47 protein-coding genes and 1 pseudogene are annotated in these 51,554 nt (G+C 72.9%); 25 read left to right on the top strand and 23 right to left on the bottom strand.

Going from position 1 to position 51,554, the window contains the following annotated elements; genetic code table 11:
* The first annotated feature begins 133 nt into the window (after window positions 1–133).
* Together ACFV2S_RS20205 and ACFV2S_RS20200 are read left to right on the top strand one after the other, a co-directional pair.
* Window positions 134–913 (top strand): GNAT family N-acetyltransferase, encoded by a 780-nt coding sequence (locus ACFV2S_RS20205; RefSeq protein WP_385560641.1) that lies wholly within the window; start codon window positions 134–136, stop codon window positions 911–913.
* Between the two features lie 54 nt (window positions 914–967).
* On the top strand, window positions 968–1,504 hold the full coding sequence (locus ACFV2S_RS20200) for a hypothetical protein (RefSeq protein ID WP_385560639.1): 537 nt from the start codon (window positions 968–970) through the stop codon (window positions 1,502–1,504).
* Here ACFV2S_RS20200 and ACFV2S_RS20195 read toward each other — a convergent pair.
* From ACFV2S_RS20195 to ACFV2S_RS20175, 5 genes are all read right to left on the bottom strand, one after another.
* Window positions 1,482–2,237 (bottom strand): DUF4118 domain-containing protein, encoded by a 756-nt coding sequence (locus tag ACFV2S_RS20195; protein WP_385560636.1) that lies wholly within the window; start codon window positions 2,235–2,237, stop codon window positions 1,482–1,484. The two genes, ACFV2S_RS20200 and ACFV2S_RS20195, sit on opposite strands and share 23 nt — an antisense overlap.
* A gap of 132 nt (window positions 2,238–2,369) precedes the next feature.
* Entirely contained in the window at window positions 2,370–4,208 is a 1,839-nt protein-coding gene (locus ACFV2S_RS20190; RefSeq protein ID WP_385560633.1) for an APC family permease, read from the bottom strand.
* 247 nt (window positions 4,209–4,455) lie between these two features.
* Window positions 4,456–5,805 (bottom strand): diaminopimelate decarboxylase, encoded by a 1,350-nt coding sequence (lysA, locus tag ACFV2S_RS20185; RefSeq protein WP_385560630.1) that lies wholly within the window; start codon window positions 5,803–5,805, stop codon window positions 4,456–4,458.
* An 8-nt stretch (window positions 5,806–5,813) separates the two neighbouring features.
* On the bottom strand, window positions 5,814–6,236 hold the full coding sequence (locus ACFV2S_RS20180) for an SAV_915 family protein (protein ID WP_385560627.1): 423 nt from the start codon (window positions 6,234–6,236) through the stop codon (window positions 5,814–5,816).
* 178 nt (window positions 6,237–6,414) lie between these two features.
* Window positions 6,415–6,672: a hypothetical protein gene (locus ACFV2S_RS20175; RefSeq protein WP_385560952.1), complete on the bottom strand. Its 258-nt coding sequence runs from the start codon at window positions 6,670–6,672 to the stop codon at window positions 6,415–6,417.
* A 68-nt stretch (window positions 6,673–6,740) separates the two neighbouring features.
* Between ACFV2S_RS20175 and ACFV2S_RS20170 the strand changes: the two are divergent.
* Window positions 6,741–7,061, top strand: a pseudogene (locus ACFV2S_RS20170) (aldo/keto reductase); the annotation flags it as partial.
* 101 nt (window positions 7,062–7,162) lie between these two features.
* Here the strand turns inward: ACFV2S_RS20170 and ACFV2S_RS20165 are convergent.
* Window positions 7,163–8,086 (bottom strand): pirin family protein, encoded by a 924-nt coding sequence (locus ACFV2S_RS20165; RefSeq protein WP_385560624.1) that lies wholly within the window; start codon window positions 8,084–8,086, stop codon window positions 7,163–7,165.
* Window positions 8,087–8,204: 118 nt separating this feature from the next.
* On the opposite strand from ACFV2S_RS20165, the gene ACFV2S_RS20160 reads away from it, so the two are divergent.
* On the top strand, window positions 8,205–8,696 hold the full coding sequence (locus tag ACFV2S_RS20160) for a carboxymuconolactone decarboxylase family protein (protein WP_385560621.1): 492 nt from the start codon (window positions 8,205–8,207) through the stop codon (window positions 8,694–8,696).
* 100 nt (window positions 8,697–8,796) lie between these two features.
* On the opposite strand, the gene ACFV2S_RS20155 is transcribed toward ACFV2S_RS20160, so the two are convergent.
* From ACFV2S_RS20155 to ACFV2S_RS20140, 4 genes are all read right to left on the bottom strand, one after another.
* Window positions 8,797–9,102: a hypothetical protein gene (locus tag ACFV2S_RS20155; protein ID WP_385560618.1), complete on the bottom strand. Its 306-nt coding sequence runs from the start codon at window positions 9,100–9,102 to the stop codon at window positions 8,797–8,799.
* A 166-nt stretch (window positions 9,103–9,268) separates the two neighbouring features.
* Window positions 9,269–11,455 carry a hypothetical protein gene (locus ACFV2S_RS20150; RefSeq protein WP_385560615.1) on the bottom strand — a complete coding sequence of 729 codons (2,187 nt, stop codon included), beginning with the start codon at window positions 11,453–11,455 and terminating at the stop codon, window positions 9,269–9,271.
* Between the two features lie 72 nt (window positions 11,456–11,527).
* The gene (locus ACFV2S_RS20145) at window positions 11,528–12,322 is read right to left on the bottom strand and encodes a polysaccharide deacetylase family protein (protein WP_385560612.1); all 795 of its coding nucleotides are present in this window, start codon (window positions 12,320–12,322) and stop codon (window positions 11,528–11,530) included.
* A 317-nt stretch (window positions 12,323–12,639) separates the two neighbouring features.
* Window positions 12,640–12,771, bottom strand: coding sequence for a hypothetical protein (locus ACFV2S_RS20140; protein WP_385560609.1), 132 nt, complete (start codon window positions 12,769–12,771; stop codon window positions 12,640–12,642).
* Window positions 12,772–12,945: 174 nt separating this feature from the next.
* Between ACFV2S_RS20140 and ACFV2S_RS20135 the strand changes: the two genes are divergently transcribed.
* On the top strand, window positions 12,946–13,101 hold the full coding sequence (locus tag ACFV2S_RS20135) for a hydrophobic protein (RefSeq protein WP_385560606.1): 156 nt from the start codon (window positions 12,946–12,948) through the stop codon (window positions 13,099–13,101).
* Window positions 13,102–13,187: 86 nt separating this feature from the next.
* Here the strand turns inward: ACFV2S_RS20135 and ACFV2S_RS20130 are convergent, their stop codons facing one another.
* Window positions 13,188–13,526, bottom strand: a complete 339-nt coding sequence (locus ACFV2S_RS20130; RefSeq protein WP_385560604.1) for a DUF3040 domain-containing protein — start codon at window positions 13,524–13,526, stop codon at window positions 13,188–13,190.
* Between the two features lie 185 nt (window positions 13,527–13,711).
* Here ACFV2S_RS20130 and ACFV2S_RS20125 point away from each other — a divergent pair, with 185 nt between their 5' ends.
* From ACFV2S_RS20125 to ACFV2S_RS20105, 5 genes are all read left to right on the top strand, one after another.
* Entirely contained in the window at window positions 13,712–14,638 is a 927-nt protein-coding gene (locus tag ACFV2S_RS20125) for a SigB/SigF/SigG family RNA polymerase sigma factor (protein ID WP_385560601.1), read from the top strand.
* Between the two features lie 138 nt (window positions 14,639–14,776).
* Window positions 14,777–16,981 (top strand): catalase/peroxidase HPI, encoded by a 2,205-nt coding sequence (katG, locus tag ACFV2S_RS20120; RefSeq protein WP_385560949.1) that lies wholly within the window; start codon window positions 14,777–14,779, stop codon window positions 16,979–16,981.
* Window positions 16,982–17,108: 127 nt separating this feature from the next.
* Complete coding sequence (locus ACFV2S_RS20115) at window positions 17,109–17,927, top strand: SDR family NAD(P)-dependent oxidoreductase (RefSeq protein ID WP_385560598.1); 819 nt, start codon at window positions 17,109–17,111, stop codon at window positions 17,925–17,927.
* Window positions 17,928–18,045: 118 nt separating this feature from the next.
* Complete coding sequence (locus ACFV2S_RS20110) at window positions 18,046–18,477, top strand: hypothetical protein (RefSeq protein ID WP_385560595.1); 432 nt, start codon at window positions 18,046–18,048, stop codon at window positions 18,475–18,477.
* Window positions 18,478–18,517: 40 nt separating this feature from the next.
* The gene (locus ACFV2S_RS20105; protein ID WP_385560592.1) at window positions 18,518–19,213 is read left to right on the top strand and encodes an alpha/beta hydrolase; all 696 of its coding nucleotides are present in this window, start codon (window positions 18,518–18,520) and stop codon (window positions 19,211–19,213) included.
* Between the two features lie 22 nt (window positions 19,214–19,235).
* On the opposite strand, the gene ACFV2S_RS20100 is transcribed toward ACFV2S_RS20105, so the two are convergent.
* Together ACFV2S_RS20100 and ACFV2S_RS20095 are read right to left on the bottom strand one after the other, a co-directional pair.
* On the bottom strand, window positions 19,236–19,736 hold the full coding sequence (locus ACFV2S_RS20100; RefSeq protein ID WP_385560589.1) for a DUF3291 domain-containing protein: 501 nt from the start codon (window positions 19,734–19,736) through the stop codon (window positions 19,236–19,238).
* A gap of 32 nt (window positions 19,737–19,768) precedes the next feature.
* On the bottom strand, window positions 19,769–20,431 hold the full coding sequence (locus tag ACFV2S_RS20095) for a helix-turn-helix transcriptional regulator (RefSeq protein WP_385560586.1): 663 nt from the start codon (window positions 20,429–20,431) through the stop codon (window positions 19,769–19,771).
* Between the two features lie 103 nt (window positions 20,432–20,534).
* Here ACFV2S_RS20095 and ACFV2S_RS20090 point away from each other — a divergent pair, with 103 nt between their 5' ends.
* The 3 genes from ACFV2S_RS20090 (at window position 20,535) to ACFV2S_RS20080 (ending at window position 24,082) form a co-directional block, all read left to right on the top strand.
* Window positions 20,535–21,203, top strand: a complete 669-nt coding sequence (locus ACFV2S_RS20090; RefSeq protein ID WP_385560583.1) for a TetR/AcrR family transcriptional regulator — start codon at window positions 20,535–20,537, stop codon at window positions 21,201–21,203.
* A gap of 231 nt (window positions 21,204–21,434) precedes the next feature.
* Window positions 21,435–22,802 carry a GH1 family beta-glucosidase gene (locus ACFV2S_RS20085; protein ID WP_385560581.1) on the top strand — a complete coding sequence of 456 codons (1,368 nt, stop codon included), beginning with the start codon at window positions 21,435–21,437 and terminating at the stop codon, window positions 22,800–22,802.
* Window positions 22,803–22,816: 14 nt separating this feature from the next.
* On the top strand, window positions 22,817–24,082 hold the full coding sequence (locus ACFV2S_RS20080; RefSeq protein WP_383791423.1) for an MFS transporter: 1,266 nt from the start codon (window positions 22,817–22,819) through the stop codon (window positions 24,080–24,082).
* Window positions 24,083–24,205: 123 nt separating this feature from the next.
* Here the strand turns inward: ACFV2S_RS20080 and ACFV2S_RS20075 are convergent, their stop codons facing one another.
* From ACFV2S_RS20075 to ACFV2S_RS20055, 5 genes are all read right to left on the bottom strand, one after another.
* Window positions 24,206–24,811 (bottom strand): HutD family protein, encoded by a 606-nt coding sequence (locus ACFV2S_RS20075; RefSeq protein WP_385560577.1) that lies wholly within the window; start codon window positions 24,809–24,811, stop codon window positions 24,206–24,208.
* A gap of 119 nt (window positions 24,812–24,930) precedes the next feature.
* Window positions 24,931–27,468 (bottom strand): discoidin domain-containing protein, encoded by a 2,538-nt coding sequence (locus tag ACFV2S_RS20070; RefSeq protein ID WP_385560574.1) that lies wholly within the window; start codon window positions 27,466–27,468, stop codon window positions 24,931–24,933.
* A gap of 155 nt (window positions 27,469–27,623) precedes the next feature.
* Complete coding sequence (locus ACFV2S_RS20065; RefSeq protein WP_385560571.1) at window positions 27,624–28,001, bottom strand: excalibur calcium-binding domain-containing protein; 378 nt, start codon at window positions 27,999–28,001, stop codon at window positions 27,624–27,626.
* Window positions 28,002–28,005: 4 nt separating this feature from the next.
* Complete coding sequence (locus ACFV2S_RS20060; protein ID WP_385560568.1) at window positions 28,006–29,589, bottom strand: prepilin-type N-terminal cleavage/methylation domain-containing protein; 1,584 nt, start codon at window positions 29,587–29,589, stop codon at window positions 28,006–28,008.
* Between the two features lie 77 nt (window positions 29,590–29,666).
* On the bottom strand, window positions 29,667–30,299 hold the full coding sequence (locus tag ACFV2S_RS20055; RefSeq protein ID WP_385560564.1) for a hypothetical protein: 633 nt from the start codon (window positions 30,297–30,299) through the stop codon (window positions 29,667–29,669).
* 290 nt (window positions 30,300–30,589) lie between these two features.
* Between ACFV2S_RS20055 and ACFV2S_RS20050 the strand changes: the two genes are divergently transcribed.
* Entirely contained in the window at window positions 30,590–31,819 is a 1,230-nt protein-coding gene (locus ACFV2S_RS20050) for a hypothetical protein (protein WP_385560561.1), read from the top strand.
* 284 nt (window positions 31,820–32,103) lie between these two features.
* Window positions 32,104–34,092 carry an FG-GAP-like repeat-containing protein gene (locus ACFV2S_RS20045; protein WP_385560559.1) on the top strand — a complete coding sequence of 663 codons (1,989 nt, stop codon included), beginning with the start codon at window positions 32,104–32,106 and terminating at the stop codon, window positions 34,090–34,092.
* Window positions 34,093–34,232: 140 nt separating this feature from the next.
* Here ACFV2S_RS20045 and ACFV2S_RS20040 read toward each other — a convergent pair whose 3' ends face one another.
* The 3 genes from ACFV2S_RS20040 to ACFV2S_RS20030 all read right to left on the bottom strand — a co-directional run bounded on the left by ACFV2S_RS20040 (window position 34,233) and on the right by ACFV2S_RS20030 (window position 36,217).
* Window positions 34,233–34,781: a PadR family transcriptional regulator gene (locus ACFV2S_RS20040; protein ID WP_385560557.1), complete on the bottom strand. Its 549-nt coding sequence runs from the start codon at window positions 34,779–34,781 to the stop codon at window positions 34,233–34,235.
* A gap of 132 nt (window positions 34,782–34,913) precedes the next feature.
* Entirely contained in the window at window positions 34,914–35,738 is an 825-nt protein-coding gene (locus ACFV2S_RS20035) for a prepilin peptidase (RefSeq protein WP_385560554.1), read from the bottom strand.
* Window positions 35,739–35,851: 113 nt separating this feature from the next.
* Window positions 35,852–36,217 carry a type II secretion system protein gene (locus ACFV2S_RS20030; protein WP_385560551.1) on the bottom strand — a complete coding sequence of 122 codons (366 nt, stop codon included), beginning with the start codon at window positions 36,215–36,217 and terminating at the stop codon, window positions 35,852–35,854.
* Between the two features lie 253 nt (window positions 36,218–36,470).
* On the opposite strand from ACFV2S_RS20030, the gene ACFV2S_RS20025 reads away from it, so the two are divergent.
* The 9 genes from ACFV2S_RS20025 (at window position 36,471) to ACFV2S_RS19985 (ending at window position 48,316) form a co-directional block, all read left to right on the top strand.
* Window positions 36,471–38,297, top strand: a complete 1,827-nt coding sequence (locus ACFV2S_RS20025) for a GspE/PulE family protein (RefSeq protein WP_385560548.1) — start codon at window positions 36,471–36,473, stop codon at window positions 38,295–38,297.
* A gap of 90 nt (window positions 38,298–38,387) precedes the next feature.
* Window positions 38,388–39,599 carry a type II secretion system F family protein gene (locus ACFV2S_RS20020; RefSeq protein ID WP_385560545.1) on the top strand — a complete coding sequence of 404 codons (1,212 nt, stop codon included), beginning with the start codon at window positions 38,388–38,390 and terminating at the stop codon, window positions 39,597–39,599.
* Window positions 39,596–40,030, top strand: coding sequence for a type II secretion system protein (locus ACFV2S_RS20015; RefSeq protein ID WP_385560542.1), 435 nt, complete (start codon window positions 39,596–39,598; stop codon window positions 40,028–40,030). The genes ACFV2S_RS20020 and ACFV2S_RS20015 overlap by 4 nt, the downstream gene beginning before the upstream one ends.
* Window positions 40,027–40,551, top strand: a complete 525-nt coding sequence (locus tag ACFV2S_RS20010) for a type II secretion system protein (RefSeq protein WP_385560539.1) — start codon at window positions 40,027–40,029, stop codon at window positions 40,549–40,551. The genes ACFV2S_RS20015 and ACFV2S_RS20010 overlap by 4 nt, the downstream gene beginning before the upstream one ends.
* A complete protein-coding gene (locus tag ACFV2S_RS20005) occupies window positions 40,548–44,537 on the top strand; it encodes a hypothetical protein (protein ID WP_385560536.1) in 3,990 nt (1,329 codons plus the stop codon). The genes ACFV2S_RS20010 and ACFV2S_RS20005 overlap by 4 nt, the downstream gene beginning before the upstream one ends.
* Complete coding sequence (locus ACFV2S_RS20000; RefSeq protein ID WP_385560533.1) at window positions 44,534–45,646, top strand: type IV pilus twitching motility protein PilT; 1,113 nt, start codon at window positions 44,534–44,536, stop codon at window positions 45,644–45,646. The genes ACFV2S_RS20005 and ACFV2S_RS20000 overlap by 4 nt, the downstream gene beginning before the upstream one ends.
* 291 nt (window positions 45,647–45,937) lie before the next feature.
* Complete coding sequence (locus ACFV2S_RS19995; RefSeq protein ID WP_385560531.1) at window positions 45,938–46,978, top strand: NlpC/P60 family protein; 1,041 nt, start codon at window positions 45,938–45,940, stop codon at window positions 46,976–46,978.
* Between the two features lie 55 nt (window positions 46,979–47,033).
* The gene (locus ACFV2S_RS19990; protein ID WP_385560528.1) at window positions 47,034–47,402 is read left to right on the top strand and encodes a BlaI/MecI/CopY family transcriptional regulator; all 369 of its coding nucleotides are present in this window, start codon (window positions 47,034–47,036) and stop codon (window positions 47,400–47,402) included.
* Window positions 47,399–48,316 carry a M56 family metallopeptidase gene (locus ACFV2S_RS19985; RefSeq protein ID WP_385560525.1) on the top strand — a complete coding sequence of 306 codons (918 nt, stop codon included), beginning with the start codon at window positions 47,399–47,401 and terminating at the stop codon, window positions 48,314–48,316. The genes ACFV2S_RS19990 and ACFV2S_RS19985 overlap by 4 nt, the downstream gene beginning before the upstream one ends.
* Window positions 48,317–48,456: 140 nt before the next feature.
* Here the strand turns inward: ACFV2S_RS19985 and ACFV2S_RS19980 are convergent, their stop codons facing one another.
* The gene (locus ACFV2S_RS19980) at window positions 48,457–49,107 is read right to left on the bottom strand and encodes a fasciclin domain-containing protein (protein WP_385560522.1); all 651 of its coding nucleotides are present in this window, start codon (window positions 49,105–49,107) and stop codon (window positions 48,457–48,459) included.
* A gap of 79 nt (window positions 49,108–49,186) precedes the next feature.
* Entirely contained in the window at window positions 49,187–50,773 is a 1,587-nt protein-coding gene (locus ACFV2S_RS19975) for a molybdopterin-dependent oxidoreductase (RefSeq protein WP_385560519.1), read from the bottom strand.
* Window positions 50,774–51,028: 255 nt separating this feature from the next.
* Here ACFV2S_RS19975 and ACFV2S_RS19970 point away from each other — a divergent pair, with 255 nt between their 5' ends.
* The gene (locus tag ACFV2S_RS19970) at window positions 51,029–51,439 is read left to right on the top strand and encodes an ATP-binding protein (protein ID WP_385560515.1); all 411 of its coding nucleotides are present in this window, start codon (window positions 51,029–51,031) and stop codon (window positions 51,437–51,439) included.
* Window positions 51,440–51,554 lie beyond the last annotated feature (115 nt).

Below are 51,554 nucleotides of genomic sequence, written 5' to 3'. Positions count from 1 at the left end.
AGCCCCGCGCTTTCTACACTCCGGCGCCCCCCCCCTCCCGCCCCCCGGCCGCGCGGCGGGCCGGCGCCGGGCCGCGGCGGGGGGCGCCCCCCGCGCGCCCCCCCCCCTCCCCCGTTCCGTACCAGGAGGTCCCGTGATCCCGCACGCGTCCCACCAACCGCCGGCGCCCGCCCGTGTGTTCCTCTCCGGCGCACCCGGCACCAGCGCTCTCGCCGAGCACGTCCTCACCACCGGCCACGGCCAGTGGTGGACCGACCGCGCCAGGGAACCCCGCGTCGTGGCCGTGACCTGCGGCGGACACGCCCTCCTCGCCGGCGATCCCAGCGCCATCACCCCGGACGAGCTGGCCCCGCTCGCCGGACACCACGTCGAGACGCCCGGCCGTTTCGTGCCCGTGCTCGGAGCCGCCTTCGAGCAACTCGTCCCGTGGGAGCGGATGCTCTACGTCCACCGCGCCTCCGCCGTCACCCCCCGCGTGCCCCGGGGCGTGACCGTCCGCAGACTCGCCCCCGAGGACGCCCCGGCGCTCACGACGCTCGACCCGGCCATGGCCTGGATCCACGAGAGCTGGGAAGGGCCCGCCGCCCTCGCCGCCTCGGGGCTCGGCTGGGTCGCGACCCGCAGGGGGAGAGTGCTGGCGGTGGCCTGCTCCCGCTACCTCGGCAGCCGGTACGAGGACGTCGCCTGCGCCACCGCGCCCGACGAACGCCGTCAGCACCTGGCCCTGGCGTGCGTCGCCGGGCTGACCGCCGACGTCGCGGCCCGCGGCCACCGCGCCGGCTGGAGCTGCTCCCGGGACAACCGCCCGAGCCGCCTCCTCGCCTGGACCGCCGGCTTCCGGCTGGCCCACGAGTACGTCCACCACGTGGCCGGGCCCGTCAGCCGGGCGTCAACGTCGGCCGCGGCCGCGTAGGAAGCCCGTCAGGACGGGCCGGCAGGGTGCCGCAGCCGCTCTAACGTCCGTTCCATGGAGCCACGATTCACCCAGCAGCCGGAGTCGGGGGACCGCACGGTCCAGGACCGCGAGTGGGCCGGCCATGCCGGGGCCGCCACCGGCTGCGCCGGCCTGCTCCTGGCGGTGTCGCTGACCGTGGACGTCTGCGACGGCGGTCTGCACCTGCCCGCGACGCTGCTGTGGATCGCCCTGGCTGTCATCCTTTTCATGGTCCTGCTGCCCGCCAAGGTCGTCGCGGCGCCGGGCAGCCTGACCGTCCGGACCCTGTGGACCCGGACGACGGTGCGCACCGACCGGCTCGTCGTCCTCCGCTGGCCGGACGGCATCGAGCGGTCTCTCGTGCTGACGGATGCGGAGGGTGCCGTGGCCCGGGTCGAACTGCGCGTGCTCCTCGCCAACCCGCCTCTCTGGCTCCTGCTGGACGACGACGCGCGGACCTCCTGCGAGAACGGCACGCTGAGGGACGGCGTGCGGGACCTCCACCGGCTCGAGCGCCGGGTCGAACGGGACACCGCCCACTCGGTCTTCACGGTCTCGGGCCTGCACTGACACTGTCGTCGTCGAGCGCTGCGGCTGCCTGAGCCGCCAGGTCGGCGGCGACCAGGCGCGCCTCCAGCGACGGCGGTACGGAGCCGGGTTCCGGAGTCATCATGAAGCGGCCCTGGTACCGGCCGTGGGCGAGGGCGCGCAGTTCGATCTCGCCCTCCGGCCAGCCCTGCCGCTCCAGGTCCCAGACCCAGCCGTCGACCTTCACCGACCCGTCCGGTTCGAGCCGCGGCGGACGGCCGACGAGCGTGCCGTACTCGAAACGACACCCCCGCAGCTCCAACACCTCGACGAGCTCCTGCCGCACCCGCTGGACGACGTCGTCGGACGACGTACTGGAGCGGGCCAGGCGGGTGGTGCCGTGCAGCCGCTCCAGATGCGTGGCGTCCGTGACCGCCACCCGCCTCATCGTGCGTCCGTACGCGGCCAGTTGCGACACGATCAGGCCGACGAGCAGGAGCAGGACGCCGGTCTCGATGTCGGCGCGGTCCTGGATGTGGAAGCTCTGGTACGGCGTGGTGAGGAAGAAGTCGAACCACGCGGCGGCCGACAGGGCGGCGAGCGCGCCGGCGAAGCGGTTGCCGAACGCCGCGACGGCGACGACCACGACGACGAGCAGCAGCGCGAGATTGGTGTGCGTGACGGAGGTCCGCAGCGGCACCAGCACCAGAGCCGTGGCAAGCGGTGCCAGGACTCCGGCGGCGACGGCGGACGTGTCCCGAAGCGGCATCCTCATGATCCACCTCGCAGGATCCGGCCCCCCTCTGCCCCCGACACGTCAAGCCTCCGCCCGGTGCGGCGTGGATGGCACCGGGCGGAGGAGTCCTTGACGGATCTCTGACGACGGATCCTCGGAGCACGGTCGGAGTCAGCAGCGGAAGCGGAGCCGGCAGACGACGGCGTCCGTGTCGCGGCGGACGGCATGGGCGACGACCGCGCCCCGCTGGTTCTGCAGGGCGCGCTGCCACAGGCGCTCGGGTTCGGCCTCCGGGATGAGGACGGTGACCCGGGTGCCGGGTTCGGTCGCCCCCAGATCGCGTACGTAGGCGGTGATGGGCCGGCCGAGGGAGCGGCGCTCGGAGCGGAGCCGTACGAGGGGAACGCCGGGGTTCCACAGGGCCCAGTCACGTTCCAGGGCCTCGGTGGCCGCCAGGTCCTCGGCGTCCGCGTGGCAGACGGTGAGGGCGCGGACCTCGTCGCCGAGGGAGACGGCGGCGGTGAGCGCCTCGCTGGTGACGCGGGTCAGGGAGGAGACGGGAACGAGGACGAGGGAGCGCTCACGGTGCGGAGGCTCGGGGATCCGGCCGACGCCGAGACGCTCGCCGATCCGGCCGTACGCGCGGTGGACGGCCTCGAAGGCGAGGACGAGGACGGGCAGCGCGATCACGATCAGCCAGGCGCCGTCGTGGAACTTGGTGGCCGTCACGACGACCGCGGAGACACCGGTGAGGACCGCGCCGAGACCGTTGAGCAGGGACTTCGCGGCCCACTTGGGTCCGCGCTCCCGGCGCCAGTGCCGGACCATGCCGGTCTGCGCGATCGTGAAGCCGACGAAGACGCCGATCGCGAAGAGCGGGACGAGGGTGTTGGTGTCGCCGCCGGAGAACACCAGCAGGGCGGCGGAGACGACGGCCAGCCAGACGACACCGTGACGGTGGACCTGGCGGTCGGCCTTGAGGCCGAAGACGTGCGGCAGGTAGTTGTCACGGGCGAGCAGCTTCAGGAGAACCGGCAGACCGCCGAACGACGTGTTCGCGGACAGGGCCAGCAGCACCATCGTGGCGAACTGGACGACATAGAAAGCCCAGTTGTGCCCGAGAGAGGCGTCGGCGAGCTGGGCGAGGACGGTGACGCCCTCGACCGGCTGGAGCCCGAAGCGGGAGATCAGCACGGACAGACCGATCAGCATCACCCCGAGGAGCCCGCCCAGCGCGACCTCCGCGCGCATGGCCCGCCGGGCGGCGGGGGCGCGGAACGACGGCACCGCGTTCGCTATCGCCTCCACACCCGTGAGGGCCGAGCAGCCCGAGGCGAAGGCCTTGAGGAGCAGCAGGGCGCCGACGGTGGTGGCGTTGTCGGCGAGGACGGAGGCGTGGCCGTCGGAGGCGGCCGCGGAGACCGGCGCGTCGCGGAACAGGCCGACGGCGATCAGCACCAGGATCGCGCCGATGAAGACGGCGGTCGGGAGGATGAACGCGCGTGCCGAGTCGACGATCCCGCGCAGGTTCACCGCCGTGATCAGGACGAGGACCGCGAGGCAGATCCACAGGCGGTCCCCGTAGAGCTCGGGGAAGGCGGACGTGAGGGCGGCGACGCCGGCCGTCACGGCCACGGCCACGTTCAGGACGTAGTCCAGGACCAGGGATCCGGCGGCCACGAGGCTCGTCCGGCGGCCCAGGTGCGTCTTGGCGACCGCGTAGGAACCACCGCCGTCCGGGAACGCAGCGATGACCTGCCGGTACGAGGCCACGAGCACCGCCAGCAGGCCCGCGATGGCCAGCGTGACCGGGAGCGTGAAGCCGAGACCGTAGCCGCCGGCCGTCGCGAGGACGAGCACGATGGCCTCGGGGCCGTACGCCACCGAGGCCATCGCGTCCAGCGACAGCGCGGCAAGCCCGGTGACGGCCGTCAGCTTGTGGCGCGCACCGGTGTCCGGCGGCTCCTCGGCGACGGGCGTGGCCCCGTTCTCGGTGGTCAGAGCGGACATGCGGGTGTCTCCTTCGTACTCAGGTCCGCTCAGGGTGTCCCCCGGCCCGCGTGGTTCCCGCACGTCCTGGCGCGTTCTTTGCGCCGGGTGCGACGCTCTTCACGCGCTCTTGACGCGTGGGGCTCGGAATCGACGACGCGGGCGGGCAGCGCCGCTGCGGCGAGCGACAGCGACACCCAGGCAAGACCACTCATCGCGCAGAGAACGGTGAGCGAGGGACGGGCCGGGAGGCACCGGCCATCGGGTTCTACAGGCCGATGTCGCGGCGGTTCATGTCGTCGAGCGACTCGCGGCGTACGAGCGTGCGCGCGGTGCCGTCCTTCACGGCGACGACGGGCGGTCGGCCGACCAGGTTGTAGCCGGAGGCCATGGACAGGTGGTACGCACCGGCCACGGGGACGGCGAGCAGGTCCCCGGGGTGGACGTCCTCGGGCAGCGGAACCTCGTCCGCCAGGATGTCTCCCGCCTCGCAGTGGCGGCCGACCACGGTGACGAGGCGTGGCTCCGCCGTGGAGTGCCGCCCGATCAGACGGGGCGAGTAGCGGACGCCGTAGAGCGCGGGCCGGGGGTTGTCGCTCATGCCTCCGTCGACCGCGACGAAGGTGTGCGCCCCGGTGCGCTTCACGGCGAGGACCCGGTAGACGCAGACCCCCGCCGGTCCGACGACCGCACGGCCGGGCTCGATCGTGAGGCGGGGCACGGGCAGCTTCACCTTGGCGCAGCCGTCCCGCAGTTCGGCCCGTACGCGCGCCGCGAGCTGCGGCACGTCGAGGCTCTCCTCGCCGGGCCGGTAGGCGATGCCGTGGCCACCGCCGATGTTCAGCTGCGGCAGCGCGACGCCGTGCTGCTCCCTGATCCGCGCCATCAGGCCGATCATGCGGCGTACGGCGGCGACGTACGGCTTGGCGGTGGTGATCTGCGAGCCGATGTGGCAGTGCAGTCCGACGAGTTCCAGGCGGGGCCGGCCGAGCACCCTGGCGACGGCGTGCCGCGCGGAGCCGTCCGTGAGGGACAGGCCGAACTTCTGGTCCTCGGTGCCGGTCCGCACCTTGGCGTGCCCGCCCGCCGAGATGCCGGGCACGACGCGCAGCATGACCTGCTGCCGAGAGCCGTGCGGCACGATCGCGGCCAGGCGGGCGATCTCCGAGGAGCTGTCGACGACGATCCGCCCGACACCCAGCCGCACGGCCGTGTCGAGGTCCTCGGGGCTCTTGGCGTTGCCGTGCAGGACGATCTTCTCGGGCGGGAAGCCGGTGGTGACGGCGAGCGTCAGCTCGCCCGCCGAGCACACGTCCAGGCCCAGGCCCTCCTCCTGCACCCAGTGGGCCATGGCCCGGCACAGGAAGGCCTTCGCGGCGTAGACGACGTCGGCCCCGGGGAACGCGGTGCGATAGGTGCGGCAGCGTTCCCGGACCTCGTCCTCGTCCAGTACGTAGAGGGGGGTGCCGAACCGGCTCGCGGCATCGGCGAGCGGCACACCGGCGACGGTCACGTCGCCCCCGTGCTCGGGACGGGCCGAGCGCGGCCAGATCGACAGGCCGTCGGTCTCGGGCGACGCGGGTGACGGCACCTGGGGTGCCGTAAGGGATATGGACACGATGCTCCTCAGCCGGTCAAGAGGTTGATGCACGCGATGACGGCGGCGACGCCCGCCACCCGCAGGGCGCCCACGTGCCGGGGGTCCCACGTCCGCCAGGAACCCTCGCCTCCGCCGGGCTTCGAGACGCCGCGCGGCTTCGACACCCCAGAGGCGGCGAACTGCGGGTCGACGGTGAGGGCGGTGACACCCAGAGGTGCCACGAGGGCGCGGAGTGCGGGCTCGGAGAGCCTGACGCAGGCGTGGTCGGGGCCGAGCGTCGCGGCGAGTCCGGCCTCGGAGGTGAAACCGACGGCGGTCCGGTCACCCAGGGGCGTACGGAACAGGCGGGCGCTGCAGCCCGCGGGTCCCGACCGGACGGGGACGAGAAGAGGTCCGGCCGGGACGCGTTCGGAAGGCTCGGGGTCCTCGGAGTACTCGACATCGGACATGGCAGTGCCCCTCGCGGAAGGAGAAGAAGGTGCGGTGCCGCCCGGCCGGTCGGCCGTGCGTCCTCCGAGACGAAGCTATGCCCGCCTGGCCGGGGTGCGGTCACCTCACTGACGCGTGCTTGACGGGATTGCCCGGCACCGTGACGCGCTCCTGACGGAAGCCGTACCGAAGGTGGCATCAACGGCGCTTCATCGACCCGTTCCCGGTCTTGCTCCGGGAAACGGACCGTTCGTGAGAACAGCGGTCAGGGTGATGCGTGCGGAACCTCCCGGTGGGGCACGGCTGCGGGCGCGCTCCAGCTGCATGGACTGGGAGGTGAGTGTGAGGGTGGTGGGAGGTCGTCTGTGCGGGCTTGCGGCTGGTGACCTCGTGGCGTTCCCACAGCCGGGCGAAGTCGGGGCGCTTGAGGAGGAGCTCGCAGACGAGGGCGGTCAGGTCCTGGGCGTCGGGTGCCGTCCCGGCGACGGCGCGCAGGCGGGAGCCGTGGGCCGCGCCATCAAGTCCGGCTGATCGGCCTGATCATCAACAACGGGATCACCCCGGCCGTCAACCAGATCGAGACCCACCCCTTCTTCCAGCGCGCCGGCCACCAGGACCTCATGCGCGAGCACAGCGTGCGGATCCAGTCCTGGGGCGGCTTCGCCGAAGGCAGGAACGATCTGTTCACCCACCCGCTGCTCGCCGAGATCGGCGGGGAGTACGGCGAGTCCGTCGCCCAGGTCGTGCTGCGCCGGCTCACCCAGCGCGGCGTCGTCGCCATCCCCAAGTCCGTCCGCGCCGAACGCATGACCGAGAACATCGACGTCTTCGACTTCGAGCTCACGGGAGGGACTGCGATACGCCCCTCCCGCAGGCGCGGCGACGGTCGCCGGCACGGCGGGGCAGCCCTCGTCCCCTCCGTCGGCTCGACGATGAAAGCCACAGGTCAGCGGCGCGCGGGGTTCTTGCGGGGTGCGATCCGGGCGTTGGGGAGGGCGGGGGCGGGAAGGCGGCCGCCGGGGTAGCCGTCGACCTCTCCGAAGCGGTCGGAGGCCTGCTCCCACTCCTCGCGGGCCTCGGCGATGTCCTCGTGGCTGCGGCCGATGAAGTTCCACCACATGACGATCTCCTCCTCGAACGGGGTCCCGCCGAGGAGGACCGCGCGGGCGGGGGTGCCGGACGTGTTGGTCAGGGTCAGCGTCGCGGCCCCGGTGCCCGCGTAGCCGAGCTCGGCCGGGCGCAGGAGCGTGCCGGCCAGGCGGATCTCCCCCTCGTCGACGAGCAGTCCGTGCTCGAACGCGGGGTCCACGGGGAGGGTGACCGTCGCCCCCGCGTCGATGAGGAGTTCGGCGCCGAGGAGCGGCGTGAAGGTGCGGACCGGGGAGACCGAGCCGGCCAGCGAGCCGAGGAACACCCGGATGTCGGCGCCGTCGACGCGGACGGTCCCGGGGGCGTGGTGCTGGAAGTCCCGCGCGGTGTTGCGGTGCGCCTCGGGGAGGGCCACCCACAGCTGTACGCCGTGCAGGGTGGTGGTGCGGGGGGTGGAGACCTCGGTGTGGCTGATCCCGTGGCCGCCGGTCATGAGGTTGAGCTCGCCGGGGCGCACGTACGCGTGGCTGCCGAGGCTGTCGCGGTGCTCGATCTCGCCGCTGAACAGCCAGCTGACGGTCTGCAGCCCGATGTGCGGGTGGGGTGCGACGTCCATGCCGCCGGACTCGGCGACGTCGTCGGGGCCGTAGTGGTCGGCGAAGCACCAGGCCCCGATCAGTGTCCGGGCCCGCTGCGGGAGCGTGCGCCGTACGGTCATCGCGCGCGGCCCGCCCAGGGGGACGTCCCGTGCCGTCAGGACCTCGATCTCCGTGGTGCTCATCCCCGACCCCTCCGTAGAAGTAGTTCCATTTTCAACAATCATGGACGATGATAGCCCTCACGACGGTGAGACGCACGGTCGGCCGGCGAGGTCGTGAGACCTCGGGAAGGAGCACACGGTGAACGACACGGCGGGAGCCACGGCGGACGGGCGGGTCTATGTCGACAAGCAGAGCCCCCAGGCCTATCACGCGCTGGTCCAGACGGCCGAGGCGGTACGCGCCACGGCCGCCGACGCGGGCCTCGACCGCCTCCTGGTGGAGCTCGTCAACCTCCGCGTGTCCCAGATCAACGGCTGCGCGTACTGCCTCGACGTGCACACCAGGGCCGCCCTGCGCGCCGGTGAGACGACCCGCCGCCTGGGCGTCCTCGCCGCCTGGCGCGACACCGCGCTCTTCACCGCGCGGGAGCGCGCGGCCCTGGCCCTCGCGGAGGCCACCACGGCCCCCGCCGACGCCCTCGCGCAGGAGCGCGCCTACGCGGCCGCGCGCGCGTCCCTGACGGACGACGAGATCTCGGCGGTCGTCTGGGTAGCGATCACGATCAACGCCTTCAACCGGGTGTCGATCCTCAGCAAGCACCCCGTGCGGGTCGCGGTCCCCACGTCCTGAACGGCCCCCGGCACAGGCCCCCGGCACCGGTCCCCGGGCACGGCGAAGGTCCGGCGCCGCCGGGGCGCCGGACCTTGGTGTCGTGGGTCGTCCGGATCGGTCAGGTGGAGATCTCCGGGAGGAGGCCGGTGGCCGGCGCCGCCAGGTCGGTCAGCTGGCGCAGCTGCCCCAGCTCGTTCACCCGGCTGAGCCCGCCCAGCTGTTCGGCGATGCCGGGGAACCGCCCGCGGGACTCCTCGGGGATGCCGGTCATCGTGAGGGCGTCGAGCTCGCTGACGGGGTTCACCTTCGGGCCGAGCGGTCCCGTGGTGTCGGCGGCGCTCGCGGCGGAGGCCGCGGACGCGCCCAGGCACGAGAAGGCCGCCGCGACGGCGAGGATCGAGGAGATGCGTCGTGTAGAGGTCACACCCTCACAACGGGCCCGCCTGCCGCGGGACACGGCCCGCCCCCGCACTCACCGTCCGAACGGGGGTCCCGGCGCCAAGAAGACGGGTGAGGAGAGCGGAGAGGCTAATTCAAGGAGTTTGAGAAGGAAGCCCCTCCATGGCCTCGCCCTGCGACGACCGTAGCAGTCAGGCGGGGATCAGGTCGCGCAGATTTTCGGGCGTGAGGACGCGCGAGCCCGGCGGCAGGCCGTCGGGCCGCTCCAGGCCGATGTACGTGACGGGCCCGTCCGGCAGCGTCGCCCCGTCCCACCAGGTCGTCGCGGTGGCCTCGGCGGCCATCAGGCCGGTGAGGTGGCGGACCGTCAGCGGGGTGCGGGCGAGCAGGCCCCGGAGCAGGACCGCGACCGAGAGGCGGTTCTCCTCGACCCGGTTCGCGGACGGGGTGCCCCGCAGGTACAGGTGCAGCCACCGCGCGCGCCAGCCGCCGTCCTCGCCCCGCTGGAACACGAGCGGCAGCGCGACCCGGCCGGGCCCGCGCAGGTCGGACTTCATCCGGACCGTGCGCGGCTCGAACGGACGGCCCCGCTGCTCGGTCTCGCGCAGCATGAAGCCGAAGAACGACTCCTCGACCGTCTCGAAGTCCTCGCCGGAGAAGAGGTTCACCTGCGGGACGATGTAGCTGCCGCGGACCGCGCCGAGCCGCAGGTCGATGAACTCCGAGGCGCCGTCGGGTGCGTCGGTGATGTCACCGGAGTGCACGCCCTCGACGTCGGAGAGGGCCGTGTACGAGAGCCAGGTGACGGTCGCGAGGTCGTCGTCCAGGACCAGCGCCGAGAGGTCGTAGTCGGTGCTGAGTCCGGTCTGCTTCCAGTACGTGAAGAAGCGGAGCAGCTCGCCCTCGACCGGTGAGACGGAGCCGCGCGGCAGGACGCCGAGCCCCGCCGCGGTCGCCCTGCCGCTGAGCGGCAGCGCCACGTCCAGGACGGCGGGGTCGACGAGCAGGTGTCCCGGTGCGGGGAGCCGGCGCCGCGTCTCGGCGTCGAGGACCGCGCACAGCCGCTCCCGTACCGCGGGCGGCAGCGGCGGGCGGGTGTCGGGCGTGACCCAGGCGGCTCCGAGCCGGTTGACGAACACCCGCCGGTCCCCCTCCGCGCCCGTGCGGTTCTGGACGTGCTCGCGGAGCGAGAGGACGACACGGCCGGAGACCTGGGGAACGGCCTTCTCGAACGCGGCCAGCACCGCGTCGAGTTCCCTCTGCCCGTCCGCCGCGCACAGCAGCCGGTCGAGGGCCCGCAGCAGCCGGCCGGGGGCGGAGGTGAGGAGTTCGGCCGCGCCGACGACGTCGTCCCGGCCGAGGAGTTCCTCGACGCGGCTCTCGAAGGAGGGTGCCTTCCGCTCGCCGCGGGCGACGGCGAAGACCTCGGCGGCGTGCGGCCACCGCGGGTACTCGTGCGGGTGCAGCCGCTCCCCGAGGCGCTTCCACGCCTCGCGGTGCGCGGCGACGTCGCCGAGCTTCGCGGGGGTCTCGGCGACGACCGCGTCGAGGCCGGCGAGCAGGGCGCGCCGGAGGGGCCGGGACAGGGCGCGGAACCGGGTCGGCTCGTACAGTCCGACGTCTCCGTCGGAGAGGGCGCAGGCCAGGCGCAGGACGTCGGTGACGGTGTCGAGGAGGAGGTCCGCGCCGGCGTCGAGGCGGGCGCGGTTGACGACGGCCCGGTGCTCCCGGACGGGGATCGCGTCGGGCTGGGGCCCGTCGACCAGGTGCGCGGCGAGTCGTGCGAGGTCGCCGCGGTGGTCGTCGCCGAGCGGGGTGGTGCTCCCGGCCAGGGACAGGTAGAGGGCGGCGATCTCGTCGTCGGGGGCGCCGCCGCGGTGCAGGACCGTGACGCGGTCGCCGGCCGCGGCGATCAGTTCGTCGTGCGCGGCGAGCATCTCCTCGTAGGTGTGGCGGTAGCTCCCGTACGAGGGGAGGGTGAGGAGGTCGAGCACGCCGGCGCGCAGCCGGTCGAGCACCCGGGGGCGCGCGGTGTCGTCGTCCAGGGCCTCGGCGAGGCAGCGCATCCAGAAGTCGAAGGTGTCGGGCACGTTGGCCGGGAAGTCGACGAAGTACGCGTTGTGCCGGACGTGGTCGCCGACGAGCTCGCGGACGGTGTCGAGGGTGCGGGCGGCGACGGAGACGACCGTCTCCTCGGGCAGCCGGGACAGGTCTTCGAGCAGCCCGGCCGAGAGCTTGAACCCGACCGACATCAGGGCGGCGTCGAACCGCCGCGCCGCGACGTCCCCGTGGCCCCGCCCGTCACCGGCGGCGGTGGCCGCCGGGAGGGGAAGGCGAAGGGTGTGCCGGACGACCAGACGTTCGAGAGCGTGGACCATTCCGGCATGCTGTCAGCCCCGCACGGCCCGGTGCACGCGGATTTCGGGCCGTGGGGCGGGCAGAGTCGCGGGTCAGGGCGCGGTGATGACGGGGAAGCTGAAGGCGTGTCCGTTCTGCTTGAGCCACGGCAGCACCTGCCGCAGGGCGGCGACGCTCTGGCTGCGGTCGCCGCCGCCGTCGTGGAAGAGGATCGTGGGCCCGTTGGACAGCTCGTTCTTGACGGTGCGGACGATGGCCGCGGTGCCCGGCTGCTCGAAGTCCTTGGTGTCCACGTTCCAGCCGAGCGGCCGCATGCCCGCGGCGGCGGCGATCTTGCGGCTGTCGGGGGTGAACGCGCCGCCCGGGGCCCGGTAGTAGTCGACCTTCGCTCCCCCGGCCGCGTTCTCGATGAGCCGCTTCGCGTCCAGGATCTGCTGCTTCTGGTACGCGACGGACTTCTTGTCCATCGTGGTGTCGTGGGTCATGGTGTGGTCGCAGAGCCGGTGGCCCTCCGCGACGACCCGCTTGACGAGGTCGGGGTGCTGCTCGGCCTGGGGGCCGATCATGCAGAACACGGCCTTGACGCCGTTGTCCTTGAGGATGTCGAGCATCTGGGGCGTCCAGCGCGGGTCCGGGCCGTCGTCGATGGTGATGTTCACGGCCGTGCCTCCCGCCTCGGCGGCGTGCGCGATGCTCTCGGGCACCTTCCGCGGCGGCACCTTGGCCGGTGCCCCGGGCTTCCCGGCCGGGCCCTGCGAGGCCGGCGCGTCCCCCATCTTGGCGGCGGCCTCACTGTCCATCAGCGCCGCGGCGCCCCACACCGCCAGACTCAGCCCCACCGCCGACGCCACCACGGCTATGTGTGCGGTGTACTTGCCCTGCCCCATGGAAATCCCCACTCCCCGTCGGTTCCGACCCTCTCCCTGGTGAGAGGACGGTACGAGGAGCTGCAAGGTTTCACCGAATCCGGATCAACTGACGGACGACCGGCGGCCCCGGGGCCGGGCGCGGGCGGACGCGGGGTGAAGTCGCCCTCCGCGCACGGGGGTCGGACGGTCGGCGGGGGTGACGCTCGCGGGGTGTGACGTCGCGCACGGTGGGCATGACCGTCGCCGGGGTGGCGGGAGAGTGCGACGAGGCCGTCGCCCGGGCCGCCGGGGCCCCGCGTGCCGCGCCGACGGCCGTGGGGCGTCCGGACTCCGCGTCAGGTCCCGTCGGCGGCGGGTGGCGGGACGGTCGCCGGGACACGGCGCCGGGTGTCGGGGTCGGTCCGCGGGCGGTCGCCGTTCAGGGCGCCGCCCGGCCCGATGACGGTGTCGTGACGGTCCGCTGTCACCCGTGCGGGCTGCGTGTCCGGGCGCGCATCGGCGCCGGAGCGCACGACGGGGACGTCACCGCGGTCGTGCGGGCCCGGCGCGCATGTTCTCCGCGGAAGGGGGCAGCCGCGCCGGTACGGGGTTCCCGCGCCGCCATCGACCGGCCGGGCCCCGCAGGCAGCGGAGGTGCAGCCATGGTTCCCCTTCTCCTCGTCCTCCTCGTGATCCTGGTGCTGTTCGGCGCGGGATTCGCCGTCCAGGTGCTCTGGTACGTCGCCATCGCCGTCCTGGTGCTGTGGCTGCTCGGCTTCGTGATGCGCAGCGGCAGCGGCCGCTGGTACCGCTGGTGATCCCGGTTCGCCCGCAGGACGCGCCGCCGCCCCGGTTCGCTGTCCGGGGCGGCGGCGGGTGATGCCGGGGGTGCACGGCCGGTCGCTCACCTCTCCGTGGGCGCTCCCGTCCCCCGCCCTCGGATCCGGCGGACGATCACGATCAGCAGGGCGAACAGGGTCAGCACCCACACGGCGGCGAACGCCCAGATGAGCGCCGGCGCCTCGGTGGCGACGGCGAGCACGAGCAGCGTGAGGGTCACGGCGCCGAGCGCGGCGACGCCGAGGACGGGAAGGCGGCGGCGGGTGCCGGCGACCGAGGGCGCGGACAGGCGTGGGGGCCGCATCGTGCGCAGCGTGCGCGCGAGCGACGCGTCCCGCTCCAGCGCCTCCTCGATCTCCGCCAGAACGCGACGTTCATGCGCCGTGAGCCGGGCTTCGTCCATAGCGGACACCTCCTCCCGGTCACCGCGGGCCGACGCGAGCGCGCCGCACCTCTGCGCTTCTCCCGTCAATCGTGTCAAAACACTCCAAGAAGGGCATCCTTTATGCAGGACGCTCGACCGACGGACCCCCGCCGCCGCCCCGCGGGCGGCGGCGCAGGCCCCTCGCCACCGTCGAAGGAGCCCTCATGACGTCCACCGCAGGCAACCGCTCGGAGTTCTCACCCTCAACCGCCCCCCGCCCCGGGGCCACGCCCGTCGCCGCCGGTGCCGCGACGCGCCGCCGGGCGCTGGACGGGCTCCCCGAGCCGGTCCGCCCGACGGCCGTCTCCACGGACGACGCGCGATCCCTGTCCGTGGCGCTGTTCGCGCGGCTGCGGGCACTGGAGGAGGGGACGCCGGAGCACGCGTACGTCCGCAACACGCTGGTGGAGCTGAACCTCAGCCTCGTCAAGTTCGCGGCCCGCCGGTTCCGGAACCGCGCCGAGCCCACGGAGGACATCGTCCAGGCCGGCACGGTCGGCCTGATCAAGGCGATCGACCGCTTCGACCCGGGCCGCGCCGTCGACTTCTCCGCCTTCGCCCTCCCGACCGTCGTCGGCGAGATGAAGCGCTTCTTCCGGGACACCAGCTGGGCCGTGCGCGTGCCCCGCCGGCTCCAGGAACTCCGCCTCGACCTCGCGAAGGCCGCGGACGGCCTGGAGCAGGACCTCGGCCGCCTGCCCAGCCGGGCGGAGCTGGCCGCGGAGCTGCACCTCACGGAGGAGGAGGTCGCCGAGGGGCAGCTCGCGGCCCGCTGCTACGCGGCCCGGTCCCTGGACGCCCCCGCCGACGACGAGGGCGCGGGCGCGGGCACCCGCCGGCCGGCCGACACGGATCCCTCGTACGAACTGATCGAGTCGCTGACGGCCCTGCGGCCCCTGCTCGCCCGGCTCGGCGACCGCGACCGGCGCATCCTGGAGCTCCGCTTCGGCCAGGAGCTCACCCAGGCGGAGATAGGCGACCGGATCGGCCTCTCCCAGATGCACGTCTCGCGGCTGCTCACGCGCATCCTGGGCGACCTCAGGGACGGTCTCCTCCAGGACGCATCCGCGGCGGACGGCCCGTGCGGCTGACCCCGCTCCGACACGGACTGGTCCTTTCGTCCGAAAATCCCTGCTTCTGATCATTTCCGTCGGTCGGCGTGGCTCTGCGTGTTCTCACGGCCACGCGGTCCCCCGTGCGCGAGCATGACGGACGCCGAAACCGTCACGATGAGCGGAAGAAGGACCCACGTGCCCGGCAGCGACAGCGAGAACCCGGCGATTCCCGCACCCACCCCGACCGAGACCCGGCCCAAGACCAACGCGGACTGGTGGCCGAACCAGCTGGACCTCCAGGTCCTCCACCAGCATTCGCCCCTGTCCGACCCGATGGGCGAGGAGTTCGACTACGCGAAGGAGTTCGCCGGCCTCGACGTCGAGGCGCTGAAGCGGGACGTCTTCGCCGTGATGACGGACTCCCAGGAGTGGTGGCCCGCCGACTACGGCCACTACGGCCCCCTCTTCATCCGGATGAGCTGGCACGCCGCGGGGACCTACCGCATCGCGGACGGCCGGGGCGGCGGCGGCCGGGGCGCCCAGCGCTTCGCGCCGCTCAACAGCTGGCCGGACAACGCGAGCCTCGACAAGGCGCGCCGGCTGCTGTGGCCGGTCAAGCAGAAGTACGGGCGGAAGATCTCCTGGGCCGACCTGCTGGTCTTCGCGGGCAACTGCGCGATGGAGTCGATGGGGTTCAGGACCTTCGGGTTCGGCTTCGGGCGCCCCGACGTCTGGGAGCCCGAGGAGATCTTCTGGGGTCCCGAGGACACCTGGCTCGGTGACGAGCGCTACAGCGGCGACCGGCAGCTCACCGGCCCCTTCGGCGCCGTGCAGATGGGCCTGATCTACGTCAACCCGGAGGGCCCGAACGGCAACCCCGACCCGGTCGCCGCCGCCCGGGACATCCGCGAGACGTTCGCGCGCATGGCGATGAACGACGAGGAGACCGTCGCCCTCATCGTCGGCGGCCACACCTTCGGCAAGTGTCACGGCGCGGTCGACCCGGAGTACATCGGCCCGGAGCCCGAGGCCGCGCCGATGGAGCAGCAGGCCCTCGGCTGGCGGAACACGTACGGCAGCGGCAAGGGCGCCGACGCGCTCACCAGCGGGCTCGAAGGGGCCTGGACCACCGAGCCGACGAAGTGGGACAACGGCTACCTGGACCACCTGTTCCGGTACGAGTGGGAGCTGACCACCAGCCCCGCGGGCGCCCAGCAGTGGACCCCCAAGGACGCGGCGGCGAAGGACACCGTGCCGGACGCGCACGATCCGGCGAAGCGGCACGCGCCGATGATGCTCACGACGGACCTCTCGCTGCGGCTCGACCCGGTCTACGCGCCGATCGCGAAGCGCTTCCACGAGAACCCGGACCAGCTCGCGGACGCGTTCGCGAAGGCCTGGTACAAGCTGCTGCACCGCGACATGGGCCCCCTGTCCCGCTATCTGGGCCCGTGGATCCCCGAGCCGCAGCTCTGGCAGGACCCGGTCCCCGCGGTCGGCCACGCGCTGGTCGGGGAGGCGGAGGTCGCCGCCCTCAAGACCCGGATCCTCGACTCGGGGCTGTCGCTCGCGCAGCTCGTCACCACCGCCTGGGCGTCGGCGGCGAGCTTCCGCGGCACGGACAGGCGCGGCGGTGCGAACGGGGCGCGGATCCGGCTCGCGCCGCAGAAGGACTGGGAGGTCAACGACCTTCCCGAGGTGGCGCGGACGGTCGAGACCCTCGAAGGGATCCGCGCGGACCTGGAGTCGGCCGGCGGGGCGCGGATCTCGCTCGCGGACCTGATCGTCCTCGGCGGGTGCGCGGCCGTGGAGCGGGCCGCGAAGAACGCCGGGTACGACCTCACGGTGCCGTTCGCGCCGGGGCGGACGGACGCCTCCCAGGAGCAGACCGACGTGGAGTCGTTCGCGGTGCTCGAACCCCGGGCGGACGGCTTCCGCAACTACCTGCGGGCGGGCGAGAAGCTGTCGCCGGAGACCCTGCTCCTCGACCGGGCCAGTCTGCTGACGCTGACCGCGCCCGAGATGACGGTGCTCGTCGGCGGCATGCGGGTGCTCGGCACCGGGTTCGGGGGGTCGTCGCACGGCGCCTTCACGGACCGGCCGGAGGCGCTGACCAACGACTTCTTCGCCGGGCTGCTCGACATGGGCACGGAGTGGAAGGCGTCGGCGACCGAGGAGAACGTCTTCGAGGGCCGCGACCGGACGACGGGCGAGGTGCGGTGGACCGCCACCCCGGTCGACCTCGTCTTCGGTTCGCACTCCCAGCTGCGGGCGCTCGCCGAGGTGTACGCGTCGGCCGACGCCGGCGAGAAGTTCGCGCGCGACTTCGTGGCCGCGTGGGACAAGGTGATGAACCTGGACCGGTTCGACCTGCGCTGAGTCCGGACGGTTGCGGAAGGCCCGGCCGGGCCTTCCGCGACCGTGTGCCCCGCCGGAGCCTGGTGGTGCCGACACCAGGTGCGGTACGCACTGTCTGCGGGGCGCCGGGTGATCCACCGTGGTCGCCATGACCCAGCACACCACGTTGATCACCGGCGTCACCCACGGGATGGGGCGCGCGCTCGCGCTCGACCTGGCGCCCCGCGGCGGCACGCTCCTCCTGCACGGCCGGAACGCCGAACGGCTGGCGGCCGTGGCCGCGGAGGTGCGGGCCGCGGGCCCCGGCACCACGGTCCGTACGTATCTCGCCGATCTCTCCGACCTCGACCGGGTGCACGCGATGGCGGCGCGGATCCGGGCGGCCGAGCCGCGCCTCGACGGCCTGATCCACAACGCGGTGGCCGGAGGCGGCGAGCGGCCGCTCGTCCGGGAGCTGAGCCGGCAGGGCCATGAACTCCGCTTCGCGGTCAACCACTTGGCGCCGTACGCGCTCACCCGCGCCCTGCTGCCGCTGCTCACCGCCTCGGCTCCGGCGCGGGTGGTCAACGTCGCCTCCGTGGGCCAGGACGCCCTCGACTTCGACGACGTGATGCTGGAGCGGGACTACGAGGGCCTGCGGGCGTACTGCCGGAGCAAGCTGGCCATGATCATGGCGACCTTCGAGCTGGCGGCCGAACTGGCCGGCACCGGAGTCACGGTGAACGCCCTCCATCCCGCCCATCTGATGGACACGCCCGGCGTCCGCGCCCACGGCCTCACTCCCGTCACCACCACGGAGGAGGGGGTCCGCCCGACCGTACGGCTCCTCCTGGACCCGGACCTTGCCACGGTCACGGGGCGTTACTTCGACCGGTTCACCGAGGCACGGGCCCATGAGCAGGCCTACGACAGGGAGGCGCGCGAGCGCCTGATGCGACTCACCCACGACCTGGTCGGACGCCACTGAGGGAGACCTGGTCCCGCCGGGCGCGGTGCCGTCACCCCCTTGGACCGCGCACCGCGCCGCCCCGACCGCGGCACAGCAGACTCACTCTCGGTGATGCCCGCACGCTGAAGGAGTCCGCATGTCCCCGCTCGCCCCCGGCCGTACGTCCGTCTCCCGCCGTGACGCCTCCGGCTGGAACGCGGTCGCCGAGGGCCTGCGGCAGCGGGGCAACCCGAACGTCAAGGCGCTCGTGTACGTCGCCGCGTCCATGCCCGACACGGGCGAGTCACCCGCCGAGCTCTCCACCCGGTTCCCCGGCAGCGAGCTCGGGACGGCCGTGCGCCCCGTTCCCTACGCCGACAACGCGGGCGACGGCACCGACCTCTCCATCCAGAACGACAGGTTCCACGACGTCTTCGCCGCCGACCCGCCCGAGCGGCAGACCCGCCTCATGGCGGTCGAGCAGCGCCCGGTCTCGGCCGCGGGCTTCGCCGAGAAGGCGACGGCGGCCGCGTGGAAGACGATCCCGTCCTGGTTCCTCGTCGACGACGCCGCCGAGACCACCCGCTGACCCTCCGCACAGCCGAAGACGGATCGAGAAGGAGACAACCATGAGCGACAAGCCCGCCATCGTCCTGGTCCACGGATTCTGGGGCGGCGCCGCACACTGGGCGAACGTCATCGTCGAACTGAACAAGCGCGGATACGACCGGATCCACGCCGTCGAGAACCCGCTGACCTCGCTCGCCGACGACGCCGAGCGCACCCGCAAGATGGTGAAGCAGGTCGACGGCCCCGTCGTCCTCGTGGGCCATTCCTACGGCGGCGCCGTCATCACCGAGGCGGGCGACCTGCCCCACGTCACCGCCCTGGTCTACATCGCGGCCTTCGCGCCCGACGCCGGGGAGAGCCCGGGCGGGATCACCGAGGAGAAGCCGCCCGCCGCGGTCGCGAACATCGCCCCCGACTCCGACGGCTACCTCTGGATCGCGCAGGACAAGTTCCACGAGAGCTTCGCCCAGGACCTCGCCCCCGACGAGGCGCTCGTCATGGCCGTCACCCAGAAGGCCCCGCTCGCCTCGACGTTCGGCGACACCGTCACCGCGCCGGCCTGGCGGACCAAGCCCGTCTGGTACCAGGTGTCCACCCAGGACCGCATGATCCACCCCGACAACGAGCGTCGCATGGCCGCGCGCATGAACCCGCGCAAGACCGTCGAACTCGACGCGAGCCACGCCTCGCTGGCCTCACAGGCCAAGGCCGTCGTCGACCTGATCGAGGACGCGGTGAAGGGCACCGCGGGCTGACCTCCGGCGCGGGCTCCCCGCCTCAGACCGCCGCCGATTCCCCGCCCCGCGCGTGCGCGGCGGCCTCGGCGGCGGTGTGGGACGAGGCGAAGGTGAAGGCGCGCGGGGACGGCCCGTGCGCGCGCAGGTCGGCCAGCCGCTCCACGGCCTCGGCGACGGTCGGGACGTGTCCGGCGGGGACCCACCAGAGCACCAGGTGCGACTCGACGTGCCGGTGGAACCAGTCGCGGCGCCCGCGCATGGCCTCCAGGTGCCCGCTGCGGTAGGCGAAGTCCCACAGCGCCTCCTGGCTCTCCCACACCGACAGGTTCACGATCACGTCGTCGCCGAGCGGGCGCAGGCCGGTGGCGTCCGCCTCCCCGTCCTCCACGAGCCGCCACACGAAGCCGGGCGCGGCGTCGGCCTCGGCGTTGACGGGGTCGAGCAGCGCGACGAAGGGCGCCACGCGCGGGTCGTCGAGGGGGAAGCGGAGCCGGGCGACGTTGAGCTGGGCGAGGTGCGGGGCAGCCGTGGATGTGGTCATGGCCTCATCCCAGCACGGCCCGCTTTTCTATGTCAATGATCATTGTTTTTAGAATGCTCGACCACCACGCAGCACTCCCCCGGCCTGGCGTCCATCCGGGCACGGACGGACTCGTCCCCGCCCAGCAGCCCTTCCAGGAGGGCGAGGTTCATGCCGCAGACGAGCGGTGGGAAGCGCTCCGCGACGGCGTGGAAGGGGCAGTTGCGCATCCGGACGACGGGCCGCTCCCCGTCGCCCTCCACGTAGGGCTCGTAGCCGCGGGCGGCCAGCAGTGCCGCCGCCTCCTCCAGGCCGCGCGGCCCCTCCGCCCCGCGCAGCGCCTCGCCCCGGCGGCGTGCCGCCGCGCGGAGACCGGCGTCGAGCCCGGCCTCCTCGGCGGCCTCGGCGAGCAGGTCGGCCGCGGTGCGGTAGTCACGGCCGGGCAGCGACACCGAGCGCTCGGCGGGGGCCCGCGTATACACCTTGGCGGGCCGCCCCGCCCCCGGGCCCGAGCGCCCCGTGAGGCGACGGCTGCCGCTCTCCAGGAGTCCGGCCCCGGTCAGCCGGTCCAGGTGGTGCGCGGCCAGCGTCCGCGCCACCCCGACCCCCTCGGCGGCCTCGTCGCGCCCGACCTCACGGCCCTGCGCCACCACGTACTCGTACAGTCGGCGCCGCACCGGATCCTGCAGCACCGCGATCGCGTCGATGTCCTTCACCGGTCCATTCTAGGAACAACGCGGGTTGGCGATAGAAGCGGTCTTCCGGGCCGCGCACCGACGGGTGCTACGTTCGCCCCCGTCGGACGACCGGGAGCATGGGGTGACAGAGGCGACGGAAGCGGCACGGACCGATCCGGAGGCGGCGCCGCGCGTGCGGAGGAAGCCGCAGCAGGCACGCAGCAGGGCGCGGGTCGAGGCCATCCTCGGCGCGGCCGACCGGCTCCTCTCGCGGGAGGGGTACGAGGCGCTGACGATGCGCCGGATCGCCGAGGACGCGGGCGTGCCGGTCGGCAGCATCTACCAGTTCTACCCGGACAAGGGCGCCGTCGTGGACGCGCTCGGCCGGCGGTACCTGGAGACCTTCGGGACCGCCATCGACAAGCTGGTCGAGCGGGCCGTCGAGGGAGAACTGACCGACCTGGTCGGCACGATGGTCGACGTCTACAGCGAGGTGTTCCGGTCGCAGCCGGGGGGCATGGCGCTGTGGGCCGGGCGGCACCTCAGCCCCGAGCTCGCCCGCGCCGACGAGGCGAGCAACGCGCTGATCGCTGAGGGCCTGCGGCGCATCGTGGAGCACCTGACCGGCGGGCGCGGAGGCGAGCGGGCCCGGCGCGCGACGCGCATGGTGGTGTGGGCGGCCAACGCCGTGCTGCACGAGGTGTTCAAGGGGGACGGCGAGCCGGACCTGGAGACCGTCGAAGAGCTCAAGCGGATGCTGGACCGCTACTGGGAGGACCTGCGCGAGCGGGTGGCCGCCGGGGAGGGGTGAACCGGGAGGAGTGGACCGGGAGGAGTGGACCGGACCGCCCGAACCGGCCCGCCCTTGACCGGCCCGTCCCTGACCGGACCGGCCCACCCCGGATCTGCCCCGTCCCCAACCGGCCCAACCGCCCCGGATCCGCCTCGGATCCGCCTCGTCCCGACCGTAGAACGTGAACGAGTGTTCATGTTACGTTGCGGCCCACCTCGGACGGCGAGCCAGCAGCGAAGGCAGGAACCCGTGACCTCCAGCCCCACCGATCCCACCCGACTCCCCCTTCTTCCGCCCGGCTTCGTCTGGGGCGCCTCCACCGCCGCGTACCAGATCGAGGGCGCGGCCGAGGAGGACGGCAAGGGGCCCTCGATCTGGGACACCTTCGTGCGGCGCCCCGGGGCCGTCCGCGACGGCCACACCGGCGAGGTCGCCTGCGACCACTACCACCGGTTCGACGAGGACGTCGCGCTGATGCGCGGGCTCGGGCTCGACGCCTACCGCTTCTCGGTCTCCTGGCCGCGCGTCCTGCCCACCGGCGCGGGCAAGGTCGAGCCGCGCGGCCTCGACTTCTACGACCGGCTGGTCGACGCACTGCTCGACGCGGGGATCCAGCCCACGCCCACGCTCTTCCACTGGGACCTGCCGCAGGCCCTGGAGGACGAGGGCGGCTGGCCGAACCGCGAGACGGCGTACCGGTTCGGGGAGTTCGCGGCGGTGACGGCGGAGCGGCTCGGCGACCGGGTCAAGCGGTGGATCACCCTGAACGAGCCATTCGTGCACATGGCCTTCGGCTACGCCTTCGGGGTCCACGCCCCGGGCCGCGCCCTGATGCTGGACGCGCTGCCCGTCGCGCACCACCAGCTGCTCGGCCACGGCCTCGCGACCGCCGCGCTGCGGACGGCCGTTCCGGACGCCGAGGTGCTCGTCGCCAACAACTGCACGCCGGTGAGGCTGCGCCCGGACGCCCGCGCGGACGGGGACGCGGCGGCGGCCGCGGCGTACGACGCCCTGCACAACCGCCTCTTCAACGACCCTGTCCTCAAGGGAAGTTACCCCGACCTCTCCGCGTACGGCATGACCGACCCGAGCTGGGGAGGAGTGGTGCGCGAAGGGGATCTGGAGATCATCTCCGCACCGCTGGACGGCATCGGCATCAACTACTACAACCCGACCTGGGTGACGGCCCCGGCCGATCCGGCCGCAGGGCTGCCGTTCGACCTGGCCGAACCCCAGGAGACGTACCGGCGCACCGCGTTCGACTGGCCGGTCGTCCCCGAGGGGCTCACGGAGCTGCTCACCGGCCTCAAGGACCGCTACGGCGACGCCCTGCCCCCCGTGTGGATCACCGAGAACGGCTGCTCGCACCCGGCCGGGCCGCAGGACCCGGAGCGCGTCGACTACCTCGCCGGACACATCACCGCGGTCGCGGACGCCGTGGCCCGGGGGGTGGACGTGCGGGGCTACTTCACCTGGTCGCTCCTCGACAACTTCGAGTGGGCCGAGGGCTATCACCAGCGCTTCGGCCTGGTCGAGGTCGACTTCGCCACGGGTCGGCGCACCCCCCGGGAGAGCTTCGCGTGGTACCGCGACCTCATCGCCTCGCAGCGGCCCTGAGCGACGGATTCATCATGGCCCACGCTGCGGAAGGGGCCGCCGAGGACGTCGCCGCCGTCCTCGCCGAGCCCACCGTCCCGGTCAAGGCCGGGTGGACGGCGAGCCTCTCGCTGGCCACCCTCGCCGTCTTCATGGCGTTCATGACGCCCATCCAGATCCTCCTGCCGCTCCAGCTGGAGCACATCGACCCGCACGACAAGAACACCGCGCTGTCGCTCGTCACCGGACTCGGCGCGCTCGTGGCGGTCCTCGCGAACCCGCTCGCCGGCGCGTGGTCCGACCGCACCACGAGCCGGTTCGGGCGCCGCAGGCCCTGGATCGTCGGCGGCGCCGTCACCGGGGCGGCGGGCCTCGCGGTCACCGCCTCGCAGCACACCGTGGCGGGAGTCGCCGCCGGCTGGTGCCTCGCGCAGCTGGGCCTCAACGCGATGCTGGCCGGCGTCACCACACCGATCGCCGACCGCGTGCCGCTCACGCAGCGCGCGGTGGTGTCCGGCTGGACGGGGCTCATGCAGTCCGTCGGCCTGGTCCTCGGGGCGCTGATCACGACCCTCCTGGTCACCGGCGTGGGGTCCGGCTACGTCACGCTCGCCGTGCTCACCGTCGCCCTCGCCCTCCCCTTCGCGCTGCGCCAGACCGAGCCGGTGCTGCCCCGGGCGCTGCGGCCGGCCTTCGACGCCCGCGCGTTCGCCCGCTCGTTCTGGGTGAGCCCCCGGCAGCACCCCGACTTCGGCTGGGCGTGGCTCACCCGGTTCCTGATCAACCTGGGCAACGCGCTCGGCACCCTCTACCTGTTCTACTTCCTCGCCGACGCCGTCCACTACGGCGATCCCGGCACCGGCGTGCTGATCCTCACGGTGGTCTACACGCTCTGCGCGGCGCTCACGGCCGTCCCCGTGGGGGTGCTGTCCGACCGCGCCGGACGCCGCAAGGGGTTCGTCGTCCTCTGCTCGCTCGTCATGGCCGCCGCCGCGCTGCTGCTCGCCCTGGTCCACACCTGGCCGTCCGCACTCGCCGCCGCGGCGGTCCTCGGCGGGGGGTACGGGATCTATCTCGCCGTCGACCAGGCCCTGGTCACCCAGGTCCTGCCGGCGGCGGCCGACCGCGCGAAGGACCTCGGCGTCATCAACATCGCGAACTCCGGACCCCAGGTCCTGGCTCCCGCCCTCGCCTCACCGGTCATCGCCCACCTCGGCGGCTACACCGGTCTGTACGCCGTCGCGGCGCTGGTCATCCTCGCCGGGGGCCTCCTCGTCCACCGCATCCGGGGGGTGGCCTGACAGCACCGCGAGGGTGCGGGGACGTCCCAGAGCCGACCGGACCAGGGGCCGTTCCGCGACGGCCGGGGAGGGGCCGTCCCGCGACCGGCCGGGGAGGAGGGCCGTCCCACGGGCCCGTCGTCCTCACTCCACGGGTGCGACATCCGCCCAGAGGGCGGCGGCGCCGGGTGCGAGCGGCTCGACCGCTCCGCCCGGCGCCCCGTCGTCCCCGGCCCACCACACGCCCTGCCCGGCCTCCAGCGGGGCGCCGCCGTCCCCCGCCCGCCACCGGCCGCGCAGCACGTGGAGCACCCCGGCATGGCCTTCCGGCGGTACGACGCGTCCGGTGACCCGCTCCACCCGGGCCGCCGGGCGGTCGCCCCGCACCATCAGGTTGAGCACCCGGCAGGGCCCGCCGAGCAGTTCGGCGACGAGCTCCAGGCCCCCGGGGAACTCCAGGGGCTCCTCCGTACGCGCCGTCCGGTCGAACCCTCCGGGAGCCGTCAGCCGCACACCGTCGCCCGTGAGCGGGGTGAACGTCCGGACGACCCCGGGGAACGCCGAGAACGGCCCGTCGCGATCGATGTCGGCGACGCTCGCCCGCCACTGGAACCCCTCCGCGCCCACGGGCCACGAGACGATCTCCCGGGTGGCGCCGCCGCCGTTCCGCCACCGCCCCACCGTCAGGGTCTCGACATCGAAGCGGTGCATGGGGACTCCCGGGCTGTGGGCGGTACGGGTGCGGATCACGCCCGTCTCCCCCAATCTACGACCCCTCCGGGACGCCGGACGGCGGCGCGGCGCCCGGCGCCCGCGAGGGGCGGCGGACGCCGCTGTCGTACCGGTGGCCGTGACCCGCTGCCGTGCCGTCAGGTGACGGTGATGAAGCGGGCGGTGCTCGGCACCCCCTGGGCGTCCAGGGCGAAGAGCATGTAGGTGCCGGGCAGGAGCACACCCCTGTCGGCCGGGATGGAGACGGAGTACGAGCCGGGCGCCACGGCCGTGGAGGTCAGCGGGACCCGTCGCTGGTCGTTGTCCGTCGAGTGGGTCGCGGCCGCCGCCCGCATCAGGACGAAGGACGCGACCGGCCCCCCGGTGCTCACGGTCAGCGAGGCGCCGGCGGCGGCCCGGGGCGGCACGCCGCCGGTGATGACGGGACGCGGCTTGGGCGAGCCGTCCGCGTTGAGCAGGTACGGCGGGGTGAACACAGCCCCGTCGGCGTGGTTGGTGGCGCAGTCGCCGCACAGACCGCCGCCACCGGAGAAGACGCGCCCGTCGGGCAGCAGGTTCGCGACGCTGTGGTAGTTGCGCGGGATGGCCATGGTGGCGAGCGGCGTGAAGCGCCCGGTCGCCGGGTCCCACAGCTCGGGGGTCAGCACGGACGTGGCGTCGCTGAACGGCACGGGGTACGACTGCCCGCCGAAGACGGCGACCTTGCCGTCGGGCAGCACGACGCTGTTGCCGAAGGCGCGGGGATAGGCCATGTCGCCGGTGCGGGCGGCCCGGGCCTCATCGCCGTCGACGCTCACCGTGTACGCGCGCCGGGTGGCGGGCGTGTTGTCGTACGCGGGCGAGCCGCCCAGGGTGAGCACCCTGCCGATGTCGTACGGGACGGCGTTGCCGGTCATGGCGTCCTGGCTGTCGGCCCGGTTCCCGGCGGAGGTGATGCTCCCGTCCCCGGTGGTCGTGATCCAGTTCATCTGCTTGCTCGGGCCGAGCTGGAGGACCTTGCCGCCGGTGGTGGCGTACAGCCACATGTGGTTGTCGGCGCGGTAGGCGCCTCGGGGGTCGGCCGTCATCGCCGGGACGGCGGGTACGCCCGGGAGCGTGCGCCAGGTGCCGGTCTCCGGGGACCAGACCTCACCGGACTTGTCGCCCGCCGTGCCGCTCCAGGATCCCCCGAGGACGAAGGCCTCGCCGGTGGAGAGCAGGGTCATCGCCTGGTAGCCGCGCGGGATGTTCATGCTGGAGGTCGCGGACCAGGTGTCGGTGGCCGGGTCGTAGATGCTCGCCTTCTCGGCGTTGCTGCCGCCGGTGACCAGGACCCGGCCGTCGGCGAGCATCGCTATGCCCGGGCAGAACATGTCGTGGCCGGTGTTGTCGATGCGGCGCTGGGTGACCCTGCCGGTCTTGAGGTCCAGGATCGCCGTCTGCGTGTAGCCCAGGCTGCCGCCGAAGCGGTCGAACGCGTACGCCGACCAGGCCAGGAGCTTGTCCCCCGGCAGGACGGCGGTGGCCACCGGGACGAGCGGGAAGCCGGTGATCCGGTCCCAGGAGCCGTGGACGGCCGGGGCGGCCGGTCCACTCAGGCGTATCTCGGCGGCGGAGGTCCAGGGCCCCCGGTTGCCGGCCTCGCGGGACACGGTCAGCCGGATGTACCGGGCGTCGACGGCACGGGTGAAGGTGGCGGTCTTGACGGTGTCGTCGTCACGCCAGCTGCCCGCGGCGACCGGTGCCCCGAAGGTGGTGCCGTCGGTGCTGGTGGTCACGGTGTACGTGCCCACGCGCCCGTTCGCGCTCGCCTTGCGGGGCTGGTACACGAGCGCGGAGACGGTCGTCGTGCGGTGTGTGTCCAGGGTGATGCTGTGCGGCAGCGGCGCCGGGGTCCCGGACCACCTGCTGTGCCAGTAGGTGTCGAGGTCGCCGTCGAGGACGTTGGCCGCGCGGGCGTTCTCCCTGGCGGTCTCCTCGTCGCTCGCCGTGGCCGTCCATCCGGTCCGGGGCAGGTCGACCGTGGCCGCCGGGGTGCCGGGGTCGCCGAGGAGGTTGAGCTCCGCCGCGGAGGTCCACGGGCCGCGCCGGCCGGCCTCGGTGACGGCGGTGAGCCGGACGAACCGCGCGCCCTTCGGGGCGAATCCGAGGGTCTTGGCGGCGGCGTCGTCCGCGAGCGTGCCGGTGGCGACCGGGGCGCCCCAGTCTAGGCCGTCGGTGCTCAGGCTGATGCTGTACTCACCGACACGGCCGTTGGTGCCGACGATGCGGGGCTGGTAGACGAGCGCGGAGACCACGGCCGTGCGGTGCATGTCGAGGGTGATGCTGTGCGGCAGCGGGGCCGGTGTCCCGGACCACCTGCTGTGCCAGACGGTGGTCGTGTCGCCGTCGAGGACGTTGGCCGCGCGGCCGTTCTCCCCGGAGGTCTCCTCGTCGCTCGCCGTGACGGTCCAGCCGGTCCGGGCGAGCACGGGAGCCGTGGGCTCCATGGCGTTCGCCGGGACGACGCCGTGGTGCGGCGGCGGCTTGGCCGCCGACTGGGCGGCGTCCTTCGGCACCGGCCGGGGTATCGCACCGCCGCTCCCCGCCCCCGTGCTCGCCACTCCGAGCCAGGGCGTGACGCCGACGATCAGCGAGCCGAGGCCGAGTGCGATGAGCAGGGGGGAGCGACGGAAGCGTATGCCGCGGGGCTGCAAGCGGACCTCCTGGGGGACACGAACGGGTACGGGCCCCTAGAAGATAGGCCAGAACGGAGCAACCCGATCACTGATCGGACGAGTTGGCCCGAACCCGCGGCGGCCGCGCACGAAGGGCCCCCGCGGGACGATCCGGCCCGCGGGGGCCCTTCGGGTCACTGTGACCGCTTCGGTGCCGGTTTGACCGGCTCGGCGATCGGCGCGCCGTCCTTGTCGGTCATGAAGTCACGGTGGACGGCGCTCTTGTCCGTCGGCCCGGGAAGCTCGGGGCAGGCGATGCCGTCGCCGTCCCGGTCGAGTCCGTTCGGGTCGAACATGTCCGCCCGCAGCACCGCCTGCGCGTCGGCCTGGCTCGTGAACACGTCGCAGTCGACGACGTGCCCCTGGTGCACGTACGGGGAGACGTCGAAGGTGCGGGCCGGGGCTTCGCCTCCGGAGCAGGCGGTCAGGGCGAGCGCCGCGATCGCGCCGATCGCGGCGACGAGGGGACGGAGACTCCGGCCCCGGGGGAGGGTGCGTGACTGGTCTCGCATGGTCTCAGGCCGATCCCGTCCGGAACACCGCGACCGTTCCGGCCGGATCGAGCGCGTACACCTTCGCCGTCTTGTTGTTCACGGCGAGCGCGGTGAACTGGACGGCCGGGCCCAGCGGAGCCTGCGTCAGGTACGTGGTGCCGTCGGCCACCGCGAGGCCGCCGGGCGCCAGGACGCGGCCGCTCTCCTTGTCGATCTCATACATCTGTGCGGCAAAGACCCTGTTGAGACTGTTCAGCACGGCCATCTTGTGCGTTTGGTTGCCCCCGGTGCCGGCTGCGGTCGCTCCGCAGGCCGCCGACTGTCCCATGACCTTCGTTCCGGCGATGCGGACGATGCGGCCCGCGTATCCGCCACAGGTCTCTGAACCGGCGGCGTTGGCGTAGACGTAGACCGACCCTGCCGCGGAGCTGTAGGCCGCGGCGATGGGAGTGCCTTTCGCACCCACCGGTTCGTCGATCGCCTTCGCGGTCTGCTCGGTGGGGTTGACGGCGATCGTCGTCCGAACACTGCCCTTCGGCGCGACACACCTCTCAGCAAGGAGGTAGACGAGGTTCCGGTGCGGATCGACGGCGACGCTGCCGATGACGGACCTCGCGAGGAGGTTGTCCCCCGTATAGCTGTTGCAGGACGACTTCGTCGGGGACTTCCAGGCGATCCTGGCCGTGTGGGTCTCCGACGAGATGGCGAACAGGCCGATGCTGGCGGCTTCGGTCGCACCGGTGCCGACGTTGCTCTTCGCGAGGTACACCGCGTGGCGCGAGGCGTCGAAAGCGAAGTCCGTGCCGTTGTCCCCGCTCACGACCACCCCGGCGGGCAGGGAGATCTGCGTGGCCTCCGCGCTTCCGGCCGCGATGTAGGCCACCGTCGAACTGCTCGTCGTACCGCCGGCGACGTACACCTCGCCGTTCTCGGGAGAGACCGCGACGGCGCTCACGGCCGCCGGGAAGTCGATGCGGGTCACGCGATCGGCGTTCGCCGTGTCGATGACCGCGAGACCGCCCGTACCTCCGACGTAGACCTGTCCCGTCCCGGTGTTGACCGCGATCCGGGTCGGGGTCGAGACGGCACTGGAGACGTCGATCGGAGAACCGATCGGGGTGTCGGTCCTGCCGTCGATCACGGTCACGCTCTTGCTGCCGGAGGCGACGACGTACACGCGGTCGGCCTTCTCGTCGACCGCGAGGTCGACCGGGCTCGCGCCCACCGGGATCTTGCTCGCCCCGTTCTCCATCGGCGAGGTGCCGTACAGGGTGAACGACGAACTCTCGCCTCGCCCGCACTTCTTCTCGTTGCCGACCGCCACCATGTTGTAGACCGGATCACCCCTCAACAACTTGGCTTCCTTCAGGTCGTCGATCGACGCGTAGCGCCCGTACTTCGCGCAGTAGGCCTCCTCCGCCGTGCGCAGGGTCGCCGCGTCCGCGGCGACCGCGTTCTCACGACCCTTGTCGCCGATGCCCCGGACGGAGAACACCACGACCGCCGCCAGGACACCGAGGATCACGATGGCCACGAGCAACTCGATGAGCGTGAAGCCGTCCTCGCGTCTGGCGCGCAAGGAGAACGGGCGAGGGTCCGGTGTCATGACGGTGGGGGCTTCCTTCGATCGATGGGTCACGTCCGGCCCGAGCGCACGCGCGAGCCCTTGCCGCGTCACGGAGTTCACCGTCGCACCGGCTTGTCGTCCTTGGGTCCCGGCAGGTCCGGGCACGCGATGCCGTTCGCGTCCTCGTCGAGCCGGTTCGGATCGCCCGGCTCGAAGCGCAGGACGGCCTGCGCGTCCGCCTGGCTCGCGAGGTCGGAGCAGTCGTAGGCGTCATTGCCGTAGCGGAGGAACCAGCGTGCGTCGAAGGCCCGCTTCGGCTGGGGGCACAGCGCGCTGCGCGTGTCGCCGGGACCGCACGTGAACTTCCGCGTGCGGAGCACCGGTTCGGTGTCGCGCGGTGCCGCCAGCCCGCGACACGCGACACCGCCTCCCTCGTCGAGGCGGTTCGGATCGCCGGGATCGGCCCGCAGCACCGCCTGGGCATCCGCCTGACTGGCGAAGTTGCCGCACTCGAAGGCCTTGCCGTGGGTGACGTACTCCTTCGCGACGAACACCTCGTTGTACGGGCAGAGCGCGGAGCGCGGAGTGCCCGGCGTGCACCACTCCGGCTGGGAGTTCCGGCCCTGCGCGGCGGAATCCGACCCGCCGCGCACCAGTACCACGGCGACGAGCGCCACCGCGGCCACCGCGAGAACCAGCGCAACCCGCCCGATCGCGCGCGAGCGCGACAGTCTGCTCTTCACTGCCATGTGACGCCTCTGCTCATCGTGCCGACGGCCCTTCACCTCGCGTGCCGCGGCGGGCCGACGGCACTCACCCGACGGCCCGCCGCGGGCTGGACGTGTGCATTACACCCACAGTGAGCAAAGTTGTCAATGATTGACTACTGAGTGATCACGTGAGCACCATCTAGGCGTGTGCGGCGCCACTACGCCGAGATGTGACGCAGATGCGTAAGACATTTCAGACATCCGCTCACTCCCCCCAGTGGGGCTCTCACGCGGCCGCCGCCACCGACCGAGTCAACAAGGAGTAGCAAATGCAAAGACAGTCCATGCGTGCTCGTGGCGCTTCGAACTCCGGGCGCACCGCGCTGCGCCGCATACGGAACGCGTTCGCCGCGGGCGCCCTCGCCACGACGCTGATCGCCGCCGTGGCCCCGACGGCGTCGGCCACCACGGATTCGGAGGTCGGGGTCGCGAACAACATGTATCCAGCCCTGAAGGACATCAAGGGCCGGATCGCGACGCTGGAGGGGTTCACGCCGTTCACGGCGAACACCGCGTCGCAGGTCGGCGGGTTCTGGAACAAGCCGGCGATCGACACGTCGACGATGCGGGGCATCACGTCGGGAAGCCTGCGCCAGCAGCTGAAGAGCGCCGGCCCCTACACCACCTGTAACCCCTCCTCGTCGAACAACTGCGTCGACGGTCCCCTGCACATCGACGCGTTCCTGTCGGCGGACGAGACCAACGTGGACGCGGTCATCCCCACCGCGGACGGCGGAACCTGCACGGCGGGCGGGGGCGTCGAGTGCAACGGCGACGTCAACAGCAAGCGCCCCGTGGCGATCGGGCACCTGGCGATCTACAGCTGCGACGGCAACTGGGCGGGCTCGACCAAGGGCGACGACCCCTCCAACGGCGGGACTCCGCCGCTGGCGCTCGGCGCGGACGCCAACGGCAGCGGCAACGGCAAGGCCCAGTCGCCCCGTTGTGACGCCTCCCCGGTCTCCGGCGGCGCCCCCACGACGGTCGCCGGCCTCGTGACGTGGCTCGGGACGAGCGGGCGCCGCGTCGCGGTCGCCGACCCGGCCTCCGCCCCGTTCGGTGCGGCGTCCAAGCAGGCCCTGATCCAGAACGGGTTCACCTGGACCGACAGCGGTGCGGGCCAGAACGTGTTCCGGGGCAGCGCGTGCGACAGCGCCGGCACGGCCTGCAAGGTGCGCATCGAGTCGGGCATCAGCCAGGTGCGTGGCGCGGTGACGGCGAACGCGGGCGGGAACACCCAGCTGGGTCTCGTCGCGAAGTCGAACGTCGTGAACGTGAGCTGGACGTCGAGCTCGCTCAACGGCACCACGGCCAATGACCCCAACGTGTGGACCGAGGTCGACTCGAGCGAGTACTCCGGCTACGGCGACATCGAGCAGTTCGGCGTCGCCCTGACCGGTGGCCACACCGGTGCCGCGGCCGCCTGGAGCGACCTGTTCCGGAACAAGTGGGAGACCGACGGCACCATCCAGTCGACGCTCGCCGCCTACGGCTACTAGAAGCCCCGGGCACGAGGCAGCGGACCGCCGGCCGGGCAGGGACATCGCCCGCCGGTGGTCCCGGCCCGCCGGCCCTCGTCACCGGCCCCACGGGGCCGGACGGCACGGACCGTGCTTCCTGCCTCAGTTGTCAGTCATTGACTAGTGGAAACGGGCGTGACGCCGCCCGGCCACCCGTGCCCGGCCGGTTCGGCAACGACCGGCCCGGCACCTCACTCGGCGGTCGCAACCGCCGGGCGCATCACCGACTCCCCGCAGTCCAGGCCCTGAGGAGGGGCCACACCATGAGCAGATCACCACGTCGTCACCTCACCCCGGACGGCCTCCCGGCCGCGGCCACGCGCATCCGGCCGCGTCGGATCCCGGCGCTCGTCTTCGCGGTGGCGACCGTCGTCATGGCCGCCACACCGGCCACGGCGACCGTCACCAACACGACCGGCTTCGGCACCGCGGTGAACCTCGACGACAACGGCCGCGGCGGCTCCGCCGTGGCGATCGGCGATCTCAACGAGGACGGGAAGCCGGACCTGGTGACGGGCATCCGCACCGAGGGCCTCGGCGTGTTCCTCGGCTCGGGCGGCGGTGCCTTCGGCGCCGTCACGAAGTACGCGGCGCCCCGCACCTCGTCGAGCCTCTTCCTGCACTCGGCGATCATCCGCGACGTCGACGGCGACGGCCACCAGGACGTCATCAGCCAGGACGCGCGCGGCAACGTCGCCCTGGCCTGGCTCGGCGACGGCACCGGCGCCCTCGGCACCGGAAGGGCGCTCCAGCTCAACCCGACGCCCGGGTGCGACACCACCGGCGACAACCCGTGTGTGGCCCGCTTCCCGGCCGACGTCTCCGTCGGCGACTTCGACGAGGACGGCAAGCCGGACCTCGCGACGTCCAACACGAACACGAACAACGTGTCCGTGGTCCTCGGCAACGGCGACGGCACGTTCGGCGCGGCCGCGCAGACCGGACTGGGCGCAGGCACCGGCCCGCAGGGCATCGCGGCCGCCGATCTCGACGGCGACGGCCACCTCGACCTCGTCACCGCGAACACCGTCAACGGCACGCTCTCCGTACTGGCGGGCGACGGCGACGGAGGCTTCGGGGCGCCTTCGAGCATCCCGGCCGGCGTGACGCTGCCGTCCGAGCTGAAGCTCGCCGACGTCGACGAGGACGGCACGCTGGACGCGGTCCTCGTGGCGCCCGGTGTGCCGGGGCGGATCGCCGTCCTGCTCGGTGACGGCGCGGGCGGGTTCGGCACCGCGAGCGTCCTGTCGGCGGGGGCGAACCTCACCTCCGTGTCGGTGGCCGACCTGAACGGCGACGGTCACGCCGACCTGGTCGCCGCCGGCTCCGAGTCGAGTGAGGTCGTGGTGCTGGAGGGCGACGGCACCGGCGCGTTCGGCGGCCCGCTCGCGTTCGGGCTCAACGGCGGCAGCAACCCGCAGGCCACCGCGGTGGCCGACCTCGACGGCGACGGGCGTCCCGATGTCGTCACGGCCAACAGCAACAGCCTGTCGTCGTACGTCAAGGACGCGTCGGTGCTGCTCAACGCGACGAACCGGACGCCGACCGCGGCGAACGAGTCGTACGGGAAGACCGGCGCCGACTCCCCGCTGGTCGTCGCTGCCCCCGGTGTCCTCGGCAACGACACGGACCCCGACGGCACCCCGCTGACGGCCTCGGTCGTGACCGGGCCCACGAACGGCGCGCTCACGCTCGCCGCCGACGGCTCCTTCAGCTACCAGCCGGCCGGCGGCTACGTGGGCACCGACAGCTTCACGTACAAGGCCACGGACGGCACGGTCGACTCGAACATCGCGACCGTGACCCTGACCGTCTCGGCCGGCTGCAACGGTCTCGCCGCCACGATCACCGGAAACGGGACCGTGAACGGAACGAGCGGCTCGGACGTGATCGTGACCGGCAACGGGAACGACAGCGTCAGCGGGAACGGCGGCAACGACACCATCTGCACGTTCGGCGGCAACGACGCCGTGTCGGCCGGCAGCGGCAGCGACCACGTCGACGCCGGTGACGGCGCCGACTCCGTCAGCGGCGGTGACGGCATCGACGTCCTCAAGGGCGGGGCCGGCAACGACGCGCTCTCCGGCGGCAACGGCAACGACACCGTGGTGGGCGGCGCCGACAGCGACACCCTCGCCGGCGGGAGCGGCGCGGACCTCTGCGCCGGCGACGCCAACGGCGGTGCCACGCTTCCAGGCACGGACAAGATCGCGGTCGGCGGGTCCTGCGAGACGGTCGTCGAGGTGCCGTAGGCGGCGAGCCGTCTCCGACGGCTGTCCCTGACGCGCTGATGTGAGAGACGGGCTCGGCGATCGCGAGGAAGCGATCACCGAGCCCGTCTCGCGTGTGTCAGTGGTGGGGACGCCGAGGAGAGGAGGACGCGCGCGTCACGTCAGCCGGACGTGACCGACGGCCTCGTCGCGTCGACGTCGACGGCGTCGAGGAACCGGCTCGCGGCGCGGACGTGCTCCAGCCGCCAGGCGTAGATCGCGCGGGTGAGGTAGTCGCCGGTGTGCTCCTTGGCGCGCAGCGACTCCTCGATCTCGTCGATGACGACCCGCTGGCGCTCGACGAGGCGCGTGGGGCTCGCGTCGCGGCGCTGGAGGAGCAGAAGCTTGCACGTGAGCTCGGCGCGTACGTCGAAGAGCTGGACCACGGGTTCGCTGAGCCACCGGCTGACCGCCGTCTTCGCCGAGCGGGTGGCGGCGTAGATCATGCGCTGCGGTCCGCGGTTGCCCTCCTCGGCACCGACCGGCGTGATCAGTTCGCGCTCGACCAGCCGCGTGATCGACCGGTACACCATGGGTCGCGAGATGTACCAGAACTCACCGATTTCTGCGCCCTCCGCGGTGAGGGAGGCGATGGCGAAGCCGTGGGTGGGGCGTTCGGCCATGAGAGCGAGCACAATCCACTCGGCGAGTGGCAGGTCAGGTTGTCCCATGGCCCCTAGCGTAAGGGGCGTCAGTGGCGTGTGCGATGTCGCCCCGGAAGGGATCCGGAGGGCGGAGACGGGTGCCGGACGACACCCCCCGCGGCCGGAATCCGGCCCGCCTCCAGGGGCCGAACCGGGTGGTCATGACCGGTGGTCGACCGGGGCGAGCGGCGCCCCCGTCGCGTACGGGTCGCTCAGACTCGCGTACCACTGGACGACGGGAGCGCCGACGAGGAGGGCGGCGATGGCGCCGGCGGCGAGGAACACGCCGAAGGGGAGGCGGGTCTGGCGGGTCGCCCGCCCGGTCGCGATGAGCGCGACGCCCACCAGCAGCCCGACGGCGCTGCCGGCCAGGAGCGCGAAGACGAGGTACGAGGGGCCGAGCCAGCCGAGGCCGGTGCCGAGCAGACCGGCGAGGCGCACGTCCCCGAATCCGAGCCAGGCCGGCCGCACCTCGTGCAGGGCGTAGAAGACGGCGAACGCACCGACGCCGCAGGCGGCGGTCACGCCGAGCCGCTGCCACGCGCCGGTGGCCGCGGCGGCCGCGAGCAGGCAGGCGGCGGTGAGTCCGAGGGTCGGGTAGACCAGCCGCCGCGGGAGCAGGAAGTGCTCGGCGTCGCAGGCGGCCAGGGCCAGGAGGCCCGCGGTGAAGACAAGGGCGGCCGGGAGGACTTCCGACCGGCCGAAGCGCAGGGCCTCGGCGGCGAACAGGAGCGCGGTGAGCGCTTCGACGAGCGGGTAGCGCGCGGGGATCGGAACCCGGCACGCGCGGCACCGCCGGCCGAGCAGGAGCCAGGAGACGACGGGGATGTTGTCCCGGGCCGCGATCGGCGTCTCGCACGCGGGGCAGGCGGAGCGGGGCCGCAGGACCGAGCGCCCGGCCGGCACCCGGGACACGGCGACGTTGAGGAACGACCCGACCACCAGTCCCAACAGGCCGATGATCACGACATATATGGATGACATGGCAGGAATGGTGCCGTATCGCCCCCTGCTGTCGCCACGGGGGCACGAGGGTCGAGACGCACGGCGTTCCGCCGGGCAGCGCTCGCGCCGCCGCCCGGCGGCACTCGCCCCCCTCAGCTACAGGGGCCCGACGCGCTCAGCAGCGTGATCTCGTAGTCGACGCCCTCCCCCTCCAGCTTGACGCCGTACCACTGGGACTTGGTGGAGAGGAACGTCTTCGCCAGCTCGTCCATGTCGCCGTACTTGTTGTGGGAGGCGTAGTAGGCCTCCTCCGCGGTCGCGATCGTGGCCTTGTCGGTGTCGCAGGCCGAGTCCTGCCCCTTGTCGTTGATGCCCTTGACGGAGAAGACGACGATGGCGGACAGGACGCCGAGGATCACGATGACCACGAGAAGCTCGATGAGCGTGAAGCCGGCCTCCGCCGCCTCGTTCAGCGCGCGCGTACGACGGCGCAGCTTGCCTTGCAGGTAAGTGGACATCTTTCTCCATCTACGGCGACCGGTTCAGCGGAACCCGGTACTAGTAACAACCTGATTAATCAGCGGCAGACTACGCAGCACCCGGTGTGCACACAAGAGGCGGCTGCGGCACTTATCGCCGATTCGGTACGGCAGATGACAGGCCTGAGGCGTGATGTAGTGTGCAGCTGACTATTCAGCGACTGACAGTTCCGCGAGGTGCTCGCGGCACGTGATCGGCCGCTGTTCCGGATGCGCGAATGGGGTGGGTTCCATGGCGAATCGCCGGCTTCTCCGGCGCCGCGCGGCGACGACGGGCGCCGCGGAGGACGGCACCCTGCCCGACGCAGCGGAGACCCCGGCCCCGGCGGGCGCAGCGCCCCAGGAGGCGACGTCCGGCGCCGCGCCGTCCTCGCCCGCGGGCCGGAAGCGCCCGCGCCTGGGGGAACTGCTCGTGGAGCGCGGGCTGCTCACCCCGGCGCAGGTGGACGAGGCGCTGCTGCAGCAGTCGGCGTCGGGCAAGCGGCTCGGCGCCCTGCTGGTCGAACTCGGCATGGTCGACGAGCGGGCGCTGATCGAGGCGCTGTCGGTCCAACTCGACGTACCCGTAGCCGACCTGCGCCAGAGCGAACCCGATCCCGAGGCGGCCGCCCGGGTGCCGGAGAAGCTGGCCCGCTCGCTGGGCGTCGTCGCGGTGCGGCGGTCCGGGGGCACGCTGCTCGTCGCGGCCGGCGACCCGGCGGACCCGCGCGTGCTCGACGAGGTCGGGCGGGCCGTCGCGCCGGACCAGGTGCGGCTGGCGATCGCGGCCCCCTCGGACATCCGGCGCTCGATCGACAGCGCCTACCGGGCGCTGGCCGGCGTCAGCAGTCTGGTCGAGGCCTTCGAGGCCACCGAGACCGGCCGCAACGCCGGGTCCGGCGCCAGGGTGGTGAGCGAGGACGCGCCGGTCGTGCACCTGGTCAACCTCATGCTGACCCAGGGCCTGCGCGACCGCGCCTCGGACATCCACATCGAACCGCACTCCGACCGGGTCCGGGTCCGGTACCGCATCGACGGCGCGCTGCACGACGTGCTGAGCCTGCCGGAGAACATGGGCCCGTCCGTGATCAGCCGGATCAAGATCATGGCCAACATGAACATCGTCGACAAACGGCGCCCGCAGGACGGACAGATCGCCACCGAGATCGACGGCAGGTCGGTCGACATCCGGGTCGCGACCACCCCCACCATCTGGGGCGAGAAGGCGGTCCTCCGGCTGCTCGACAGCAACCGCACCCTGTTGCGCCTGGCCGAGCTCGGCATGCCCGCCGCGACCTACGAGCGGTTCTCGTCCCTGCTGCGCTCCCCGTACGGCATGGTCGCCTGCGGCGGTCCCACCGGCAGCGGCAAGACGACCACCCTGTACGCCACGCTCGGCGAGCTGAACCAGAGCGAGCGCAACATCACCACCATCGAGGACCCGGTGGAGTACGTGGTGCCGTCGGTGAACCAGATCCAGATCAACGAACAGGCGGGCGTGTCGTTCGCGACCGGGCTTCGCTCGATCCTCCGGCAGGACCCCGACGTGATCCTGGTCGGCGAGATCCGGGACGGCGAGACGGCCCGGATCGCGGTCGAGTCCGCTCTCACCGGCCACTTCGTGCTGTCTTCCATCCACGCCGCCGACGCCTGCTCCGCACTGCACCGGTTCACCGACATGGGCATCGAACCGTTCCTGATCACCTCCACGGTCTCCGGGGTGGTCAGCCAGCGCCTGGTGCGGCGGATCTGCGACCAGTGCCGCGAGCCCTACGAGCCGGGCGTGGACGAACTGGCCTTCTTCGCGAAGGCGGGCGGATCGACCGACATCGGGTTCTGGCAGGGCCGGGGCTGCAACTTCTGCTCCCGGACCGGCTACCAGGAGCGGATCGGCGTCTTCGAACTGCTCGTGATGAGCGACACGATCAAGCGGCTGCTCGTCGAGAAGGCACCGATCAGCAGCCTCCGCAGGGCCGCCCGCGAGGAGCACATGGACAGCCTCCTGGACGGCGGCGTCCGTCTGGTGGAGGAGGGCGTCACGACCATCGCCGAGATCATGGCCGGCGTGTACGTGGTCTAGCCGGGCCCCTCCCGGCGCCCGGCCCGCCGGATGCCGCACCCCCACACCGACGACACGAACCCCTGACACGGAAACCCGGAGGGCACCGGCATGGCCACCTTCAAGTACGTCGCGGTCGGCCCGGACGGGAAACAGACCACCGGCGTGCTCACGGGCTCCAGTGTCGACGGCGTGACCGACAGCCTGGCCCGGCAGGGCTACGACGTGCGGTCGGTCAAGGCCGCGAGCCGCAACCTGCTCCAGCTCGAACTCACCCCGGAGAAGGTCGACCTGGTCGAGCTGAGCAACTTCTCCCGCCAGATGGCCGCCTTCATCAAGGCCGGAGTCCCCCTCCTGGACGCCCTGGAGATCATCCGCGCCGAGACCAAGGACAAGAAGCTGGCGAAGCTGCTCGTCGACGTCATGGACTCGCTCCGCTTCGGCGAGAGCTTCGCCGGTGCGATGGCCGTCCACACCAAGGCGCTCCCGGCGTTCTACACATCCGTCCTCCGCTCGGCGGAGGCGACCGGCGAACTCGACGTGGTGATGGCCCAGTTGGGACGCTACATCGAGCGGGACGTCGAGGGCCGGCGCACGATCCGCTCCGCCCTGACCTATCCGAGCCTGGTGATGGTCCTGGCGATCGCCGTCATCCTCGTCCTCGTCGTCTTCGTACTGCCCCGGTTCAAGGTGTTCTTCGAGTCCTTCCACGCGGAACTGCCCCTGCCGACCAGGATCCTGCTGGGCTTCACCGACTTCGTCACGGCCTGGTATCCGGTCGTCCTCGGCGGGCTCGCCGCGCTCCTCGTGGCCGTGACCGCCGCCCTGCGGACGGAGCGGGGACGCCTCCTGCGCGACCGCTTCCTGCTGCTGCTGCCGGTGGTGGGCGACGTCGTCCGCTCGATGGTCATCGAACGGTTCTGCCGCATCCTGACCTCGATGATCAAGGCCGGCGTACCGATACCCGAGGCGCTCGGCCTGGCGAGCGCGGGCGCCAACAACCTGGTGTACGAACGGGCCATCGGGAGGGCCCGGGTGGAGATGCTCGAAGGCGGCGGCATCTCGGGGCCGATCGCCCGCACCCGGCTCTTCCCCGGCGCGGTCACCCAGATGATGCGCGTGGGCGAGGAGACCGGAACCCTCGACGACCAGCTCGAGAACGTGTCGGAGTTCTACGAGAAGGAACTGCAGTACAAACTCAAGCGGCTGACCAGCCTGTTCGAGCCCGCCATCGTGATCATGGTCGGGGTGGTGGTGGGGTTCGTGGCCGTCGCCCTCCTCTCGGCGATCTACGGCGTCTACAACCAGGTCGAGGTCCCGTGACCGGCCCGGCACGCCGCCCGCGGCGCCCCCGCGGCGACGAGGGCGAGACCCTGATCGAGGTTCTCGTCGCCGTGGTGCTCATGGGCGTCGCCTTCGTCACCGTCCTCGGGGGCATCGGCACCGCGCTCATCAGCTCGGCCACGCAGCAGAAGGTGACCGGCGCCGACTCGGTCGTCCGCAGCGCCGCGGAGAGCATCGTCGGCGAACCGTACGTGTCCTGCGCCGACGGCTACGCGACCCCGACGCCCCCGGCCGGATACACCGTGACCGTCGAGATCGAGTACTGGGACGGGGTGGGCGCGTTCGGCCCGTCCTGCCCGACGGCCGACACAGGAGTACAGAAGGTGACGCTCACCGTGCACGGGACCGGCCCCCGCCCCGGCAGGGACGCGACGCTCGAGGTCGTCAAGCGGGAGTCGATGCTGTCATGACGACACAACGGCGCACCGGGCGACCCGAGTCGGGGTTCACCCTGACCGAACTGCTGGTCACGATCGTCATCCTGGGCATCGTCGCGATCCTGCTGCCCAAGACGGTCCTCCTCGGCCTTCGGTTCACGGCGGACACCAGGAAGCAGGTGGCGGCCACCGGCGCGAAAGGCACGCTCAACAGGTACTTCTACGGCGACGTGCGCAGCGCGGACGCCGTCGACACCGACTCCGCGTGCGGCGTGGCCGACGTCATCGTCCACCTGCGACGGACCGGCACCGACGTCGTCTACGCCTACGACCCTCCGACCGGCGCCCTCACCCGCGTGACGTGCGCCGACGGAGGCGTCGTCACCACCTTGCTGGGCCGGTTCGACAACGCCACGTCGACCCGTCCGGTGACGCTGAGCTGCGGTGCCGAGACCTCGTGCACCTCGCCCATGGAGGTAACACTGACCGTGCAGAGCGACCCCGCCGTGCCCCCGACGGCCCTCACCGCCGTCCGGCGAGCGAGCGCGTCATGACCGGCCGCCCGACTCCGCGTCGTCCGGCCCCGCGCCACGTGACCCAGGGCCGCCCGACTCCGCGCCGCCTGACACAGGGCCGTCTGACCCAGGTCCGCCCGAACCCGCGCCGCCCGCGTCGCGACGAACGGGGCGCCACACTCATCCTCGCGCTGGCCTTCGTCGTCGTCGTCGGCCTGGTCACGGTGTCGGTCCTGACCTTCGCCGGCACCGGGCTGAAGGCCGCGCGCGCGTACGCCGACCAGGGCAAGCGGGACTACAGCGCCGACGGTGCCACCCAGCTCGCGATCAAGAACTTCTCGCAGGGCAACCCGTGCGCCGACTACACCGCCCCGCCGCTCAACGGACGGCGGATGACCGTCCACTGCGACCCCCTCAACAGCTCCCCCGCGACCACGCGCGCGACCCAGCCGCAGGACGCGCTGCGCAGCCTGGGCACGGCGGCGAAGGACGGCATCGACGTGAGCACGCGCGGCCTGCGCGTGCAGGGCAGCGTGTTCTCCCGGTCGGACATCACCACCGGGCCCGGGGCCTCGATGGTCGTGGCGGGTGACGTGTCGGCCGTCGGCGACTGCTCCGGTGCCGTGTCCCAGCCCCGGCTGCCCCCGACCCAGGTGCCGTACGTGCGCGCCTGCGCCGATGACACCCCGCCCGCTCCCGCCGACGAGGCCGTGGGAGCCGACCCGGACCACACCCCGCCCGCCACGGCCGTCCCGGTCCGGCGGACGGTGCCCGCGTGCCCCGACCCCGGTTCCTGGCTGGTGCGGTTGCGGCCCGGCTCCTACGACGACGCCCGCGCCCTCACCCGCCTCACCGGTGGCGACTGCCCCCACGTCGTCGTGTGGCTGGAACCGGGCGTCTACTACTTCGACTTCACCTTCACCGGCGGGTCCGCGGTCTGGACGGTCGACGACCCCACGGTCAGCGTGGTCGGCGGCACGCAGACGGGCTGGGACCCCGGCGCCCCCACCCGCCCGGTCGTCCCGGTTCCCGGCGGCTGCGGCACCGGACGGCCCGAAGGCGTCGAGATCATGATGGGCGGCGGCAGCCGGTTCCAGGTCGACCGCGGGCACGTCGAACTGTGCGCCCCGGTCACCCCGGCCGCGCAGCAGGTCGCGGTGTACGGCGTCCAGCCGCCGAAGCCGTCACACACGCTGCAGCCGACCACGGTGGCCGCGAACACCGGCTTCGCCGACCCGGGCCATGCCCTGACCGGTGGGGAACGGCCGACCCTGCCCGGGTGTCCGCGGCCGACGGGCACCGCGGGCTGCACCGCCGACGCCGTCCTCGACCCGGCGGAGCGCCGGTCGGCGTCGATGCAGCTCGCCGGCTTCACCCCCCGGGTGCCGCCCGGATCGGTCGTCACCGGCGCCACGCTGCGCGTCCGGCACGAGGAGGAGGGCGACCTGACCGCCCCCGGCGCGGTGCAGGTCACCGCCGCCGTGGGCGGAGACGCCTGCCGCACCGACAAGCCGCCCCGGCGCCCGGAGCTCACCACGGACCCGCCGATCGACCTGCTGAACGCGTGCGGGCTCAAGGACCCGGCCCGGCTCGGCGAACTGACCGTGACGTACGACGCCGCCCTGGACACCGACGGCGCCACCGCGACGGCACGCCTGGACGGCGTCTGGCTGGAGGTCGCCTACCGTACGCCGACCACGTTCAAGCCGACCGCCGTGACCGCGTCGACCGGGTTCACCGCCACCGGCACCGATCCCGCCGACACCCTGGAGATCGGCGAACAGCCGGGAGCCGCGGTGGCCGGCGCCGACCTGACCACGGCGGCCCCGTCCGCCTCGATCACCCTGGCCGGGTTCGGACAGCCGCCCCTGCCGACGGGATCGACGATCCGCTCCGCCGTGCTGCGGGTCGCCCACCGGGAGACCGGCGACGCGGCGGCCCCCACCGTCGACGTCACTCCCGCGGGCGGCGGAGGCGGCTGTGCCCGCCTGCCGCTCACCGCGCGGACCGGCCTGGGCGACGACCGCGTCGACCTGAAGGCGTGCGGCATCACCGACGCCGCACAGCTGACCGGCCTGACCGCGGCCTACACCGCCGCGCTGCGCGAGGACGACACCGCGGGCGCCGACTTCCTGGACGGCATGTGGCTCGAAGTCGTCTACGACCTGCCGGCTCCCCGGCCGGCGACGAGCGCGGAGTCGACGACGTTCGCCCCCGCGACCGCTGCCGAGGCGATCGACGGTGCCCGCACGGCGCGGGCCGACCTCGACCAGGTCACCACGCCGAAGGCCGAGATCGACCTCGGCGGTTTCGACACCCCGGGAGTGCCGCCCGGCTCGGTCCTGGACGGGGCCGTGCTGCTCGTCGCGCACCGCGACGATCCCGGGCCGGCCGGAGGACCTCCGCCGACCGCCACGGTCACCCTGAAGGGGCCCGGTCTCCCCCGCTCCTGCACCACCCCGCAGAAGCTCACCGCGCGTCAGGGCGCCCTGGACACCGACACCCTGGACCTGGTCGAGGTCTGCGGCCTGACCGACCCCGCCCAGCTGACCGGCCTGGTCGTGACGTACACCGCCGCGCTCGGCGCCGGCAGCACCTCCGCCACCGACCAGCTCGACGGCGTCGAGCTGGAGCTGGCCCACCGCCCGCCGGTCCCGGTACGGCCCACCGGGGCCGCGAGCACCGCGACCCCCACCGCCGCGGCGTTCCTCACCCCGGAGAGCGCGCGGGCGATCGACACCGCCACCGCGACCGCGTCCCTCGCCGCGGCCACCCCGTCGGCCTCGATCCGGCTCGGCGGGTTCGCGATGCGGCCCCTGCCGGCGGGGGCGGTGATCGACAAGGTCGTCCTGCGCGTGGCGCACCAGGACGACGCCACCACCCCGGCGCCGCCCGCACCCACCGAGCCGCCCACGCCGACGGATCCACCCGAACCCACCGAGCCGCCCACGCCGACGGATCCACCCGAACCGGCCGTCCCGCCCACGACCACGCTGACGGTCTCCGGCACCGGCACCGCCTGCGACGCGGACCACGCCCTGACCGCCCGTGAAGGGGCGGTCGGTGTCGACGTGGTCGACCTCGGCGCCTGCGGGGTGACGAGCGACGACCAGTTGTCCGGGCTGACGGTCGACTACGCGGCGAGCCTGGGCACGGGCAGCACCGCCGCCACCGACCGGCTCGACGGCGTCGAGCTCGACATCGTCTTCCGGGCGCCGTCCCTCAGGGCCCTGTCGGGCTGCCTCACCTCGGGGAGCGGGTGCGCGGTGCTGAAGTCGACCGACGACGCCGACACGGCCACCGATCACAGCCGCCTGGTGATCAACGGCACCGTCTACGCGCCGACCGCCGCCGTCGATCTGTCGATGAGCCAGGTCCGCTCGCAGGTCGTCACGCGCGGCATCATCGCCCGGACCATCCGGCTCGGCATCGGCCCGGCCGACGGCTACCTCCGCCCGGTGATCGGAATCCCGCCGGAGCCGGTGCTGTTCACGACGTATCCGGCCGCGCACGCGGAACCCTCGTCGGTCACCGCCGTCACCGGGTTCACGACCCCGGCTCCCGGCGAGCGCGTCGGCGTCGCGGACGCCACGATCCCCGGCGGTGGCCGGGCGTCCCTGACGCTCGGCGGCTACACCCGGTCGGCACCCGCCACGACCGGCCCCCTCGACCACGCCGTCCTGCGGGTGGCGCACCACGAGGACGGCGACGTGGCGTCGGTGAAGGTGGCGGTGGACTTCCCCGGCAGCACCTGCGCCGGCGTCGACGGCGCACTGGACGTGCCGGTCCGTCTCGGTGCGAGCGGCCCGGTGACCGACCGGATCGACCTGGCACCGTGTGGCCTGACCCGGGCCTCCCAGCTGGCCGGGCTGACGGTGACCCCCACCGTCACCGCCGGGAGCGGCGGCGCGACCGGGCACCTCGGCGGCACCCGGATCGACCTGCTGTCTGGCCCGCTCGTCCGGGCCGCCGTGTCCTTCGACGGCCACACCGGCACCGTCGAGCAGTGGACGGTCCTGCCGTGAACCAGCACGCCCTCTTGGAGGCCACCATGTCCGGGCCGAGTGCCGCGATCATCGACCACCTGCTCGGTGAGCTGTGGGAGCGGGGCGGCAGCGACCTGCTGCTCACCGCCGGATCGGCGCCGTTCCTCCGCGTCGACGGCGCCCTGCGGCCGGTCGAGGGCGCCCCGCTGTCCGAGCCGGAGGCCGACCGTCTGGTGACCGGAGTGCTGGGCGCGGAACTCACCGAGCGGTTCCGCCGGGAGAAGCAGGTCGACTTCTCGTTCAGCTGGGGCGAGAAGGCCCGGCTGCGCGGGAACGCCTTCGTGCAGCGCGGCGCGTCGGCGCTCGCGCTGCGGATCATCCCGTTCGACGTGCCGTCGTCGGAGCGGCTGGGGCTGCCCCCGGTCGTCCTCGGGTGGGCGGGCATGCCGCGCGGGTTCGTGCTGGTCACCGGGCCGACCGGATCGGGGAAGTCGACGAGCCTCGCGGCGCTCCTCGACCACGTCAACACGCACCGGCCGGTGCACATCCTCACCATCGAGGACCCGATCGAGTACCTGCACCGGCACAAGCGCGCGGCGGTCAGCCAGCGCGAGGTCGGCACCGACACCGACTCGTTCCCCGCCGCGCTGCGTTCGGCCCTGCGCGAGGATCCCGACGTCCTGCTCCTCGGCGAGATGCGCGACCCGGAGAGCATCTCCGCGGCCCTGACCATCGCCGAGACCGGCCACCTGGTGTTCGCCACCCTGCACACCAACGACGCGTCGCAGACGCTGGACCGCATCGTCGACGTGTTTCCGGCCGAACAACAGCCGCAGATCCGACTCCAGTTGGCGCACACCCTGATCGGGATCCTCAACCAGACGCTCATCCCCAGGACCGGCGGGGGCCGGGTGGCCGCCTTCGAGGTGCTGGTGGGCACGTCGGCGATCCGCAACCTGATCCGCGAGGGCAAGACCCGCCAGATCCGCAACATGGTCTCGACCGGCCAACGCGACGGCATGCAGACCCTGGAGACCGGCATCAACGCCCTGGTGGCGGCGGGCGTCGTCACCTATGAGGAGGCCGTCCGGCACACGGCCCACCCGGAGGACATCCGACGCCCCCACGCCCCCGCCGCGCACCCCTGACCGACCGAGGGGCAGCCCGCACCCGTACGGACCCGAAGGGGCGGCCCCGTGCCCGTACGGACCTGAAGGGGCGACCCCGCACACGTACGGAACCCCAAGGGGCCGGCCCGACTCCGGGCCGGCCCCTCTTCGTTGATTCTTAGTTTCTAAAGAGATTAGTATTCGCGAGCCTTCACACGGTCGGCCGCCCGCCGGGGCGGCGGTGGAGGCGCCGCCGTTCCGTCCGTCGCGCACGGGTCCGGAGAGGGGAGCTCGCGCTGCCCTGCGGCCGAGAAGAAGGAGCTCGCCCCCGTGGCTTCCCACCGTCGCCCGAAACAGCCGGGTCAGCGCCTCACCGGTGTCCTCACCGTGACCGCGGCAGCCGCTGTGGCCATGTCCACGCAGTCGGCCTCCGCCGACCCGCTCCCTGACCCGGACAAGAAGGGCGTCCAGGCGCAGATCGACCGTCTGTACGAATCGGCGACGCAGGCCACGGAGAAGTACAACGGCGCGAAGGAGAAGGCCGAGGGCCTCCAGAAGCAGGTGAAGGTCTTCCAGGAGGAGGCCGCGCGCAAGCAGGGCGAGCTGAACGGACTCCGTGACCGGCTCGGCACCGTCGCCGCCGGCCAGTACCGCTCGGGCGGCCTGGACCCCTCCCTGCAGTTGCTGCTCTCGCAGGACCCGGACGGCTATCTGGAGAGGGCGTCCGCGCTCGACCGCGTGGGCGACCGCCAGTCCGCGCTCCTCACCGAGTTCCTCGCGCAGCAGCGCTCGCTCCAGCAGCAGCGGCGGGAGGCGTCCGCGAAGCTCCGGGACCTGGACTCCACCCGGCAGGAGCTCGGCAGGAGGAAGACGGAGATCCAGGGAAAGCTCCGCGAGGCCCAGCGGCTGCTCAACACCCTGACCGCAAAGGAGCGGGCCAGGATCGCGGCCGAGGAGGATCGGGCGAACCGTGCCGGCGCCCGCGTCGAGCTCGGCGACGAGCCCGGCGCCTCCCCGCGCGCCGCGGCGGCCTTCAGCGCCGCCCAGAGCCGGGTCGGCCTGCCGTACGTCTGGGGCGCGACCGGACCGAACTCCTTCGACTGCTCCGGACTCACCTCCTGGGCCTTTCGCCAGGCCGGAATCTCCCTGCCGCGGACGTCGCAGGCACAGGCCGGTGCCGGCACGCGGATCAACTCCCTCGGCGACCTCAGGCCGGGCGACCTCGTCATCATGCGCACCGACCTCAGCCACGTCGGGTTCTACGCCGGCAACGGGCAGATCCTCCACTCCCCCAAGCCGGGCGCGCAGGTCCGCTACGAGTCCATCGCGCGCAGCGGCATGCCCTTCATGTGGGGCGTCCGCATCGGCTGAGATCCACCCCCGTCTACCATGGGAACGGATCGTCACAGCGGAGAGGAACACGTCCATGCGTCGCCTGGGGGAACTGGAGGCGGAGATCATGGACCGCTTCTGGCGATGGAACCGGCCGGCCACCGTGCGCGAGGTCGTCGACGACATCCAGCGGGACCGGAACGTCGCGTACACGACCGTCACCACCGTCACCACCATCCTCTTCCACAAGGGTCACCTCACCCGTACCCGTGACGGCCGGATCTGGTCGTACCAGGCCGCCGCGACGCGCGAGGCGTACGCGGCGGCACTCATGGAGGACGGCCTGGAGGCCACCGACGACCGCAAGGGCGCCCTGGTGCACTTCGTCGAGAACCTCGACGAGGAGGAGATCGCCGCGCTCCGTACGGCCCTTCGGAACGTCGGGCGACGGGACGGAGCATGAACGCGGCCACGGCCCTCGTCGTCTACGCGGCCGTCGTGGGTGTCGCGGCCCCGCGCGTGATGACGCGCAGCGCCTGGCCCCACCGGGCGCCCGCGCTCGGCGCGGCCGTGTGGCTCGCCCTCATGGTGTCGTTCACGCTCGCGACCGCGCTCGCCGCCTCCCACCTGGCCACGCCCACGGAACATCTCCACGCCGGGCTGGTGGGACTGCTGCACGCCTGCGGTCTCGGTACGGAGGCGCCCGCGCCCGACCCCACCACCGCCGACCGGCTGGCCCTGGCGCTGCCGCTGGCGGTCGTCCTCGCCTTCGCCGGCTCCTTCCTCTTCCACCTCCTCCGCGCCTCGGTGGTACGCGCGCGGCACCGGGACCGGCTCGACAAGGTCGCCGTGCGCTGCGACCGCCTGCGCGCCGTGGTCCTCCCGCACCGCACGCCCGCGGCCTACTGCCTCCCGGGCCTCCGCTCCCGCGTGGTCGTGAGCGACTCGGCCGTGCGGCTCCTCGCGGAGGAACAGCTCGGAGCCGTCCTGGAGCACGAGCGGGCGCACGTCTCCGGCCGCCACCATGTGCCGCTCGCGGCCGCGGAGGCGTTCGCCTCGGTCTTCCCCTGGGTCCCGCTCGCGCGTCGCGGACGGGAGCAGACGGCCGTTCTGCTGGAGATGATCGCCGACGACCGGGCTCTGCGCAGTCACTCGCACGAGGTGGTCGCCACCGCCCTGTACGAGATGGCCGCGGGCCGTGTGCCGAAGGGGGCCTTCGGCGTGAGCGGTTCGACGGCTCTCCTCCGTCTGAAGCGCATCCTGGGCCCTCGGCCGGCTCCCCACCCGGCCCTGCGGGGCTCCCTGGCCTCCGTCGCCCTGACGGCCCCGTTGCTGCCCCTGCTGCCGCTTCTGGTCGCCTGCCCACCCGTCGTCTGATCCCTCCGCGCGCACGGTTCACGGAGCCTCGGTCCTGACGGCGACGGCGGGCGACCTGCCTGCGGACGTGCCGGTGGCGCCGCCCCCTCCGGCGAGGAAGGGTGCGGCGCCACCGGCGGTTCGAGGGCCTCGGGCAGCCGTTACTTCGGCATGAGGACGGTGTCGATGATGTACACGTTGGCATTGGCGGTCTTGACGTTGCCGCAGACCACGCTCGCGGTGTCGTTGACCTTGTAGGACTCGCCCGAGCCGGAGGTGGTGATCTTGCCCTTCTCCAGGGTCTCGAAGGAGCCGCTCTCCAGCTGCTTCGGCGTCAGCTTCTGACCCACCACGTGGTAGGTGAGGATCTTGGTGAGCGTGGCCTTGTCGGCGAGGACCTTGTCCAGGTCCGCCTTCGGGATCTTCGCGAAGGCGTCGTTCGTCGGCGCGAAGACCGTGATGTCCTTCGCGTTGTTCAGCGTGTCCACGAGCCCGGCCTTCTTCACCGCCGTGACCAGCGTCGACAGGGCCGGGTTGTTCGAAGCGGCCGTGGCCACCGGGTCCTTGGCCATGCCGTCGAACGAACCCGCCCCCGACTTCGGCACACCCGCACACGCCGGGCCGAAGGGCTGGTCGTCGGTCATCGCGTCGTCCGCCGGCGTGCTCGCGTCCGTCTTCGCCTGGTCCCCCGCGGCAGCACTGGGGGCGGTCTTGGTGTCGCTGCCGGAGTCGGAGCAGGCGGCGAGGGCGAAGGGCAGCAGGGCCGCCGCGGCGACGGCGATCGCGGTACGGCGGATCTTGGCGTCGTTCATGGTCTTCTCCTTGAGAACTGCTGGTCGGGGTGGGGTGTTCGGGGTGCTGCCGGACCGGCCCGCGGGCCGGTCCGGAGGTCTAGGGGACGGTGACGAAGACGCTGTGCCGGCCGCTCGCCCCGTCGGGGATCGTCCGGGTGCGCTGTTCGGTCTGCACCTGGCCGGTGCCGTCGGTGGCGCGGACGGTGATCGTGTGGCCGCCGGGTGTGGCCTTCCAGCGGTGGGACCACTGGCGCCAGGTGTCGACGGTGTCCTGGGCGGCGAGGTCGGCGTCCTGCCACGGCCCGTCGTCGACGCGGATCTCGACGCGGGTGATGCCGCGGCGCTGGGCCCAGGCGACGCCCGCCACGGTGACGGTGCCCGCGGCGGGGCGGGCGAAGGGCTTGGGGGTGTCGATGCGTGCCTGCGTCTTGATCGGCGCCCTGCGGGCCCACTTTCGCTTGACCCAGTAGGGGTCGTAGGCGTCGAAGGTGGTGAGTTCGAGGGACTCGATCCACTTGCAGGCCGAGACGTACCCGTACAGGCCGGGGACGAGCATGCGGACCGGGAACCCGTGGTCGAAGGGGAGCGGCTCGCCGTTCATGCCGACGGCGAGCATCGCGTCCCGGCCGTCCATCACGTCCTCGACCGGTGAGCCGAGCGTCATGCCGTCCACCGAACGGGCCACCAGCTGATCCGCCGTACCGCCTCCGGACGGGGGCCGGACACCGGCTTCCCCGAGCAGGTCGCGCAGGGGGACGCCGAGCCAGCGGGCGGTGCCGACGTAGGGGCCGCCGACCTCGTTCGAGACGCAGGTCAGCGTGATGTCGCGTTCGATGAGCGGGCGGGCCAGGAGCTCGTCGAGGGTGTACGTGAGCGGGCGGGTGACGCCCTTCCCGTGGAGCCGCAGCCGCCAGGTCCCGGCGTCGACCTTGGGCACGGTCAGGGCGGTGTCGACGCGGTAGAAGTCCCGGTTCGGAGTGGTGAACGCGCTGATGCCCGGCACCTTCAGCCGCGTGCCGGCCGGGACGGCCGGAGCGGGTGAGGCGGGCGCGGGCAGGACGAGGCTCTCCCGCGAGGCGAGGGCGCCCTGTCCCTGCCGGCCCGAGAGGTAGCGCCCGAGCACGCCCGCCGATGTCGCCGCGACGGCCGTGACGCCGGCCGCCGTGAGGAATCCGCGCCTGCTCCACGCTCCGGGCTCCCCGTCGTCCGCCGGGGAGGAGGCCGCCGGGGCCGCCCTGGTGGCCAGGACCCAGAGGGTGAGGGAGCCGGCGAGAGCTCCGGCGATCGAGGGCAGCACGTCACCGGCGCCCGTGGAATCGGGCCGGCTGAGGGCCGCCGCGGCGCCGACGACGCCGAACAGCAGCACGCCGGCGGCGCCGATCCGCCGATGCCGCAGCGCGACCAGGCCCAGGCCGACGGCGATGAGGGCGAGGACGGCGAGGATGCCGAGCTGCAGCACCGTCTTGTCGTTCTGGCCGAACTGCCGGATCGCGAAGTCCTTCACCGCGGCCGGGGTCCGGTCGATCACCGCGCCGCCCACCACGGTCACCGGTCCCGCGGCGGGCCGCACCAGTCCGGCGACCAGCTCGGCCACGGCGAGCGCCGTGAAGGCAGCCAGAAGGCCGGCCAGGGCGCCTCGTGCGGCGCGGGAGAGAGTGCTGCGGAAGCTGGTCACGCACGGCATTCGGCACACCCCGCCCGGTGGATGGGTGCGACACCCGGACGAGTGAACTCGCGGACTCCTGTTGCCCTGTGGGCCGGGCCGCTCGCGTCGGAAGGAGAGTCGACGCCGACGCGGGTCACCGGCCATCCGCCCGGCTCCTCGCCACGAATCACTCCTGGGAAGCCGTCGCAGGCGAGGGGGCGCACCTGCTGATCGACCGGCCGAGCCGTCCGTCGGGCCCCTGGTCCGGGAGGGCCGCCGGTCCGAGGGACAGTCATGAGTACAGCCACCACGACCCGCACAGCTCCGGCGACGCTGCACGTCCCGCTTCCGTCGGCCGCCCAGGCGGCTCGACAGGCCCGGCACACCGCGGCGCTGCTCCTGACACAGGAGGAGGCACGGTGTCCGGCCGCCGTCGCGGAGGACCTCGTCCTCATCGTCTCGGAGCTGGTCACCAACGCGGTCCTGCACGCCGAAGGGCCCTACGCGCTCACCATCGGCCTGGAGCGGGGGCGGGCGGGTGTCGCCGTCAGCGACGGCTCGGTGGTCCGGGCGGGTCCGCGCGGCGACCACGGCCGCGCCGAACCGGGAGGGCGCGGTCTGCGCATCGTCCGGGCGCTCGGCGCGGAACTCTTCGTCAGTCCCTCGCTCCGTGGCAAGCAGGTCATCGCCGTGCTCACCTGGTAGCCGGTTGCCGCGGGGGGGGGGGGGGGGGCCCACCCCCGCGCCCGCCCCCCCCCCCCCCCCCCCCAGCAGCCCCGGGGACCCCCCCCAGCGCGCCCACGACGACTGCCCGCGCCGG

The sequence above is a fragment of the Streptomyces sp. NPDC059695 genome, from assembly GCF_042733785.1.
GTDB lineage: Bacteria > Actinomycetota > Actinomycetes > Streptomycetales > Streptomycetaceae > Streptomyces.
Note: the sequence above shows the minus strand (reverse complement) of the source record. Positions and strands in the feature narration are given on the sequence as shown.

Excerpts from the sequence above, each read along its gene's own strand:
- ACFV2S_RS20200 (WP_385560639.1), top strand. The coding sequence starts at position 968 with ATGGAGCCACGATTCACCCAGCAGCCGGAGTCGGGGGACCGCACGGTC.
- ACFV2S_RS20195 (WP_385560636.1), bottom strand. The coding sequence starts at position 2,237 with ATGAGGATGCCGCTTCGGGACACGTCCGCCGTCGCCGCCGGAGTCCTG.
- ACFV2S_RS20190 (WP_385560633.1), bottom strand. The coding sequence starts at position 4,208 with ATGTCCGCTCTGACCACCGAGAACGGGGCCACGCCCGTCGCCGAGGAG.
- ACFV2S_RS20180 (WP_385560627.1), bottom strand. The coding sequence starts at position 6,236 with ATGTCCGATGTCGAGTACTCCGAGGACCCCGAGCCTTCCGAACGCGTC.
- ACFV2S_RS20165 (WP_385560624.1), bottom strand. The coding sequence starts at position 8,086 with ATGAGCACCACGGAGATCGAGGTCCTGACGGCACGGGACGTCCCCCTG.
- ACFV2S_RS20150 (WP_385560615.1), bottom strand. The coding sequence starts at position 11,455 with ATGGTCCACGCTCTCGAACGTCTGGTCGTCCGGCACACCCTTCGCCTT.
- ACFV2S_RS20145 (WP_385560612.1), bottom strand. The coding sequence starts at position 12,322 with ATGGGGCAGGGCAAGTACACCGCACACATAGCCGTGGTGGCGTCGGCG.
- ACFV2S_RS20135 (WP_385560606.1), top strand. The coding sequence starts at position 12,946 with ATGGTTCCCCTTCTCCTCGTCCTCCTCGTGATCCTGGTGCTGTTCGGC.
- ACFV2S_RS20130 (WP_385560604.1), bottom strand. The coding sequence starts at position 13,526 with ATGGACGAAGCCCGGCTCACGGCGCATGAACGTCGCGTTCTGGCGGAG.
- ACFV2S_RS20125 (WP_385560601.1), top strand. The coding sequence starts at position 13,712 with ATGACGTCCACCGCAGGCAACCGCTCGGAGTTCTCACCCTCAACCGCC.
- katG (WP_385560949.1), top strand. The coding sequence starts at position 14,777 with ATGAGCGGAAGAAGGACCCACGTGCCCGGCAGCGACAGCGAGAACCCG.
- ACFV2S_RS20115 (WP_385560598.1), top strand. The coding sequence starts at position 17,109 with ATGACCCAGCACACCACGTTGATCACCGGCGTCACCCACGGGATGGGG.
- ACFV2S_RS20110 (WP_385560595.1), top strand. The coding sequence starts at position 18,046 with ATGTCCCCGCTCGCCCCCGGCCGTACGTCCGTCTCCCGCCGTGACGCC.
- ACFV2S_RS20105 (WP_385560592.1), top strand. The coding sequence starts at position 18,518 with ATGAGCGACAAGCCCGCCATCGTCCTGGTCCACGGATTCTGGGGCGGC.
- ACFV2S_RS20100 (WP_385560589.1), bottom strand. The coding sequence starts at position 19,736 with ATGACCACATCCACGGCTGCCCCGCACCTCGCCCAGCTCAACGTCGCC.
- ACFV2S_RS20080 (WP_383791423.1), top strand. The coding sequence starts at position 22,817 with ATGGCCCACGCTGCGGAAGGGGCCGCCGAGGACGTCGCCGCCGTCCTC.
- ACFV2S_RS20065 (WP_385560571.1), bottom strand. The coding sequence starts at position 28,001 with ATGCGAGACCAGTCACGCACCCTCCCCCGGGGCCGGAGTCTCCGTCCC.
- ACFV2S_RS20060 (WP_385560568.1), bottom strand. The coding sequence starts at position 29,589 with ATGACACCGGACCCTCGCCCGTTCTCCTTGCGCGCCAGACGCGAGGAC.
- ACFV2S_RS20055 (WP_385560564.1), bottom strand. The coding sequence starts at position 30,299 with ATGGCAGTGAAGAGCAGACTGTCGCGCTCGCGCGCGATCGGGCGGGTT.
- ACFV2S_RS20050 (WP_385560561.1), top strand. The coding sequence starts at position 30,590 with ATGCAAAGACAGTCCATGCGTGCTCGTGGCGCTTCGAACTCCGGGCGC.
- ACFV2S_RS20045 (WP_385560559.1), top strand. The coding sequence starts at position 32,104 with ATGAGCAGATCACCACGTCGTCACCTCACCCCGGACGGCCTCCCGGCC.
- ACFV2S_RS20040 (WP_385560557.1), bottom strand. The coding sequence starts at position 34,781 with ATGGGACAACCTGACCTGCCACTCGCCGAGTGGATTGTGCTCGCTCTC.
- ACFV2S_RS20035 (WP_385560554.1), bottom strand. The coding sequence starts at position 35,738 with ATGTCATCCATATATGTCGTGATCATCGGCCTGTTGGGACTGGTGGTC.
- ACFV2S_RS20030 (WP_385560551.1), bottom strand. The coding sequence starts at position 36,217 with ATGTCCACTTACCTGCAAGGCAAGCTGCGCCGTCGTACGCGCGCGCTG.
- ACFV2S_RS20025 (WP_385560548.1), top strand. The coding sequence starts at position 36,471 with ATGGCGAATCGCCGGCTTCTCCGGCGCCGCGCGGCGACGACGGGCGCC.
- ACFV2S_RS20020 (WP_385560545.1), top strand. The coding sequence starts at position 38,388 with ATGGCCACCTTCAAGTACGTCGCGGTCGGCCCGGACGGGAAACAGACC.
- ACFV2S_RS20010 (WP_385560539.1), top strand. The coding sequence starts at position 40,027 with ATGACGACACAACGGCGCACCGGGCGACCCGAGTCGGGGTTCACCCTG.
- ACFV2S_RS20005 (WP_385560536.1), top strand. The coding sequence starts at position 40,548 with ATGACCGGCCGCCCGACTCCGCGTCGTCCGGCCCCGCGCCACGTGACC.
- ACFV2S_RS19990 (WP_385560528.1), top strand. The coding sequence starts at position 47,034 with ATGCGTCGCCTGGGGGAACTGGAGGCGGAGATCATGGACCGCTTCTGG.
- ACFV2S_RS19985 (WP_385560525.1), top strand. The coding sequence starts at position 47,399 with ATGAACGCGGCCACGGCCCTCGTCGTCTACGCGGCCGTCGTGGGTGTC.
- ACFV2S_RS19980 (WP_385560522.1), bottom strand. The coding sequence starts at position 49,107 with ATGAACGACGCCAAGATCCGCCGTACCGCGATCGCCGTCGCCGCGGCG.
- ACFV2S_RS19975 (WP_385560519.1), bottom strand. The coding sequence starts at position 50,773 with ATGCCGTGCGTGACCAGCTTCCGCAGCACTCTCTCCCGCGCCGCACGA.
- ACFV2S_RS19970 (WP_385560515.1), top strand. The coding sequence starts at position 51,029 with ATGAGTACAGCCACCACGACCCGCACAGCTCCGGCGACGCTGCACGTC.